38 protein-coding genes (1 of these 38 running past the window's edge) are annotated in these 57,671 nt (G+C 73.2%); 24 read left to right on the top strand and 14 right to left on the bottom strand.

Features of this window, described 5'->3' with window-relative positions; all coding sequences use genetic code 11:
- The 7 genes from mtnA to ACFVFQ_RS32230 form a co-directional block, all read left to right on the top strand.
- Nucleotides 1-725, top strand: partial view of an S-methyl-5-thioribose-1-phosphate isomerase gene (mtnA, locus tag ACFVFQ_RS32260; protein WP_383422880.1) — the 3' portion only. 448 nt of this gene lie to the left of the window's left edge; the window shows 725 of its 1,173 coding nt (coding positions 449-1,173); its start codon lies beyond the left edge, outside the window; its stop codon occupies nt 723-725.
- Entirely contained in the window at nt 722-1,399 is a 678-nt protein-coding gene (gene mtrA, locus ACFVFQ_RS32255) for a two-component system response regulator MtrA (protein WP_018542117.1), read from the top strand. The genes mtnA and mtrA overlap by 4 nt, the downstream gene beginning before the upstream one ends.
- 1 nt (nt 1,400) lies before the next feature.
- The gene (gene mtrB, locus ACFVFQ_RS32250) at nt 1,401-3,614 is read left to right on the top strand and encodes an MtrAB system histidine kinase MtrB (RefSeq protein ID WP_383422877.1); all 2,214 of its coding nucleotides are present in this window, start codon (nt 1,401-1,403) and stop codon (nt 3,612-3,614) included.
- A complete protein-coding gene (locus ACFVFQ_RS32245) occupies nt 3,604-5,535 on the top strand; it encodes an LpqB family beta-propeller domain-containing protein (RefSeq protein ID WP_383422875.1) in 1,932 nt (643 codons plus the stop codon). The genes mtrB and ACFVFQ_RS32245 overlap by 11 nt, the downstream gene beginning before the upstream one ends.
- Nucleotides 5,536-5,997: 462 nt before the next feature.
- Nucleotides 5,998-6,705, top strand: a complete 708-nt coding sequence (locus ACFVFQ_RS32240; RefSeq protein WP_383422873.1) for a ComF family protein — start codon at nt 5,998-6,000, stop codon at nt 6,703-6,705.
- 412 nt (nt 6,706-7,117) lie between these two features.
- Nucleotides 7,118-7,813 (top strand): ribosome hibernation-promoting factor, HPF/YfiA family, encoded by a 696-nt coding sequence (gene hpf, locus ACFVFQ_RS32235; RefSeq protein WP_383422871.1) that lies wholly within the window; start codon nt 7,118-7,120, stop codon nt 7,811-7,813.
- A gap of 233 nt (nt 7,814-8,046) precedes the next feature.
- Entirely contained in the window at nt 8,047-8,802 is a 756-nt protein-coding gene (locus tag ACFVFQ_RS32230; protein WP_383422869.1) for a response regulator, read from the top strand.
- 44 nt (nt 8,803-8,846) lie between these two features.
- On the opposite strand, the gene ACFVFQ_RS32225 is transcribed toward ACFVFQ_RS32230, so the two are convergent.
- Together ACFVFQ_RS32225 and ACFVFQ_RS32220 are read right to left on the bottom strand one after the other, a co-directional pair.
- Nucleotides 8,847-10,118 (bottom strand): winged helix-turn-helix domain-containing protein, encoded by a 1,272-nt coding sequence (locus tag ACFVFQ_RS32225; RefSeq protein WP_383422867.1) that lies wholly within the window; start codon nt 10,116-10,118, stop codon nt 8,847-8,849.
- A gap of 58 nt (nt 10,119-10,176) precedes the next feature.
- On the bottom strand, nt 10,177-10,797 hold the full coding sequence (locus ACFVFQ_RS32220; protein ID WP_383422865.1) for a GNAT family N-acetyltransferase: 621 nt from the start codon (nt 10,795-10,797) through the stop codon (nt 10,177-10,179).
- 295 nt (nt 10,798-11,092) lie between these two features.
- Between ACFVFQ_RS32220 and secA the strand changes: the two genes are divergently transcribed.
- Complete coding sequence (gene secA / locus ACFVFQ_RS32215; protein WP_383422863.1) at nt 11,093-13,933, top strand: preprotein translocase subunit SecA; 2,841 nt, start codon at nt 11,093-11,095, stop codon at nt 13,931-13,933.
- Between the two features lie 88 nt (nt 13,934-14,021).
- Here secA and ACFVFQ_RS32210 read toward each other — a convergent pair whose 3' ends face one another.
- Nucleotides 14,022-14,726, bottom strand: a complete 705-nt coding sequence (locus ACFVFQ_RS32210; protein WP_383422861.1) for an Rv3235 family protein — start codon at nt 14,724-14,726, stop codon at nt 14,022-14,024.
- A 280-nt stretch (nt 14,727-15,006) separates the two neighbouring features.
- On the opposite strand from ACFVFQ_RS32210, the gene ACFVFQ_RS32205 reads away from it, so the two are divergent.
- The 3 genes from ACFVFQ_RS32205 to ACFVFQ_RS32195 all read left to right on the top strand — a co-directional run bounded on the left by ACFVFQ_RS32205 (nt 15,007) and on the right by ACFVFQ_RS32195 (nt 21,625).
- Nucleotides 15,007-15,513 (top strand): DUF6912 family protein, encoded by a 507-nt coding sequence (locus ACFVFQ_RS32205; RefSeq protein ID WP_383422859.1) that lies wholly within the window; start codon nt 15,007-15,009, stop codon nt 15,511-15,513.
- A 99-nt stretch (nt 15,514-15,612) separates the two neighbouring features.
- Nucleotides 15,613-16,275 carry an HAD family hydrolase gene (locus ACFVFQ_RS32200; RefSeq protein WP_383422857.1) on the top strand — a complete coding sequence of 221 codons (663 nt, stop codon included), beginning with the start codon at nt 15,613-15,615 and terminating at the stop codon, nt 16,273-16,275.
- A 391-nt stretch (nt 16,276-16,666) separates the two neighbouring features.
- The gene (locus ACFVFQ_RS32195; RefSeq protein ID WP_383422855.1) at nt 16,667-21,625 is read left to right on the top strand and encodes an NAD-glutamate dehydrogenase; all 4,959 of its coding nucleotides are present in this window, start codon (nt 16,667-16,669) and stop codon (nt 21,623-21,625) included.
- 361 nt (nt 21,626-21,986) lie between these two features.
- Here ACFVFQ_RS32195 and ACFVFQ_RS32190 read toward each other — a convergent pair whose 3' ends face one another.
- Nucleotides 21,987-22,790 carry an ABC transporter ATP-binding protein gene (locus ACFVFQ_RS32190; RefSeq protein ID WP_383422893.1) on the bottom strand — a complete coding sequence of 268 codons (804 nt, stop codon included), beginning with the start codon at nt 22,788-22,790 and terminating at the stop codon, nt 21,987-21,989.
- Between the two features lie 4 nt (nt 22,791-22,794).
- Entirely contained in the window at nt 22,795-23,724 is a 930-nt protein-coding gene (locus ACFVFQ_RS32185) for an ABC transporter permease (RefSeq protein WP_383422854.1), read from the bottom strand.
- Nucleotides 23,725-23,882: 158 nt separating this feature from the next.
- On the opposite strand from ACFVFQ_RS32185, the gene ACFVFQ_RS32180 reads away from it, so the two are divergent.
- Entirely contained in the window at nt 23,883-24,518 is a 636-nt protein-coding gene (locus tag ACFVFQ_RS32180; protein ID WP_383422852.1) for a TetR/AcrR family transcriptional regulator, read from the top strand.
- A gap of 159 nt (nt 24,519-24,677) precedes the next feature.
- Nucleotides 24,678-26,846 carry a PIG-L family deacetylase gene (locus ACFVFQ_RS32175; protein WP_383422850.1) on the top strand — a complete coding sequence of 723 codons (2,169 nt, stop codon included), beginning with the start codon at nt 24,678-24,680 and terminating at the stop codon, nt 26,844-26,846.
- Here ACFVFQ_RS32175 and ACFVFQ_RS32170 read toward each other — a convergent pair.
- From ACFVFQ_RS32170 to ACFVFQ_RS32160, 3 genes are all read right to left on the bottom strand, one after another.
- Nucleotides 26,807-27,253 carry a GtrA family protein gene (locus ACFVFQ_RS32170; RefSeq protein WP_383422848.1) on the bottom strand — a complete coding sequence of 149 codons (447 nt, stop codon included), beginning with the start codon at nt 27,251-27,253 and terminating at the stop codon, nt 26,807-26,809. The genes ACFVFQ_RS32175 and ACFVFQ_RS32170 overlap by 40 nt on opposite strands.
- Nucleotides 27,253-28,245: a glycosyltransferase family 2 protein gene (locus tag ACFVFQ_RS32165; protein ID WP_383422846.1), complete on the bottom strand. Its 993-nt coding sequence runs from the start codon at nt 28,243-28,245 to the stop codon at nt 27,253-27,255. The genes ACFVFQ_RS32170 and ACFVFQ_RS32165 overlap by 1 nt, the downstream gene beginning before the upstream one ends.
- Nucleotides 28,246-28,306: 61 nt before the next feature.
- Complete coding sequence (locus ACFVFQ_RS32160; RefSeq protein ID WP_383422844.1) at nt 28,307-31,003, bottom strand: YfhO family protein; 2,697 nt, start codon at nt 31,001-31,003, stop codon at nt 28,307-28,309.
- A gap of 145 nt (nt 31,004-31,148) precedes the next feature.
- Between ACFVFQ_RS32160 and ACFVFQ_RS32155 the strand changes: the two genes are divergently transcribed.
- Nucleotides 31,149-33,062 (top strand): glycosyltransferase family 2 protein, encoded by a 1,914-nt coding sequence (locus tag ACFVFQ_RS32155; protein ID WP_383422842.1) that lies wholly within the window; start codon nt 31,149-31,151, stop codon nt 33,060-33,062.
- A gap of 199 nt (nt 33,063-33,261) precedes the next feature.
- Nucleotides 33,262-34,380: an alpha/beta hydrolase gene (locus ACFVFQ_RS32150; protein ID WP_383422840.1), complete on the top strand. Its 1,119-nt coding sequence runs from the start codon at nt 33,262-33,264 to the stop codon at nt 34,378-34,380.
- Between the two features lie 74 nt (nt 34,381-34,454).
- Here the strand turns inward: ACFVFQ_RS32150 and galE are convergent, their stop codons facing one another.
- From galE to ACFVFQ_RS32135, 3 genes are all read right to left on the bottom strand, one after another.
- On the bottom strand, nt 34,455-35,426 hold the full coding sequence (gene galE / locus ACFVFQ_RS32145) for a UDP-glucose 4-epimerase GalE (RefSeq protein WP_383422838.1): 972 nt from the start codon (nt 35,424-35,426) through the stop codon (nt 34,455-34,457).
- Between the two features lie 44 nt (nt 35,427-35,470).
- Nucleotides 35,471-37,150, bottom strand: a complete 1,680-nt coding sequence (locus tag ACFVFQ_RS32140) for a glycosyltransferase family 2 protein (RefSeq protein WP_383422835.1) — start codon at nt 37,148-37,150, stop codon at nt 35,471-35,473.
- A 292-nt stretch (nt 37,151-37,442) separates the two neighbouring features.
- Nucleotides 37,443-41,045, bottom strand: a complete 3,603-nt coding sequence (locus ACFVFQ_RS32135) for a CDP-glycerol glycerophosphotransferase family protein (RefSeq protein ID WP_383422833.1) — start codon at nt 41,043-41,045, stop codon at nt 37,443-37,445.
- 291 nt (nt 41,046-41,336) lie between these two features.
- Between ACFVFQ_RS32135 and ACFVFQ_RS32130 the strand changes: the two genes are divergently transcribed.
- Nucleotides 41,337-42,023, top strand: a complete 687-nt coding sequence (locus tag ACFVFQ_RS32130) for a class I SAM-dependent methyltransferase (RefSeq protein WP_383422831.1) — start codon at nt 41,337-41,339, stop codon at nt 42,021-42,023.
- Nucleotides 42,024-42,090: 67 nt separating this feature from the next.
- On the opposite strand, the gene ACFVFQ_RS32125 is transcribed toward ACFVFQ_RS32130, so the two are convergent.
- Both ACFVFQ_RS32125 and ACFVFQ_RS32120 read right to left on the bottom strand, forming a co-directional pair.
- Complete coding sequence (locus ACFVFQ_RS32125) at nt 42,091-43,083, bottom strand: class I SAM-dependent methyltransferase (protein WP_383422829.1); 993 nt, start codon at nt 43,081-43,083, stop codon at nt 42,091-42,093.
- Between the two features lie 425 nt (nt 43,084-43,508).
- Nucleotides 43,509-47,330, bottom strand: a complete 3,822-nt coding sequence (locus ACFVFQ_RS32120; RefSeq protein ID WP_383422891.1) for an FtsK/SpoIIIE domain-containing protein — start codon at nt 47,328-47,330, stop codon at nt 43,509-43,511.
- A gap of 536 nt (nt 47,331-47,866) precedes the next feature.
- On the opposite strand from ACFVFQ_RS32120, the gene ACFVFQ_RS32115 reads away from it, so the two are divergent.
- The 4 genes from ACFVFQ_RS32115 (at nt 47,867) to ACFVFQ_RS32100 (ending at nt 53,498) form a co-directional block, all read left to right on the top strand.
- On the top strand, nt 47,867-49,474 hold the full coding sequence (locus ACFVFQ_RS32115) for a serine/threonine-protein kinase (protein ID WP_383422827.1): 1,608 nt from the start codon (nt 47,867-47,869) through the stop codon (nt 49,472-49,474).
- A 179-nt stretch (nt 49,475-49,653) separates the two neighbouring features.
- Complete coding sequence (locus tag ACFVFQ_RS32110; protein WP_383422825.1) at nt 49,654-50,997, top strand: serine/threonine-protein kinase; 1,344 nt, start codon at nt 49,654-49,656, stop codon at nt 50,995-50,997.
- A gap of 136 nt (nt 50,998-51,133) precedes the next feature.
- Nucleotides 51,134-52,249, top strand: coding sequence for a peptide chain release factor 2 (prfB, locus tag ACFVFQ_RS32105; protein ID WP_383422823.1), 1,116 nt, complete (start codon nt 51,134-51,136; stop codon nt 52,247-52,249).
- 331 nt (nt 52,250-52,580) lie between these two features.
- Nucleotides 52,581-53,498, top strand: a complete 918-nt coding sequence (locus ACFVFQ_RS32100; protein ID WP_383422821.1) for an LPXTG cell wall anchor domain-containing protein — start codon at nt 52,581-52,583, stop codon at nt 53,496-53,498.
- Nucleotides 53,499-53,633: 135 nt separating this feature from the next.
- On the opposite strand, the gene ACFVFQ_RS32095 is transcribed toward ACFVFQ_RS32100, so the two are convergent.
- Entirely contained in the window at nt 53,634-53,825 is a 192-nt protein-coding gene (locus tag ACFVFQ_RS32095) for a hypothetical protein (protein WP_383422819.1), read from the bottom strand.
- A gap of 297 nt (nt 53,826-54,122) precedes the next feature.
- Between ACFVFQ_RS32095 and ftsE the strand changes: the two genes are divergently transcribed.
- From ftsE to smpB, 4 genes are all read left to right on the top strand, one after another.
- Nucleotides 54,123-54,812 carry a cell division ATP-binding protein FtsE gene (ftsE, locus tag ACFVFQ_RS32090; RefSeq protein WP_100604605.1) on the top strand — a complete coding sequence of 230 codons (690 nt, stop codon included), beginning with the start codon at nt 54,123-54,125 and terminating at the stop codon, nt 54,810-54,812.
- Between the two features lie 9 nt (nt 54,813-54,821).
- Complete coding sequence (gene ftsX, locus ACFVFQ_RS32085) at nt 54,822-55,733, top strand: permease-like cell division protein FtsX (RefSeq protein WP_383422816.1); 912 nt, start codon at nt 54,822-54,824, stop codon at nt 55,731-55,733.
- 67 nt (nt 55,734-55,800) lie between these two features.
- Entirely contained in the window at nt 55,801-56,997 is a 1,197-nt protein-coding gene (locus ACFVFQ_RS32080; protein ID WP_383422814.1) for a S41 family peptidase, read from the top strand.
- Between the two features lie 18 nt (nt 56,998-57,015).
- Nucleotides 57,016-57,516, top strand: a complete 501-nt coding sequence (smpB, locus tag ACFVFQ_RS32075) for an SsrA-binding protein SmpB (protein ID WP_383422812.1) — start codon at nt 57,016-57,018, stop codon at nt 57,514-57,516.
- Nucleotides 57,517-57,671 lie beyond the last annotated feature (155 nt).

The following is a 57,671-nucleotide window of genomic DNA, read 5'->3' as shown; positions in this document are numbered from 1 at the left end:
TGGCGGAGCACGGTCTGGCGCTGCTGGGTGAGCTGTTGCCAAGCGGTGGGCATCGGATTCTCACGCACTGCAACACGGGTTCGCTGGTCTCCGGGGGAGAGGGGACCGCCCTGGCGGTGGCGCTGGCGGCGTACCGGACCGGCGAGCTGCGGCGGTTGTGGGTGGACGAGACCCGGCCGTTGTTGCAAGGGGCGCGGCTGACCGCCTACGAGGCGGCGCGTGCCGGGATGGCGTACACGGTGCTGGCGGACGGTGCCGCGGGTTCGCTGTTCGCCGCCGGCCAGGTGGACGCGGTGCTCATCGGCGCCGACCGGATCGCGGCGGACGGTGCGGTGGCCAACAAGGTCGGGAGCTACCCGCTGGCCGTGCTCGCCCGCCACCACGGCGTCCCGTTCGTGGTGGTGGCACCGACCAGCACGGTGGATCTGGAGACGAAGGAGGGGAGCGCTATAGAGGTGGAGCAGCGGCCGGGCGGCGAGGTGACGGAGTTCTCCCTGCCACACCTGCGCGGTGCCGGAGGGGAGGCCGGCGGCGGGGTTCCGGTGGCGCCGTCGGGTGCGCCGGCCTACAACCCGGCCTTCGACGTCACGCCCGCGGAGCTGGTGACGGCGATCGTCACGGAGGCCGGGGTGGTGTCGCCGGTGACCGGCGAGCGGCTGGCGGACGTGTGTTCCGCCTCACGATGGAGAACGTCACGATCAGGTAATGGGATGATGGCCGAATGAAGGGACGCGTCCTGGTCGTCGACGACGACACCGCACTGGCAGAGATGCTCGGCATCGTGCTGCGTGGCGAGGGCTTTGAACCGTCGTTCGTGTCGGACGGCGACAAGGCGCTCGCTGCGTTCCGCGAGACCAAGCCCGATCTTGTGCTGCTCGACTTGATGTTGCCCGGACGGGACGGCATCGAGGTGTGCCGGCTGATCCGGGCCGAGTCGGGCGTACCGATCGTCATGCTGACCGCCAAGAGCGACACGGTGGACGTGGTGGTCGGCCTCGAATCCGGTGCGGACGACTATGTCGTCAAGCCGTTCAAGCCCAAGGAGCTGGTGGCCCGGATCAGGGCGCGGCTGCGGCGCTCGGAGGAGCCGGCGCCCGAGCAACTGGCCATCGGCGATCTCGTCATCGATGTGGCGGGGCACTCCGTGAAGCGGGACGGGCAGTCGATCGCGCTGACGCCGTTGGAGTTCGATCTGCTGGTGGCGCTGGCGCGCAAGCCGTGGCAGGTGTTCACCCGTGAGGTGCTGCTGGAGCAGGTCTGGGGCTATCGGCACGCCGCGGACACCCGGCTCGTCAACGTCCATGTGCAGCGACTGCGTTCGAAGGTCGAGCGGGATCCGGAGCGGCCGGAGATCGTGGTGACGGTGCGCGGCGTCGGCTACAAGGCCGGGCCCAGCTGAGATGACCCGGGACGGTTCGGCCCCCGAGGGACAGCGGGGTCGCACCGTCGCTCCTGCGGGCGATATGTCCTTTTCGGATCGTTTGGCGGCACGGTTGCTGCGCGGTGGGCAACTGCTGCCCGACGGCGCGGTGAGCGGACCGGTCCACCCCCTGCTGCGGCTCTTCAGCCGCTGGGTGCGCCGCCCGCTGCTGCCCGCGCTGCGACTGTGGCGGCGCAACATCCAACTCCGGGTGGTCGCCACCACGTTGCTGATGTCGCTGGCCGTGGTGCTGCTGCTCGGCGTCGTGGTCGTCGGCCAGGTCCGCAACGGCCTGCTGACCGCCAAGGCGCAGGCCGCCCAGAGCCAGGCCGTCGGCGGCTTCGAGGTCGCCCGGAAGCTGGCCGACGGCGGCGACGACAACCACACCGACGACAGCAACCGCACCGCCAGCCGCGGCTCCCAGGACTCCGCGACCTGGCTGACCAGCCTCGTCGAGCAACTCGCCAGCGGCGGCCAGGGCGTGTTCTCGGTCGTCGCGCTCAGCTCCGACTCCGACGAGCCGTTCGGCGACGCGACACCCGGCACCCGCGGACCGCGCGCCTCCGGGGACGTCGACCCCGAGCGCAGCGTCCCGCCGGACCTGCGGCGGAAGTTGGACAGCAAGTCCGGAACGTTCCGCCAGTACACCCAGATCCGGAGTATCGGATCCCACGACGGCATGCCGGCGCTGATCATCGGCAAGCGGCTCAACGACATCAACGGCAACCAGTACCAGCTCTACTACCTCTTCCCGTTCAACCAGGAAGAGGAGTCCCTGAAGCTGGTCACCGGCACGCTGGCGACCGCCGGGGTGTTCGTGGTGATCCTGCTCGGCGCCATCGCCTGGCTGGTGGTCCGTCAGGTCGTCACGCCGGTGCGGATGGCCGCCGGGATCTCCGAGCGGCTGGCCGCCGGCCTCCTCCAGGAGCGGATGAAGGTCACCGGCGAGGACGACATCGCCCGGCTCGGCGAGTCCTTCAACAAGATGGCGCAGAACCTCCAGCTCAAGATCCAGCAGCTGGAGGAACTGTCCCGGATGCAGCGGCGGTTCGTCTCCGACGTCTCGCACGAACTGCGCACCCCGCTCACCACCGTGCGGATGGCCGCCGACGTCATCCACGAGGTGCGGGACGAGTTCGCCCCGGCCACCGCGCGCTCCGCGGAGCTGCTGCGCGGCCAGCTCGACCGCTTCGAGTCGCTGCTCGCCGAACTGCTGGAGATCAGCCGGTTCGACGCCGGCGCGGCGGCGCTGGAGGCCGAGCCGGTCGACCTGCGCGACGTGGTCCACCGCGTCATCGAGGGCGCCGAACCGCTCGCCGAGCGCACGGGCACCCACATCGTCGTGCGCGGCGCCGAGCACCCCGTCATGGCCGAGGCCGATCCGCGCCGGGTGGAGCGGATCCTGCGCAACCTCGTCGTCAACGCCGTCGAGCACGGTGAGGGCCGCGACGTCGTGGTCCGGCTGGCGTCCGCGGGCGGCCGCAGCGACGGCGCGGTGGCCGTCGCGGTCCGGGACTACGGCGTCGGCCTCAAGCCCGGCGAGGCGACCAGGGTCTTCAACCGCTTCTGGCGCGCGGACCCGGCCCGGGCCCGGACGACCGGCGGCACCGGGCTCGGCCTCTCCATCGCCATCGAGGACGCCCGGCTGCACGGCGGTTGGCTCCAGGCGTGGGGCGAGCCGGGCGGCGGTTCCCAGTTCCGGCTGACGCTGCCCCGTACGGCCGGCGAGACGCTGCGCGGCTCCCCGATACCCCTGGAGCCGGACGACTCCCGGCGCCACCGCGGCCTGGACGAGAACGGGCGGCCCCGCGCGGACCGCAAGCCCGCCACCGTCCCGGTCCAGCCGCGCCCCGGCACACCGCACGCCCCGGCCCGGCCGGCATCGACCCCGGCCGCGCCGTCCCCCGGCGGCTCCCGCGCGCTGCCCCCGCAGGGGACCGCGACGACGACCGAGGACACGCGCGCCGACGATGCGATACCCGACGACGTGACATCACACGACGCGACGCCACGCGACGCGATACCCAACGCTGCGCCGGGCGCGGGTGGTTCGGGCGCGGACGTGCTGGGCGTGCCGGACGTGCCGGGCGTGCCGGACGGCGGCCCGGGGTGGCACGGCGGTTCGGCCGCGGACCGCGTCGAGCAGGAGACCGTAGGCGATGTGGAGCGGGAAGGCGGGCGGCGTGGGCGCTGAGCACGAAGAGACGCGCACCGCGAGGCTCCGGGGGTGGATACCGCGGCGGGCCAACACGGCGCGCCCGGGGCGGTTGGGGCGCCTGGGGCGGAGGGGCCGGAAGGCCGTTCTGCTGGGCTGCGCCGGGGCGTTGCTGGCCGGCTGCGCCTCGATGCCGGACGGCGGCGACGTCACGGCCGTCGACCCGTCCCCGCGCGCCGACGGCGACTCGCAGGTGCGGGTCTACGGCGTGCCGCCGGCACAGGGCGCCCAACCCACCAACATCGTGCGCAGCTTCCTGGACGCGACCACCAGCGACGAGGCGGACTTCCGCACGGCCAGGATGTACCTGGCCTCGTCGGCGAAGCGGACCTGGCGGCCGTTCCTGATGACCAACGTGCTCCAGGAGCGGCCCAAGTCCGTGCCGGAGGCCCCATCCGGCCGCGAGGACGGCAACGGCTACACCGTCACGCTCACCGGCAGCCAGGTCGCGACGGTGGACGGCAACCACGCCTACACCCCGGAGGAGAAGCCGTACCGCGCGACCATCCATCTCATCAAGGAGGGGGACCAGTGGCGCATCGACCGGCTGCCCGACGGCCTGGTGCTGGGTCAGTCCGACTTCCAGCGCATCTACCGCTCCGTCAACAAGTACTACTTCGCCTCCTACAAGTCCGAGTCGGACGACCCCAAGGCGAGCAAGAACGTCCTCGTCGCCGACCCGGTCTACCTGCGACAGCGGATAAAACCGATCACGTCCAGCGTGGATGCGCTGCTCACCGGGCCCACCGACTGGCTGGACCGGGTGACGAGTTCGGCGTTCCCGCCCGGCACCCGGCTCGCGGCCCGCGACCTGTCCCTGGACGACAGCAACAGCCTCCAGGTCAAGCTCAGCAAGCAGGCGGTGAACACCGACACCGCCCAGTGCAAGCGGATGGCGGCCCAACTCTTCTTCACCGTCCAGGACATGACGCGCGCCTCGAAGATCAGCGAGGTGGAGCTCCAGGACCCGAGTGGCAACTCGCTGTGCGCGCTGACGCAGGATCAGGCCAACCAGGACTTCGTTGCGCCGGGGCGCAACGGGCCCTCCGGCCGGGAGTACTTCATCGACGCCGAGCACCGCGTCGTCGCGATGTCGGACGCGGCCACCGAACCGACGCCGGTGCAGGGGCCGTTCGGCACCGGCCAGACCCCGCTGCGCTCGATCGCCATCTCCCGTGGGGAGACCACCGCGGCCGGGGTGTCCGGCGACGGCCGGTACCTGTACGTGGCCGGGCTGGAGGCCGGCGCCACACGCGGCGCGCCGCTGATGACCAGCGCCAGCGCCAGCGCCGACACCAGCGCGGGCAAGGGGGCCGACGTGGGCCTGAGCGCGCCGAGTTGGGACGGGCTGGGCGATCTGTGGATCGCCGACCGGGACGCGCGCGGGTCGCGACTGCTGCGGATGCGCGAGGGCAAGAGCGACCCCGAGGAGGTCGCGGTGCCCGGCCTCGGTCAGCGCCGGATCAAGGCGATCAAGGTGGCCGCGGACGGCATCCGGATCGCGGTCCTGGTCGAGGACAAGGGCCGCACGACGCTCCAACTCGGCCGGGTCGAGCGGGACGGCACCTCCGCGCACCCGGTGCTGTCGGTGCAGGAACTGCGGCCGATCGCGCCCCAGTTGGAGGACGTGGTGGCGGCCTCCTGGGCGGGCGGCAGCCGACTGGTGGTCGTCGGCCGGGAGGCCGGCGGCGTGCAGCAGATGCAGTACATGGAGACCGACGGTTCGGCGTCGGACGCGCAGACGCTGCCCGGCGTCAACGGCGTGAAGGCGGTGGCGGCTTCGGAGGACGAGACCCGTCCGCTGATCGCGGACGCCACGGAGGGCATCGTGCGCCTCCCCCCGGACGCGAACTGGAAGACGGTGGCGAAGGACGGGACGGCGCCGGTCTATCCGGGGTGAGGGTTTCGCCGGCCGGCGTCATGGTGTGCGTCTTGTGCCGTCTTGTACTTCTTGTGTGTCTTGTGCGTCGCCGGGGGCTTGGTGGTCGTTCTGGCGTTCTTTGCGGGGTGCCTCGGGCGGCCGGCGTGGTGCGCTCGATGCCGAGTGGTTGGCTTCTTAGCGGTTGGCTTCTTGTGGATGGTGGGTGACTGGGGCGGGGCGTGGCTCTCGGCATGGGCGGGCGACGGGTGTCTTCTCCCGTGTGTAGCAAGTCCGTTGCCGGTGGCGCGTAGTCGTGCGTGCCCGTGTCTCGGGGGGGGGCGCGCGGCCGCGCCTGCTGCTGATCTGCGGTGGATAGCGGTGGATAGCGGTGGATGGGTGGTGGGTCAGCACTGGGGACCGCTCCGTCTGTTTCGTCAGCCCGCGTCCGTTGAGTTATCCACAGGGGTGGTGGCCCGGCGCGCACATCGCGAAAGTGGAGTCATGCGGGGGGTGTGGCGAGAGCTGGCGGGGCTGGTGCTGCCGGTCGACTGTGCGGGGTGTGGTCAGCCGCGTACGGAGCTGTGTGCGGAGTGCCGTCGGGCGCTGTGGCGCGGTGGTCGCGGTGCCGGGCGGGTACGGCCGTGGCCGGTGCCTGCGGGGCTGCCGCGGGTGTGGGCCGGTGCGCCGTACGCCGACGAGGTGCGGGCCGTGCTGCTGGCCCACAAGGAGCGCGGCGCGCTGCGGCTGGCCGCGCCGCTCGGAGCAGTGCTGGCGGGGGCGGTGCGGGGGGTGGGGGGAGGGGGCGGGGGCACCCCCCTCCTGCTGGTTCCGGTGCCCTCCGCGCGCAAGGCCGTCGCCGGTCGGGGGCACGACCCCGTGCGCAGGATCGCGTGGGCGGCCGCCGCCGAGCTGCGGCGGGCGGGGCGCGGGGTGCGGGTGTTGGCGGTGTTGCGGCAGCGTCGTGCGGTGGTCGATCAGGCGGGGCTGGCCGCCCGGCAGCGGCTGTTGAACGTCGCGGGTGCACTGGAGGTGCCGGGTGCGGCCGGGAGGCTGCTGACGGGGGTGTCCGTGGTGCTGGTGGACGATCTGGTGACGACGGGGGCGACGCTCGCCGAGGCGGCGCGGGCGCTCAGGGCGGCCGGTGGCCGGGTGGTGGGGGCGGCGGTGGTGGCGGCACCCCGCAGTTCTTTCCTTTTCAACGGAAGCTGAGGCGTGCCACGGGAGTCGGGGCGACCGCGTCCCCTCGGACGAGGTCCCTCAGTCCCCCTCCGCACGGCGGGCAATGCGAGCGGCCAAAGGGAACTCGGCCGGCAACGGCGTCGTTGCTGGTAGTGAGGGGCGATTTTCACTCAAACGGAGCTGGTCGTCGCGAGGGGGTGCCGACACCCGTCCAGTAGAGCTATGTTCGGTTGTGAGGACTTGGCAGACGCTTTGCCTCGGATGTCGTGTTGCATGCGTTTCGGGGTTTTTGGTCGATCCTGAAAAGTGGGAGTGGAGAGCTCGTCCTTGGGGGAGGAGGAGGTGAAAGTCGCCAGTCCGAGGCTCCGGCACTCACCGGGGCCTGGTGCAAGAAGGAGCTGCTCCGCTTGCTGAGCGGGGCGATCCGGGAACGGAGTTCTGCGTGGACATCGTCGTCAAGGGCCGCAAGACCGAGGTGCCCGAGCGGTTCCGCAAGCACGTGGCCGAGAAGCTGAAGCTGGACAAGGTCCAGAAGCTCGATGGCAAGGCAATCAGCCTGGATGTCGAGGTGTCCAAGGAGCCCAACCCGCGGCAGGCCGACCGTTCCGACCGAGTGGAGATCACCCTCCGCTCCCGTGGCCCGGTGGTCCGGGCCGAGGCGGCCGCAGCCGACCCGTACGCCGCTCTGGACCTGGCCACGGCCAAGCTGGAGGCGCGCCTGCGGAAACAGAACGACAAGCGTCACTCGCGCCGTGGCAACGGACGCATTCCGGCGAGCGAGGTCGCGGTCACCGTCCCCGACGCGGCGCGGCTGAACGGCCACGGCCTGACGGCCGCGGAGGAAGCCGCGGAGGCGGACAAGGTGCCGACCACCCGGATGGGATCGCTGGAGATCCAGGGCGAAGGGCCCGTAGTCGTCCGGGAGAAGACCCACTCCGCCGCGCCGATGGCGCTCGACCAGGCGCTCTACGAGATGGAGTTGGTCGGACACGACTTCTATCTCTTCGTCGACGCCGAGACCAAGCAGCCGAGTGTCGTCTACCGGCGGCACGCCTATGACTATGGCGTCATCCACTTGAATTCCGACGCGTTCGGAGAGGAATCGCCCGGCGGCGCAGGGGGCGCACTGGGCGGCTGATCCCCACCCGTTAGGTGCCCCCGGCGCACGCCCGGGGGCACCATCGTGCCTGCGGAAGGCTGGAGTTGAAGCCGTATAGTGTTTGTGCCAGCCGGGGAGTATGTGGGCACGAAACGGCGACATGCCGGGGAGACGGTCGTATGGCATTGATCGGGCTGGCCGCACAGGGCTGTTGTCAACCAGCCTTATCTCCAAACTCTGGCCGTCGGTCGAGTAGTTGACGGGGAGGAACCATGGGGGAGAGTTTCGGGCCCGCGCGGGGTGATGCGGACGGCGACGTCTGCGGCGTGGGGGCCGACGAGGGGGAGAGCGCGCGGGTGCCGCGCAAGGAGCCGATCCGCGTCCTCGTCGTGGACGACCATGCGCTCTTCCGTCGTGGCCTGGAGATCGTGCTGGCGCAGGAGGAGGACATCCAGGTCGTCGGCGAGGCGGGGGACGGCGCTGAGGCGGTCGACAAGGCCGCCGACCTGCTCCCCGACATCGTGCTGATGGACGTGCGGATGCCCCGGCGCGGTGGGATCGAGGCGTGCACCTCCATCAAGGAGGTGGCGCCCAGCGCGAAGATCATCATGCTGACGATCAGCGACGAGGAGGCCGACCTCTACGACGCGATCAAGGCCGGCGCCACCGGATACCTCCTCAAGGAGATCTCCACCGACGAGGTGGCCACCGCGATCCGGGCGGTCGCCGACGGCCAGTCACAGATCAGTCCGTCGATGGCGTCCAAGCTGCTGACGGAGTTCAAGTCGATGATCCAGCGCACCGACGAGCGCCGGCTGGTGCCGGCGCCCCGGCTCACCGACCGCGAGCTGGAGGTGCTCAAGCTCGTCGCCACGGGCATGAACAACCGCGATATCGCCAAGGAGTTGTTCATCTCCGAGAACACCGTCAAGAATCACGTGCGCAACATCCTGGAGAAGCTGCAACTGCATTCCCGGATGGAAGCCGTGGTCTATGCGATGCGGGAGAAGATCCTCGAAATCCGGTGAGGCCGGGGGCGGTTCGCCCCCGGGCCGGTGCCGGGCGGTGTGGGTCAGCCCGCGGTGGCCCGTCGGGCGCCGTGGGGTATCTGGGCGTCCTGGCCTTCGGTGCGGGCGAGTTCGGTGCGTAGGGCGGCGGCCAGGTGCGGGTCGTCGCAGCGCTCGATGCGGACGGCCTCGCAGTCGACCCAGGTCGCGGCCTCACGGAGGGCCTGGGCCATGGGGCGTACGGCCTTGGGGCCGTGCAGGGAGAGTTGGCGGGCGACGAGGGTGTTGCCCTCGCGGGCCGGGTCGACGCGGCCCATCAGCTTGCCGCCGGCCAGCAGGGGCATCGCGAAGTAGCCGTGTATCCGCTTGGGCTTGGGGACGTACGCCTCCAGGCGGTGGGTGAAGTCGAAGATCCGCTCGGTGCGCGGGCGGTCCCAGATGAGGGAGTCGAACGGGGAGAGCAGGGTCGTGCGGTGCCGGCCGCGGGGCGGGGTGGCGAGTGCTTCGGGGTCGGCCCAGGCCGGCTTGGCCCAGCCCTCGACCGTGACGGGCACCAGTCCGGTGTCCTCGATGACGGCCGCCACCTGCTCGCCCCTGAGCCGGTGGTAGTCGGCCAGGTCCGCGCGGGTGGCCACGCCCATCGCGGCGCCGGCCTGGGCGACCAGGCGCCGCACGCACTCCGCGTCGTCGAGGTCGTCGTGCAGCAGGGGCCCGGGGACGGCGCGCTCGGCGAGGTCGTAGACCCGCTTCCAGTCGCGGCGCTCGGTGCAGACCACCTCGCCGGTGTCCAGCAGCCACTCCACCGCGATCTTGGTCTCGGACCAGTCCCACCACTCGCCGCCCTTTCGGCCGCCGCCCAACTGCGAGGTGGTCAGCGGCCCTTCGGCCGTCAGTCGCTCCAGGACGGCGGCGCAGGAGCGGGCGGAGTCCTTCATGACGTGCCAGCGGTGGCCCTTGGCCCGTCGGGCGCGGCGGCGGAAGGCGAAGTGCGGCCACTCCTCGATGGGCAGGATGCAGGCGGCGTGCGACCAGTACTCGAAGCTGTGCGGCCGGGCCGGGGAGCCGGCCGGGGGCCCCGCCGACCAGTAGGCGCTCTCGATGGCGGAGCGGCCGACGGCGCCGAGGCGGGCGTAGGGGACCAGCTCGTGGGAGCGGGCGAGCACCGAGATCGTGTCGAGCTGGACCGCGCCCAGACTGCGCAGCATCCCGCGGACGCCGGCCCGGCGGTCGGGGGCGCCGAGCAGGCCCTGGGCCCGCAGCGCCAGCCGTCTGGCGTCGTCGGCGGACAGGGTGGTCACAGGGGGTGGCGTGGGCTGTCGCTGCGTCACGGCGGTCATGGGGCACAGCGTAGGCGCGGGCACTGACAACGCCCGGTGGTCGTGTCGTTCGCGCAGGTCAGTGGGGGTAGGGGTGGTACGGGGTGGGGGCCTGGGCGCGGGCGGGGGAGCCGGTGCGGGCGGGTTCCGGGGGCAGGTCGGAGGGGAGCAGGGAGCCGATCCAGCGGTCGCGGCGGATGCCGTCGCGCACCAGTTGGGCGCGCAGGGTGCCCTCCCGTTGGAAGCCGACGCTGCGGGCGACGGCCCAGGAGCCGTGGTTGCCGGCCTCGGCGCGCCATTCCAGGCGTTCCACGCCCAGATCGCGAAAGGCCCAGCGGGCCAGGGCGCGGGCCGCCTCCGCGGTGTATCCGTTGCCGCGCTGCTCCCGCGCGGTCCAGTAGCCGAGCTCCGCCTGCCGCTCCGGGGCGCGTAGCCGGGCGATCCGGAGCAGGCTCATGGAGCCGACGAGGGTCCCGTTGGCCCGAGTTACCACGGCGAAGGCGTAGGCGGTGTCGTCCCGCCAGCCCTTGGGGGCGAGGGTGCCGACGAACCGTTCCGCTTCGGCGCGGGTGTAAGGGGAGGGGACGCTGGTCCAGCGGGGGATGTCGGGGTCCTGGCAGGCGGCGTGCACCGCTGCGGTGTCGGCGGGCTCGAAGGGGCGCAGCAGGAGGCGGTCGGTGGTGAGGCTGACGGGCTTCATGCGGTGAGTCTGTGGCGTGGGGCCGCGTGGGGCGAGCGATTTCGCGGGGCCATCGGGCAGTCGGGGCGGCACGTCCCCGGGGTGCCGGAGACAGCCGGGCGGAAAGTTTTCCGGCACCTTCTCGCGGGCTCGTGCGTTGACCTGGCGAGGGGTCGGCGGGCTCGGTGGCGGCGGACCTCCCGGCCGGACAGCGTCCTCCTTTACGATGGCCGTTGCGGCGGGGCCTGCCCCCTGGAAACATGCCGCGCCCGCGCACTCGACCGTGCAGGCCCGACCGGCAAGGAGACCAGCCCAAGTGTCCGTCTTGACGAAGATCATGCGTGCAGGCGAAGGAAAGATCCTGCGCAGACTGCACCGCATCGCGGGCCAGGTGAACTCCATCGAAGAGGACTTCGCGGCCCTCTCCGACGCCGAGCTGCGGGCGCTCACCGACGAGTACAAGCAGCGTTTCGCCGACGGCGAATCCCTCGACGACCTGCTGCCCGAGGCGTTCGCCACGGTCCGCGAGGCCGCCAAGCGCGTGCTCGGCCAGCGGCACTACGACGTCCAGCTCATGGGCGGCGCGGCGCTGCACCTCGGCTATGTCGCGGAGATGAAGACCGGTGAGGGCAAGACCCTGGTCGGTACCCTCCCGGCGTATCTGAACGCGCTGTCCGGCGAGGGCGTCCACCTGATCACGGTCAACGACTACTTGGCCGAGCGTGACTCCGAAATGATGGGCCGGGTCCACAAGTTCCTGGGCCTGACGGTCGGCTGCATCCTGGCCGACATGACGCCGGCTCAGCGCCGCGAGCAGTACAACTGCGACATCACCTACGGCACCAACAACGAGTTCGGCTTCGACTACCTGCGCGACAACATGGCGTGGTCGAAGGACGAACTGGTCCAGCGGGGCCACAACTTCGCGATCGTCGACGAGGTCGACTCGATCCTCGTGGACGAGGCCCGTACGCCGTTGATCATCTCCGGTCCGGCGGACTCGGCCACCAAGTGGTACGGCGACTTCGCCAAGTTGGTGCAGCGCCTGAAGCGGGGCGAGCCGGCCAACCCGCAGCGCGGTATCGAGGAGTCCGGCGACTACGACGTCGACGAGAAGAAGCGCACCGTCGGCATCCACGAGTCCGGCGTCAGCAAGGTCGAGGACTGGCTGGGCATCGACAACCTCTACGAGTCGGTGAACACCCCGCTGGTCGGCTACCTCAACAACGCGATCAAGGCCAAGGAGCTGTTCAAGCTCGACAAGGACTACGTCGTCATCGACGGCGAGGTCATGATCGTCGACGAGCACACCGGTCGTATCCTCGCCGGTCGCCGCTACAACGAGGGCATGCACCAGGCCATCGAGGCCAAGGAGGGGGTGGAGATCAAGGACGAGAACCAGACGCTCGCCACCATCACCCTCCAGAACTTCTTCCGCCTCTACAACAAGCTCTCCGGCATGACCGGTACGGCCATGACCGAGGCCGCGGAGTTCCACCAGATCTACAAGCTGGGCGTCGTCCCGATCCCGACGAACCGCCCGATGGTCCGCAAGGACCAGGCCGACCTGATCTACCGCACCGAGCCCGCGAAGTTCGACGCGGTCGTCGAGGACATCGCCGAGAAGCACGGGAAGGGCCAGCCGATCCTGGTCGGCACCACCTCGGTCGAGAAGTCCGAGTACCTCTCGCAGCAGCTCAAGAAGCGCGGCATCGCCCACGAGGTGCTCAACGCCAAGCAGCACGACCGGGAGGCGACGATCGTCGCCCAGGCCGGCCGCAAGGGCGCGGTGACGGTCGCCACCAACATGGCCGGCCGCGGTACGGACATCAAGCTCGGCGGCAACCCCGACGACCTCGCCGAGACCGAGCTGCGCCAGGCGGGGCTGGACCCGGTCGAGCACGTGGAGGAGTGGGCGGCCGCGCTGCCCGGCGCCCTGGAGCGTGCCGAGGCGGCCGTCAAGGCGGAGTTCGAGGAGGTCAAGGAGCTCGGCGGGCTCTACGTCCTGGGCACCGAGCGGCACGAGTCGCGGCGGATCGACAACCAGCTGCGCGGTCGTTCCGGCCGGCAGGGCGACCCGGGCGAGTCGCGGTTCTACCTCTCCCTGGGCGACGACCTGATGCGGCTGTTCAAGGCGCAGATGGTCGAGCGCGTCATGGCGATGGCCAACGTGCCCGACGACGTGCCGATCGAGAACAAGATGGTGACGCGGGCGATCGCCTCCGCCCAATCGCAGGTCGAGCAGCAGAACTTCGAGACCCGCAAGAACGTCCTGAAGTACGACGAGGTCCTCAACCGCCAGCGCGAGGTCATCTACGGCGAGCGGCGCCGCGTCCTGGAGGGCGAGGACCTCCAGGAGCAGATCAAGCACTTCATGGACGACACCATCGACGCCTACATCCAGGCCGAGACCGTCGAGGGCTTCGCCGAGGAGTGGGACCTGGACCGCCTGTGGGGCGCGTTCAAGCAGCTCTACCCGGTCAAGGTGAGCATCGAGGAGCTGGAGGAGGAGGCCGGCGACCGCGCGGGCCTGACCTCGGAGTTCATCGCGGACGCCATCAAGGACGACATCCACGAGCAGTACGCGGCCCGTGAGGAGCAGCTCGGCTCGGAGATCATGCGGGAGCTGGAGCGGCGCGTGGTGCTGTCCGTCCTGGACCGCAAGTGGCGCGAGCACCTCTACGAGATGGACTACCTCCAGGAGGGCATCGGCCTGCGGGCGATGGCCCAGAAGGACCCGCTGGTCGAGTACCAGCGCGAGGGCTTCGACATGTTCACCGCGATGATGGAGGGCATCAAGGAGGAGTCCGTCGGCTACCTGTTCAACCTGGAGGTCCAGGTGGAGCAGCAGGTCGAGGAGGTCCCGGTGGAGGAGTCCGGGGAGCAGGTCGAGGCGGCGCAGGGCGGCGGGGAGGCCGTTGTGGCGGCGGCCGGCGCGGGGCGCCCGGAGATCCACGCCAAGGGCCTGGAGGCGCCGCAGCGTCCGGACCGGCTGCACTTCACCGCGCCGAAGGTCGACGGCGACGGCAGCGTCATCGAGGGCGACTTCGTCAGCGACCTGGAGGCCGACGGGCCGGCGCGCTCGGAGGCCGACGGGCTGACCCGCGCGGAGCGGCGCAAGGCGCAGAAGGGCGGCGGGCGGCGCCGCAAGAAGTAGCCGACCACCGAGCACCGCGCGAAGGGCGCCTGGCCACCGGGTCGGGCGCCCTTCGCGCTGCCTGGGGGCGGTGTCGTGCGGCGTGCCGTCAGGGGCGGGGGCCGAGGTCGAGGGCGGCGCAGCGCCAGCGGGCGTCGGCGCCCCGTTCCAGGCGGAACGCCAGGGCGCGCAGCCGGGCGCCGGTGGTGATCCGGGCGAACGCCTCGATGATGCCTTCGCGGGGGCGGCACAGGCCGCAGGCGTGCAGGGCCGGGACGGGGGCGCGCAGGCCGGGGGCGACGTAGGGGCGCAGTGGGGTCAGCGGGGCGAGTTCGGCGAGCCGGTCGTAGGCGTCGGGGAGGGTGTGGCCGAGGAGGGCGTGGACGGGGCGCTGGCCGCTGAGGGTGAGCAGGAGTTGGTGGGCGAACCAGAAGTGCGGCCGGTTCTCGTGGGCGTGGCGCTGGGCGCCGGGGGTGGGGAGCGCGGGGGCGGCGGAACTGGGGCCGCGCTGCGCGGAGTTGCGGGTGAGGTATGGGGTGCGGGTGGGGCCGCGGTTGCCAAAGGAGCCGGGGCCGCGGCCCGCGGGCCCGTTGGGTCGGCGGGTGCCGCGGCGGGCCGGAGGGGCGGTGCGCCGCGGGGTGGTGAGCGGCGGCACGGGGCGGGTGGCGGCGCTGGGAGCGGCCGGGGCGTCGGGGGTGCGGTCGGTGGGGGAGCGGCGGGGCCCAGGGACGGTCGGGGCGGGCGCCTCGGCATAGCGCGCGGTCGGTGCCGTGGCGCCGGTCGGTGCGGTGTTCTCGCTGGTCGGTTCGTTCATCGCGGTGCCCCCTCAGGCCGGGCCCGGAGCGTTTACCGGGCGGTAGCTTGTGGTGAGCGATCTTGTCGGCGGGGCGCCGGCATCAGCAAGGCGTCCGGCGGGCCGGGTAGCGGCGGTCGATTTTCACCCGTCCGTGGCGCGGGCCCGGGATCACGGGGCGGGCCCGGGACGGTGCGGGGACGGTGGCCCGGCGGCCCGAGGGGAACGCGGGCGGCACGAAGGGGGACGCACCGCCGTATGCTGGCGGGGCATTGTTCTGGATCTAGCGAGAGCGGCTGTTATGCGTGTCTACGTCCCCCTGACGCTTTCCGGGCTCGCTGAGGCGCACAAGAGCGGCGAGCTGGCGGCCGGTCCGCTGCTCGCGTACGCCGTCACGCCCGCGCTGCGGGAGTGGTACGTGTCGGACGACATCGAGGAGCTGGAGTACGCGGCGCTGAACCGCGCGGCGCAGGCGTCGCTGCGGCTGCTGGCCGGCCACCCGGACGCGGCGCGGCGGCGCGTCGTGGTGGCGGTGGACGTGCCGGAGCGGAGCGCGGCGGTGGACCCGGACCGCGGGCTGGACCAGTCCGCGCTGGGTGAGGTGCGGATCGCCGGGCCGGTGCCGCTGGCGAAGGCCGCGGCGGTGCACGTGGACTCCGCGGACGCCGAGGAGGACGTGGCGGCGGCCGCGGCGATGCTGGGCGCGGCCGATCTCGGCGACGACGACGCGCAGTTCACGGTGGACGGCGCCGAGGACCACGACCTGATGTGGTTCGGGGTGCAGGAGATCCCGCAGTTGCTGGGGTGACGACCGGTCCGGCGGGCCCGACGCGACCCGGCGCCGTTGTCAGTGGCGGCGGGTACGGTCTTTCCCATGGCATTCGCACGGGGGGAAGGACCGGACGACATGAGGAAGCCCGCCACACACATCGTGTGGGACTGGAACGGCACCCTGTTCCACGACATCGACGCCGTGATCGCGGCGACCAACTCCGCCTTCGCGGAGATCGGTCTGGAGCCGATCACGCTGGAGCGCTACCGCGAGCTGTACTGCGTGCCGGTGCCGCGGTTCTACGAGCGGCTGATGGGCCGGCTGCCGACCGAGGCCGAGTGGCTGGTGATGGACGCGGCCTTCCAGCGGCACTACACCGAGCACCGGGCGGGGTGCGGGCTGGCCGACGGCGCGGTGGCGCTGCTGGAGTCGTGGCAGGCGGCCGGGCGGAGCCAGTCGATCCTCAGCCTGTTCGGCCATGACGAGCTGATACCCCTGGTGCGGGGCCTGGGCATCGCCTCCCACTTCGTCCGGATCGAGGGCCGCAGGGGACCGTCCGGCGGGTCGAAGAGCGCGCACATGGTGGGGCACCTGGCGGCCCTGGAGGGCGTCGACCCGGGGCGCACGGTGGTGATCGGGGACGCCGTCGACGATGCGATCGCCGCCCGGGACGCGGGCGCCCATGCGGTGCTCTACACCGGTGGATCGCACAGCCGCAGCAGCCTGGCGGTCGCCGGGGCGCCGGTGGTGGACAGCCTGGCCGAGGCCGTGCAGGTCGCGGAGGAGCTCGCCGCGTAGGGCGCGGAGTCCGGGCGGCGGCTAGGCATACGACACCCCGGCGGTCCGTTGTCCAGAAGGGCTAAGTTAGAGGTGTGGTTTTACGTGCACGGCGCATAACCGGCCACTTGCCGGGAGCGATAGCCTTGCACCGTGATCAGCGCGATAGCCCGCGGGGGTGGCAAGGCCCCCGCCGTGCGCCCGGGACACCACCGTGACCGGGCGACCGCTGATCGTTGCGGCCGCCAATCCATGTCGACTTCGTCAAAACTCGTCGACGACGGCGCGGCCTTTCCCCATCGCGGCATAGCGTCGACAGCGACAGGACACCCCGCGTCGCGGTGGCGTTGTGCGGCCTCATCGGATTTCTTCCACAACGTCACGCAACGGCGCGCGACAGGAGCCAGAGGACATGCAGACCAAGCTGGACGAAGCCAAGAACGAGCTGCTCGCGAGGGCTGCCCGGGTAGGTGAGAGCAGCCCGGCCGGGGGCACCCCGGTCCGCGGGCTGGACCCGGACACCCTCGCCGGATACCTCCAGCGCTACTACCTGCACACCGCCCCCGAGGACCTCGCAGACCGCGATCCGGTCGACGTTTTCGGCGCCGCGCTCTCCCACTACCGCCTCGCCGAGCACCGGCCGCAGGGCACTGCGAATGTGCGGGTGCACACCCCGACCGTCGAGGAGAACGGCTGGACGTGCAGCCACTCCGTCGTCGAGGTGATCACCGACGACATGCCGTTCCTGGTCGACTCGGTCACCAACGAGCTCTCGCGGCAGGGGCGCGGCATCCATGTCGTGATCCACCCGCAGCTGACCGTCCGCCGGGACGTTGCCGGCAAGCTGATCGAGGTCCTCGACGCGGGCAGCGAGATCCACGGCCCCAACGGCCGTGCCAAGGCCACCGAGTTGCCGCACGACGCGGTCGTCGAGTCCTGGATCCACGTCGAGATCGACCGCGAGACCGACAGGGAGGACCTCAAGCAGATCACCGCGGATCTGCTGCGGGTGCTCTCCGACGTCCGCGAGGCGGTCGAGGACTGGGACAAGATGCGCTCCGCGTCGCTGCGGATCGCCGAGGAACTGCCCGACGAGCCGATCGCCGACGACATCCGCGCCGAGGACGTCGAGGAGGCCCGGGAGCTGCTGCGCTGGCTCTCCGACGACCACTTCACCTTCCTCGGCTACCGCGAGTACGAGCTGGCCACCGCCCCCGGCGACGACGGCGACGACGAGGACGTCCTGTCCGCCGTGCCCGGCACCGGCCTCGGCATCCTGCGCTCCGACCCCGCGCACCGGGAGAGCGACGCCGGCCACCCGGTCTCGCCGTCCTTCAACCGGCTGCCCGCGGACGCCCGTTCCAAGGCCCGCGAGCACAAGCTGCTGATCCTCACCAAGGCCAACAGCCGCGCCACCGTGCACCGCCCCTCCTACCTCGACTACGTCGGCGTGAAGAAGTTCGACAAGGAGGGCAACGTCACCGGGGAGCGGCGCTTCCTGGGTCTGTTCTCCTCGGCGGCGTACACCGAGTCCGTCCGCCGGGTGCCGGTGATCCGCCGCAAGGTCGCCGAGGTCCTGCAGGGCGCCGGCTTCAGCCCGAACAGCCACGACGGCCGCGACCTGCTCCAGATCCTGGAGACCTACCCGCGCGACGAGCTGTTCCAGACCCCGCCGGACCAGCTGCGGACCATCGCCACCAGCGTGCTCTACCTCCAAGAGCGCCGCCGGCTGCGGCTCTACCTCCGCCAGGACGAGTACGGCCGCTACTACTCCGCCCTCGTCTACCTCCCGCGGGACCGCTACACCACCGCCGTCCGGCTGCGGCTGATCGACATCCTCAAGGAGGAACTGGGCGGCACCAGCGTCGACTTCACCGCCTGGAACACCGAATCGGTCCTCTCCCGGCTGCACTTCCTCATCCGCGTCGAGCCGGGCACCCGCCTGCCCGAGCTCACCGACGCGGACGTGGACCGCATCGAGGCCCGCCTGGTGGAGGCCGCCCGCTCCTGGGCCGACGGCTTCGCCGAGGCGCTGACCGCCGAGGTCGGCGAGGAGCGCGCCGCCGAGCTGCTGCGCCGCTACGCGCACGCCTTCCCCGAGGGCTACAAGGCCGACAACAGCCCGCGCGCCGCGGTCGCCGACCTCACGCACCTGGAGAAGCTCACCGGGGAGCCCGGCCGGGACTTCTCGGTCAGCCTCTACGAGCCGGTCAACGCCGCGCCCGGCGAGCGCCGGTTCAAGATCTACCGCCGCGGCGAGCCGGTCTCGCTGTCGAAGGTGCTGCCGGGCCTGAACCGCCTGGGCGTCGAGGTCGTCGACGAGCGCCCGCACGAGCTGCGCCGCGCCGACGCCACTCTCGCCTGGATCTACGACTTCGGTCTGCGGATGCCCGAGCACGTCACGGGGGACGACGCCCGCGAGCGCTTCCAGGACGCGTTCACCGCGGTGTGGACGGGCGCCGCGGAGAGCGACAACTTCAACAAGCTGGTGCTCCGCGCCGGCCTCGACTGGCGCCAGGCGATGGTGCTCCGCGCCTACGCCAAGTACCTGCGGCAGGCCGGCTCGACCTTCAGCCAGACGTACATGGAGGACACCCTCTCCAACAACGTCCACACCACCCGGCTGTTGGTCTCGCTCTTCGAGGCGCGGATGTCGCCGGAGCGGCAGAGCGCCGGCACCGAGCTGATCGACGGGCTGCTGGAGGAGCTGGACGGCGCCCTGGACCAGGTCGCCTCCCTGGACGAGGACCGCATCCTGCGCGCCTTCCTCACCGTCATCAAGGCGACCCTGCGCACCAACCACTACCAGAAGGACAGCGCGGGCAACTGGCGCCCGTACCTGTCCATGAAGCTGGACCCGCAGGCCATCCCCGACCTGCCGGCGCCCCGCCCGGCGTACGAGATCTGGGTGTACTCGCCCCGCGTCGAGGGCGTCCACCTGCGGTTCGGCAAGGTCGCGCGCGGCGGTCTGCGCTGGTCGGACCGGCGGGAGGACTTCCGCACCGAGATCCTCGGCCTGGTCAAGGCGCAGATGGTGAAGAACACCGTCATCGTGCCGGTCGGCGCCAAGGGCGGCTTCGTCGGCAAGCAGCTGCCGGACCCGGCGCAGGACCGGGACGCGTGGCTGGCCGAGGGCATCGCCAGCTACAAGACCTTCATCTCCGGCCTGTTGGACATCACCGACAACCTCGTCGGCGGCCAGGTCGTCCCGCCCAAGGACATCGTCCGGCACGACGAGGACGACACCTACCTGGTGGTCGCCGCCGACAAGGGCACCGCGACGTTCTCCGACATCGCCAACGAGGTCGCCGAGTCCTACGGCTTCTGGCTGGGCGACGCGTTCGCCTCCGGCGGCAGCGCCGGCTACGACCACAAGGGCATGGGCATCACCGCCCGCGGCGCCTGGGAGTCGGTCAAGCGGCACTTCCGGGAGCTGGGCCACGACACCCAGACCCAGGACTTCACCGTCGTCGGCGTCGGCGACATGTCCGGCGACGTCTTCGGCAACGGCATGCTGCTCAGCGAGCACATCCGGCTGGTGGCCGCCTTCGACCACCGGCACATCTTCCTCGACCCCAAGCCCGACGCGGCGACCTCCTACGCCGAGCGCCGCCGGCTGTTCGAGCTGCCGCGCTCCTCGTGGGCGGACTACAACACCGAACTGCTCTCGCAGGGCGGCGGGATCCACCCGCGGTCGGCCAAGTCCATCCCGATCAACGCCCAGGTGCGGGCGGCCCTCGGCATCGAGCCCGGCGTGAAGAAGATGACGCCGGCCGACCTGATGCAGGCCATCCTCAAGGCCCCGGTCGACCTCCTGTGGAACGGCGGCATCGGCACGTATGTGAAGGCGTCGACGGAGTCGCAGGCCGACGTGGGCGACAAGTCCAACGACGCGATCCGGGTCAACGGCGAGGACCTGCGGGTCAAGGTCGTCGGCGAGGGCGGCAACCTGGGCCTGACCCAGCTCGGCCGGATCGAGTTCGCCGCCGCCGGCGGGAAGATCAACACCGACGCGATCGACAACAGCGCCGGCGTGGACACCTCCGACCACGAGGTGAACATCAAGATCCTGCTCAACTCCGTCGTCTCCGACGGCGACATGACGGTCAAGCAGCGCAACAAGCTGCTGGCGCAGATGACCGACGAGGTCGGCGCGCTGGTGCTGCGCAACAACTACGCGCAGAACACCGCGCTGGCGCTGGCCATCGCCCAGTCCTCCAGCATGCTCCACGCCCAGCAGCGCTTCATGCGCCGCCTGGTGCGCGACGGGCATCTGGACCGGGCGCTGGAGTTCCTGCCCACCGACCGGCAGATCCGCGAGCGGCTCAGCGCCGGGCGCGGCCTGACCCAGCCGGAGACCGCGGTCCTGCTCGCCTACACCAAGATCACCGTCGCCGACGCGCTGATCCAGACCGGGCTGCCGGACGACCCCTACCTCCAGCACCTGCTGCACGCCTACTTCCCCACCGCGCTGCGGGAGGACTTCACCGGCCAGGTCGACGGGCACGCGCTGCGCCGCGAGATCGTCACCACGGTGCTGGTCAACGACACCGTCAACACCGGCGGGACCAGCTTCCTGCACCGGATGCGGGAGGAGACCGGGGCGTCGCTGGAGGAGGTCGTCCGGGCGCACACCGCGGCCCGCGCGATCTTCCGCCTGGGCCAGGTCTGGGACGACGTCGAGGCGTTGGACAACGTGGTCGCCGCCGACGTGCAGACCCGGATCCGGCTGCACTCGCGCCGGTTGGTCGAGCGCGGCACCCGCTGGCTGCTCAACAACCGCCGCCAGCCGCTGGAGCTGTCCGGGACGATCGACTTCTTCGCGGAGCGGGTGGCGCAGGTCTGGGCCGAGCTGCCGAAGCTGCTCCAGGGCGGCGACCTGGAGTGGTACCAGACGATCCTGGAGGAGCTGACCGACGCCGGGGTGCCCGAGCCGCTGGCCGTCCAGGTCTCCGGCTTCTCCTCGGTCTTCCCGGCGCTGGACATCGTCGCCATCGCGGACCGCACCGGCAAGGAGCCGCTGGCCGTCGCGGAGGTCTACTACGACCTCGGTGACCGGCTGCGGATCAACCAACTGCTGGACCGGATCCTGGAGTTGCCGCGGAACGACCGCTGGCAGTCGATGGCCCGGGCCTCGATCCGCGAGGACCTCTTCGCCGCGCACGCCGCGCTCACCTCGGACGTGCTGGCCGTGGGCAACGGCTCGGCGACGCCGGAGGAGCGGTTCAAGGCGTGGGAGGAGGCCAACATGGCGATCCTGACGCGGGCCCGGGCCACGCTGGAGGAGATCCACGGGTCCGAGGGCTTCGATCTGGCGAATCTGTCGGTGGCCATGCGGACGATGCGGACGTTGCTGCGGACGCATAGCTGAGGCGGGTGGGGTGGCGCCCCTGGCGGCGCCGGCCCCCGTTGTCCGCAAGCGCCGGACGGGCTGTTGATGCCTGTCCGGCGCTTGTTTTTGTGGCTGTGGCGGCGTGTGGGGGCGCGGGAGGTGGGCCCGTGCGGGCCGGGGTATCGCTGCGCTCGTCCTCAAACGCCGGACGGGCTGGATTTGGCGCCAGGCCGGACTGGATGCGGCGCCAGGTCGGGCTGGATCTGGTGCCAGGCTGGGTTGGATTTGGCGTCAGGCCGGGCTGGATATGGGGCCAGGCCGGCTGGATACGGCGCCAGGCCGGGGTGGACGTAGCGCCGACCGGCCCGAACATGGCGCCGGCTCGGGCGGAGCGTTGTGGTTACGCCCCCGTGAAGTCCTCGTAGGCCGCCAGGACTTCTTCGGTGGGGCCGTCCATCCGCAGGATGCCCTTTTCCAGCCACAGGACGCGGTCGCAGGTGTCGCGGATCGAGTTGTTGTTGTGGCTGACGAGGAAGACCGTGCCGGCCTCCTCGCGCAGTTCGCGGATGCGGGCCTCGGAGCGCTTCTGGAAGGCCCGGTCGCCGGTGGCCAGCGCCTCGTCGATGAGCAGCACGTCGTGGTCCTTGGCGGCCGCGATGGAGAACCGCAGCCGGGCCGCCATACCGGACGAGTAGGTGCGCATCGGCAGGGAGATGAAGTCGCCCTTCTCGTTGATGCCGGAGAAGTCGACGATGTCGTCGTAGCGCTCGTGGACCTGTTCGCGGGACATGCCCATGGCCAGGCCGCCGAGGATGACGTTCTTCTCGCCCGTCAGGTCGTTCATCAGGGCCGCGTTGACGCCCAGCAGCGAGGGCTGGCCGTGGGTGTAGACCTTGCCGCGCTCGGCGGGCAGCAGCCCGGCGATCGCCTGGAGCAGGGTGGACTTGCCGGAGCCGTTGGAGCCGATCAGGCCGATCGACTCGCCCTTGTGGGCGGTGAAGGAGACGCCCTTGACGGCGTGCACCTCGCGCACGCTGGTGGAGGGGCCGCGGCGGATGATGCGGTTGAGCGCCGCGGTGGCGCTGCCCTTGCCGGCGCCGGTGCCGTAGACCCGGTAGACGATGTGCAGGTCGTCGGCGATCACGGTCGGGGCGCGGTGCTCGTCCGGCACCGTGGGCCGGGCCGCGTCGTCGGGGTTGGTCATGAAGTCAGCCACGTCCGTACCGCTCCTCCGCCTTCCAGAAGTACACATAGCCGGCGACCCCGGCCAGCAGCGCCCAGCCGGCCGCGAACGCCCAGACGTGCGGCGGCAGTTGGTGCTTGGTGAAGCTGTCGATCAGGGCGAAGCGCATCAGGTCGATGTAGACCGCGGCGGGGTTGCCGTTCAGCAGCACCACCACGAACTGCGGGAGGTGCTTGCCCTTGACGATGAGGCTGATGCTGAACATCACGCCGGACGCGTACATCCACGTCCGCATGATGAAGGGCATCAGCTGCGCCAGGTCCGGGGTGCGCGAGCCGAGCCGGGCCATGATCATCGCCAGGCCGGTGTTGAAGATGAACTGGAGCGTCAGGGCCGGGAAGACCAGGAGCCAGGACCCGGTCGGCACCTGCCCGAAGGCCAGCAGGATGACCAGCAACACGGCCATGGAGTACAGCAGTTGCTGGAGCTGGGCCAGGCAGAAGGAGATCGGTAGGCAGGCGCGGGGGAAGTGCAGGGCGCGCACCAGGCCGAGGTTGCCGGAGATCGCCCGGGTGCCGGCCATCACCGAGTTCTGCAGGAAGGTGAAGACGAAGACGCCGGTGACCAGGTAGGGGATGTAGTCCGGGACGCCCTTCTTGGTGCCGATCAGCACGCCGAAGATCAAGTAGTAGACGCCGGCGTTGAGCAGCGGGGTGATCACCTGCCAGAGCTGGCCGAGCTTGGCGGTGGTGTACATCGCGGTGAGCTTGGCGGTGGCGAACGAGGTGATGAAGTGCCGCCGGTGCCAGAGCTGCCGGGTGTATTCCGGCAGCGAGGGGCGGGCGCCGCTCACGGTGAGGCCGTGGCGCTCGGCCAGGGCGCGCAGCTCCGGGTCGGGGGCGGCGTCGGGGCCGGCCGGCCGGGCGGGGGCCGGGGGCGCGAGGGTCTGGGGCATGGGGGCGCTTTCGCTTTCGTACGGGGACGTCAGAGTCCGGTCACGCGGGCGTCAGAGTCCGGTGCGACGATGGAACGGGTCCGTATCGTCGTGACGTCGACAGTAGGGCGGGTGCACGTCGAAACGCAACCGTTGCGTCGTACCGCTAGGATCAAGGCATGGCAAAGAACGGCACCGAGAGTGCGTCAGGCCCGGCGGTGACCGGGGCGCGTCGGGCCCCGGCGGGCGCCGCCGTGCTGCGGGAGGACAAGACGGCCGCGATCCGCGCGGCGGTCTTCGAGGAGCTGGCCGCGGTCGGCTTCGCCCGGATGTCGATCGAGGGCATCGCCCGCCGGGCCGGCGTGGGCAAGACCGCCGTCTACCGGCGCTGGCGCTCCAAGCTGCACCTGGTCCTGGACGTGGTGTCGGCGGTGGCGATGGCCGGGCTGCCGGCCCCGGACACCGGGGCGCTGCGCGGCGATGTGCGGATGCTGCTGGAGGTCGCGGCGCGGGCGCTGCGGCACCCGATGGCCTCGCAGATCATCCCGGACCTGCTGGCCGAGGCGGCGCGCAGCCCGGAGTTGGCCGCGGCGCTGAAGACCGCGCTGCACGACAGTCAGGAGGGCGTCGCGGCGGCGGTGGTGGCGCGGGCGGTGGAGCGCGGCGAGCTGTCCACGGACGTGGATTCCCGGCTGGCGCTCGACCTGCTGACCGGGCCGCTGTACTGGCGGCTGCTGGTGACCCGCGACGAGCTGCCCGCGGGGTACCTCGACGCGCTGGCCGGCTCGGTGACGGCGGCGCTGGGCGCGGAGTAGCGGAGCGGGGGCGGCGCCGGGGGAGCCTCGACGGCCGGGTGGTCCGGAGAAAAGACCGGCAAACAGGGGCATTTCGGTAGCGCGGGATCGTCGTCGCCCGCAAATACTGGTCACGTGCCCCGGCCAGGACCGTCAGGACCGTCGATTTCTCGCCGCCGGTTGCTTCAGGCCACCGGCGGTGTCGTCCTCGCGGGCACCGCGGGCACCGGGGTGTGGGCCTGGCTCTCGCCCGACGCGAGTCGCCCGCCTGCGCCGGCCCGCGAGCAGGAGTCCGCCGAGGAGCCGGACGAGCAGGTGTTCCTGCACGTCATCGCGCACCCCGACGACGGGCTGTTCTTCATGAACCCGGGGCTGGAGCAGGCCATCCGCAGCGGCGCCCGGACCGTCACGGTCTGTCTGACCGGCGGCGAGTCCGACGGCCGGAACGCGCCCAACCACACCGCCCTGCACGACCACGTGGTCCCCGACCGGTCGGCGTTCGCCCGGGCCCGGACCAACGGGCTGCTCGCCGCGCACGCCAAGATGGCCACCGGCGACCCGGGGAGCGTCTGGGACGCCGAGGCCCGCACCCTGCTGCCCGGCTTCCAGGTGGAGGTGCAGACCCTACGGGCCGCCCCGCAGCACCAGTTGGTCTTCGTGGAGCTGGTCGAGGCCCGCGCGGTCTACCAGCCGCGCGCCACCAGCCTGCGCGGCCTCTGGCTCGGCGTGGTCGACGCGCTGCCGACGCTGCGCCCCGAGGGCAGCCCGGTCCAACGGCAGTTCCGTTACCGCCGCGAGGAGGTGACCGACACCCTGGTCGCGGTCCTGGACTGGGTCCGGCCCACCGTCGTGCGCACCCTGGACCCCAACGCGGTGCACTCCGACAAGAAGCCGCTGCCGCCCCCCGACCCCCGGTTGGCCGGCCTGCGCTACTTCGACCACCAGGACCACACCGCCTCCGCCCACTTCACCCAGGCCGCGCTGGCCCGCTACTGGGGCCGCGGCCGCCCCGTCCCCACCGTCGTGGAGAGCTACCTCGGCTACGAACTCGGCGTGCTGCCCGGCGACTTGGACCCCTCCACGGTCCGCCGCAAGGCCGGGACGCTGAACATCTACGGCTGGGCCGACCACCGGCGCTGCGCCGACCCGGCCGGCTGCGGCGACCGCAAGGTCGGCGGCACGGCGCTGGGCGGCAGCCCACGCAGCTGGACCCGCAGCACCCGGCTGCGCGCCCCCGGCTCCAACTCCTGGGTGCGGCCGGCCCGGGACGGGCGGCTGACCGCCTTCGCGGTGCTCGCCGGCGCCGCGTACGGCTGGGCGGAGACCCGGCCGGGCAGCGGGCGGTTCGGCGCCCCGGTGCGGATCGGCGGGGAGCTGCTCCAGGGCCAGTTGCACGTGGTGCGGCACCCGGACGGAGCCCTGCAACTCTTCGCCTCCCGGACGATCCTGCCGGGGCCGGACACCGAGCACCGCCGCGAACTGGTCGCGGCGCGGCAGACCGGGACCGGGCGGGACGGGGTGCCGACCTTCGGCCCGTGGGAGTCGCTGGGCTCGCCGGACCCGGCCCCGGTCCGGTCGCTGGAGATCGGCTTCCCGGCCGCGGTGGCGGCCCCGGACGGCACCGTGCACCTCTTCGTGCGGACCTGGGACGGCGGGATCGGCCACCGCAGCGGGCCGCACGGCGGGCAGTGGTCGCCGTGGGACCGGCTGGAGGGGCCGGCCGGCGTCGGCACCCTCACGGCGTCCCCGCAGATCGTGGACGGCATCGACGCCTGCGTGGACTCCGACGGGCTGGTCCACCTGGTCGCGCCCAGCGTCCGGACGGTGCAGCACTGGGTGTCCAAGGAGCCGGGGGCCGTGCCCCGGCCGGGCGCGACGACCGGGCTGCCGGAGCCGGGCGGGCCGATCAGCATCGTCCCGTTGGCCGGCGGGCTGGTGCGGATCGCCTACCGGCAGTCGGGGACCGCGCGGGTGCTGCTCGCGGAGCGGCAGCGGGCGCTCGGCACCTGGCGGGTCTCCGGGCAGTGCGAACGGGCCGGCGGCTTCGGGCGGGTGGCGCTGGCGCCGGCCGGCGGCGCCGACCGGATGGTGCTGGCCGCCCGGGACGACGCCGGGGACGTCCGGGTGGCGATGGCCCAGGCGGGGCCCAAGCCCTGGCAGCGCTGCCGGCTGCCGCACTCGGCGGCGGCCGGGGTGGCGCACGACGCGGCCGGCCGGGCGGTGTTGGTCGCGCTCGGCAACGACGGCCGGCTGTACGCGGCCCGGCAGGGCAGGGCCGGGCAGACCGCGCCGTTCCGGGGCTGGCGGGCTCAGGCCGGATCGCCGGAGCGCACCGGCGGCTCGGGCTGACCGGCCGCGGCGCGCCGCCGGGCCGGGGGCCGCAGGATCCGCCGGGAGACCACGAAGGTGACCGGCAGCGCCAGCAGCGCCGCGGCCAGCGGCGCCGCCACGCTGTCCATCCCCAGCCAGCTCACCAGCGCCACCAGACCGGCGCTCTGCACCGCGTAGTTGGTGACCTGGGTCAGCGGGAAGAGCAGGAACTTCTTCCAGGTGGGGCGGGTGCGGTAGGTGAAGTAGGTGTTGAGGAAGAACGAGCCGACCAGGCTGAGGACGAACCCGGCGGTGTAGGCGGCGAAGTACGGCAGCAGCCGGTGCAGCGGCAGGTAACAGGCGTAGAACGTCCCGGTGTTGACGACGCCGACGGCCGTGAACCGGACCACCTGGCCCCAGGGGAGGGCCGCGGCCGGGCCGCGCATCACCGGGGCCGCGGGCCGGCGGCGGCGGTTCCCGACGGGGTCGGCGCGTGCACCGGGGCGGGGGCGGGCGCGGCGCCGTCGCTCTCCTTGACCAGGAAGTGCGGCCGCCGCTTGGTCTCGTAGTAGATCCGCCCGATGTACTCGCCGATCAGCCCGAGCATCACCATCTGCACGCCGCCCAGCCCGACGACGATGGCCACCAGCGTGACGTAGCCGGGCGCGGTGACCCCGCCGACGAGGGCCGCGCCGACGACCCACAGGGCGTAGAGCGCGGCGAGTAAGGCCAGGCCGAGGCCGGCGTAGAGGGCGGCGCGCAGCGGGCGGCAGTTGAAGGAGATCATCCCGTCGATGCCGTAGTTGACCAGGGAGCCGAAGCGCCACTTGGTCTCGCCGGCCCCCCGGGCGGCGTTGCGGTAGTCGAAGCTGACGGTGTCGAAGCCGATCCAGGAGAACAGCCCCTTGGAGAAGCGGTTGTACTCGGGCAGCGAGAGCAGCGCGTCCACCGCCTTGCGGGACAGCAGCCGGAAGTCGCCCGCGCCGTCGACCAGTTCGACGTCGATCCAGGTGTTGACGGCGCGGTAGTAGAGCCGGCTGAGGACGGTGCGCAGGTGCCGGTCGCCGTCCCGGCTGCGGCGGGCGATGACCTGGTCGTGGCCGAGCTGGTAGAGGTCGAGCATCTTCTCGATCAGCTCCGGCGGGTGCTGGAGGTCGGCGTCCATGATGATCACCGCGTCGCCGGTGGCCGCCCTGAGGCCGGCCAACATCGCCGGTTCCTTGCCGAAGTTGCGACTGAAGGAGAGGTAGCGGGTGGTGCCGCGGTGTTGGTGGGCGAGGGCGCGCAACCGGGGCAGGGTCCCGTCCAGGCTGCCGTCGTCCACGTAACACAGCTCGTACTCGACGGCGAGGCCGTTCAGCACCGCGCGCAGCTCTTCGTCGAAGCGGCCTATCACGGCTTCTTCGTTGTAGCAGGGGACGACGATGGAGAGCTTCATGGGCGGGCCTTTTCGCCGGGGACAGGGGGCGGCTGAGGCGGCCGTCCCCTGAAAGGCAGTTTTACAAATGAGGGCGAAACGCACTATTCGGGCGGGCGGTGTGGAGGAAGGGGCGGCCGCGGCGGGTCGCCCCGACTCCGGCCACCGCGGCCAGCGCCAGCGCCCCGGCCCCGCTCGCCGCCAGCCCCGCCGTCAGCCCCGGCGGGGCGTAGCCGCAGCTCAGCCGGGTCGCGCCGGCGCGCAGCGGGACGGCCATCAGCCCGCCGAGCGTCCCGGGGGAGCGAGCCGGCCCGCCGTCCACCGAACAGCTCCATCCGGGCACCGCCGGCAGGGCGAGCACCGCGGTCCCGGCGGCCCCCGGGCGCAGCGTCGCCGTCAGGTCGTGGCCGCCCGCGGTGAGCCTGGTCGGCCCCTCCAGGGACCGCACCGCCGCGGCCAGCCGGCCCGGGGCGAGACAGCCGACGGCCCGCTCGGGCACGTACGGGCGGCCGGGCCCGGCGAAGTGCACCGTGACCACCCCGTCGGCCGGCACGGTGCCCAGTCGCCGCAGCGGATTGGCGGTGACGTCCCAGCGGCCCACCGCCCGGGTCGGTCCGTCCGGCCCGGTGACCTCCCCGGTGAACCACGGTGCGTACCAGAGCGCCAGGCTGCCCGGGGTGCAGTGCGCGGTGAAGGCGGTCCCGGTGCTCGGCGCGGTCACCGCGCCGGCGCCCGCGGCGGGCAGGGGCTGGTCCGGCAGTAGCCAGCCGCCCGGGGCCCGCTGGGGGGCCGGGCCCGGGCCGGGGGTCAGGCGCGGCACCTCGTAGACGCGGGCGCCCAACACCCGTTCCTGGCGGGCGAAGACGGTGTCCGGGGCGCTGGCCGGCGCCGGCAGCGGGCCGCGCCGCACGGTCAGCAGCGGCGCCGGCCGGCCCCGCTCGACGACGTACGCGCCGCGTGGCCCGCCCGGCACCGGTGGCACCTGGGCGCTGCGCACCGCCAGCAGCGCCCGCCCCACCGGGTCCTCGAAGCTGAGCGTGTGCCGCCCTCGGATGTACCAGCCGGCGCCCAGCCCGTGCAGCGTCCGGGCGGTCGCCGCGGGGACGTAGCTGCTGTAGTAGGCGCCGCCCTCGCCGCCGAGCAGCAGCGGGTCGTTGTCGGCGAACTCGTGCGGGCCCGGGTCCGTGCGGGAGCGCGGCCAGTCGTCGCGGGCGGTCAGCCCCCGGCGGGCCGCCAGCGCCCCCGGGGAGAGCGTCAACTTCGGCTGGAACCAGGGGATGTGGGACCGCTCGACGGTCACCGTGAACGCCGTGTACGCCGCGCCGAGGGTGCCGGCGCACAGCAGTGCCGCGGTGACCACCGCCCGGGCCCGGGGCCGCCGGGCGAGGCGGGCCCACGCCGGCAGCGCCGCCAGTACCACCGCCCCGACGCCGACCACCACGACCCAGGCCGCCGAGCCCATCACCCCGCGGTCCCGGCAGCACACCAGCAGCGCCGCGACCAGCGCCGCCCCCGCGGCCAGCTCCCGCCCCCGCGGGCGGGCCGCCAGCGCCAGCCAGGCGATCATCACCAGCACCCCGCCGAGCGCGAACCCGGCCCGGTACGGGCTCCCGTTGGGCAGCGCCAGGCCGTGCCACAGCAGGATCGTCGGCTTCCACACGAACGAGGCGCCGATGCCCAGCGCCAGCAGCGACCAGCCGATCCGGGCCCGGGCCGGCACCGCCCGCACGAACGGGAAGGCGGCCACCAGCAGCAGCGCCGGCACCCCGACGAAGACGTTCGGCGCCGGCGCCCCGCCGTGCCCGCCCGAGAGCAGCCGCGCCACCTGGTCCAGCAGCGGCGGCGCGCCCCTGTACACCGCCTCCGGCGGCGGCTGTGCGGCCCGGCTGGCCCGGAACGTCACGGTGAGCACCGGCGCGACCAGCGCGATCCCGACCGCCACCATCGCTGCCGCCCGGCCCACCACCTGCCCGCCCGTCGCCCGACCTCCACCCCCAGAAGAGGGCGCTACGCGCCCACGCCCTTCGGGTGTGCCCTCCCCGACCAGCAGCCGTACCGACAGCACCAGCCCGGTCGCCAGGGTGGCCATCGCCGCCGTGTAGAAGTTCCCGGCCCAGGCGAGCGCCACCAGCAGCGTCCCGGCGACCCAGTGCACCCGCCGCAGGCACCAGTCCGCGGCGATCCCCAGCAGCGGCAGCGAGACCAGCCCCCACATCCACATCGGGTCGGCGTGCCCGTCGTTCACCACCCAGCCGCACAGCCCGTACCCGAGGCCCAGCAGCGCCCGCAGCGCGCCGGGCCCGGGCCGCAGCCGCCCCAGCAGGACGGTCATCAGCGCCGCGCCCAGCCCGATGCTCCCCAGCGTCACCAGGAACACCGGCAGGTCCACCAGCGCCCGCGGGAAGAGGCCCACCAGCAGCGAGAGGGGGTTCAGCAGATACGTGACGAAGTCCGCCAGGAAGGGCACGCCGTAGCCGCTGCCCCAGTTGAAGAACAGGTCGCCGTGGGCGGTGCCGTGCAGCAGGTCCCACAACCGGGCGTGGAAGGGCACGAATTGGTTGCCCAGGTCGTTGACGGCACGGGAGCGCGGCCCGAACGGATAGCCGCCGTAGGCGGCCAGGGCCAGGCAGTACGCCCCCATGGACAGCAGTGCCGCGAGGCCGGGGGCGGCCAGGCGTCGGGCCCGGGCCGCGGGTGTGGCGCGCGTCGCGCCGGGTGGGGTCCGGGCAACCTCCCGGGTCCGGACCCCCTCTTGGGGTGCGGAAGGTGTCGGGCTCACCGCGCTCCTTCCAGGTCGGCGCGCAGCCGCGCACAGACAGGCAGCGAACGAGTTATATGGCCTTGATGTCTCGTTGGTCCGTTTTACCTCGGAGGGGGCGGGGTAGGGCGAGGACCCGCAGAAAGGAACGGAGGCCACGCTTCCCGTGCCCCAGAACCCCGCCGTCGACGACGGTGACCAGCGCCCCGCAGCGCCGACCGTCACCGTGATCGTGCCGGTCCACAACACCCACCGCTACCTCGACCGCAGCCTCGGCTCGGTCTTCGCCCAGACCCTCGACCGGCACCGCATCGAGATCATCGCCGTCGACGACGGCTCCACCGACGGCAGCGGCGCCTGGCTGGACGAGGCCGCCGCCGCCCACCCCCACCTCACCGTCCTCCACCAGCCGCCCTCCGGCGGCGCCGGCAAGCCCCGCAACGTCGGCCTGGACCACGCCACCGGCGACTACGTCTTCTTCCTCGACTCCGACGACCACCTCGGCCCCGAGGCCCTGGAGCGCCTGGTCGCGATGGCCGAGGAGCACGGCTCCGACGTCGTCTACGGCCGCATCGTCGGCGCCGGCGGCCGCGGCGCCCCCGTCGACCTGCGCACCACCAGCCCCCGCGTCTCGATCTACGACTCGCCGGTCTACTGGACCCTGGCCGCCTACAAGCTCTTCCGCCGCTCCTTCGTCGAGCGCCACGGGCTGCGCTTCGTCGAGGGCCGGCTGCTCGCCGAGGACCTCCCCTTCGGCATCACCGCCCTGCTGCGCGCCGAGGTCGTCTCCGTCGTCGCCGACTACGACTGCTACTACCTGTACGGCCGGGACGACGACAGCAACGCCTCCCGCCAGGACGTGGACTGGCCCGCCTATCTCGCCTACATCGGCACCGTCCTGGCCGACCTCGCCGCCGAGGTCCCGCCGGGACCGGACCGCGACAGACTCCTGGTCCGCCACTTCCACGGCGAGATACTCATGCCGTTCGCGGCCCCCTACCTCGCCCGGGACGAAGCCGGCCGGCGCGCCATGCGCGAGGCCGCCCGCCCCCTCGTTGACGCCTACCTCACCGACCGGGTGCTCGCCGCCCTCCCGCCCGGCCTGCGGCTGCGCGCCCACTGCCTGCGCGCCGGCCTCGACGCCGAACTGGACGCCGTCGTCGCCGCCGACGCCGGCCCCGACCGCACCCCGGGCCCGCCCCGCCTCGACGACGGCCGCGCCTACGCCGCCTACCCGCACTTCCGCGACCCGGACCACCCGCTTCCGGACGCCCTCTTCGACCTCACCGACCGGATCGCGGTCCACCAGTGCCTCGACGGCGTCCAGTGGATCGGCGGCGTCCTCCACCTCCGCGGCACCGCCACCCTGCGCACCGTCGGCGCCGACGCCGTCGACCTCGTCCTGCACCGCAGCGGCGCCCACCACCGCATCCCCGCCACCTACGGCCCCGACGGCGACACCTGGCACGCCGCCCTCGACCCGGCCACCGCGGCCGGCGGCGCCCCCCTGGCGGACGGCGTCTGGGCGCTGAAGCTGGGGATCACCGCGCACGGCACCCCGGACACCGACGCCCCGGCCCCCGCCGTCCGCCGCGAGGTCTGGCTCGTCCCCGAGGGCGGCGGCCCGGTCACCGACACCGCCCCCCGCGTCATCAGCCACGGCCCCCAAGGCCCCACCGTCGCCGCCCTGTTCCTCTCCTCCCCGCACGGCCACCTCCACCTCGACCTGGACCACGACGGCGCCCGCCGCCCGCTCGGCGCCGACCTGCACGGCACCGCCGCCCGCACCCGCACCGGCCGCACCACCGTCGCCGCCGGCCTCACCCTCCCCGGCTGTCCCGTCGACGCCACCCTCCAGTTCGTGCTGCGGGACGCCACCCGCACCGTGGCCCTGCGCACCACCGTCGAGCGCGCCGCCGGCGACCGCTACCGCGCCCACGCCCGGCTGCGCGGCGGCCCCCCGGGCACCTGGCGGGTCGCCCTCCGCCTCACCGCCGGCGCCCTCCGCCGCGAACTCCCGGTCCAAGTCGCCGACGGAGGCGGCCCGTTGACCCTCACGGTGCCGGGCGCGCGCCGCTGACGACCGGAGGTGGCCGGGCCGCCCCGCCGAACGAGGCGGAGCGGCCCGGCCGTTGCGTGTGCCGCGCGGTTTGGCGCGATCTTGGCGCTCTCCCGATAGCCGCACGACAGTTAGTTGTTCTATAACAGATAGAACAATCGCCTGGAGCGGTCGGCGCGAGCACGTCTCGGCTCACCGCCTCAACTCCCAGGGGGAATCCATGCGTTCACGCACTCCTCGGCGCGGCAGGACGCTCGCCGCGCTCGCCGCGGCGGCCGCCGTCGTCGCCGGCCCGGCATTAAGCGCACCCGCCGCGTCCGCCGCCCCGCGGGCCGCCGCCCTGGTGCCCGCCGTGGACCGCGAGATCCAGTTCACCGCGGACGGCACCACCGCCTACGGCACGGTGCACATCCCCGCCCACCGATCCGGCCGCAAGCTGGCCGCGGCGCTGCTGATCCCCGGCAGCGGACCGAGCGACCGCAACGGCGACCAGCCGCCAGCCCTCACCCCGCACACCCTGTCCCTGCTCGCGGACGCGCTCGGCCAGGACGGCGTGATGAGCCTGCGGTTCGACAAGTACGGCACCGGGAAGACCGGCCTGGGCGGCCGGCACCGCGCCCCCGACATGGCCGCCTACACCCGCCAGGCGGTGGCCGCCTACCGCACCCTGCGCGCCCAACCGGAGGCCGATCCGCGCGCCCTGCTCGTCGTCGGGCACAGCGAGGGCGGGCTCCAGGCGCTGCTCGTCGACCGCGCGGTGCCGGCCAAGCCCGCCGGCCTCGCGCTCCTCGCCCCGCAGGACCTGCGCCTGCTGGACATGCTGGGCTTCCAACTGGCGGACGGCCTGGACCGGCAGGTCGCCGCCGGCCAACTCACGCCGGCGCAGGCGACGTTGAACAAGGCCGGCGTCGCCAGGGCCATCGCCGACTTCCGCGCCGGGCGCCCGGTCGACACCTCCGGGCTGCTGCCCGCCCTCGCCACCCTCCTGGGCGGCGTGTTCGGACCGGTCAACGCGGACTTCGTCCGCAGCGACGACGCCCTCTACCCGCCGTCCGTCGCCCGCGGCGTCGCGCCCGGCACCCGCACCCTGGTCACCTGCGGCACGGCGGACACCCAGGTGCCATGCTCCACCACGCCGCCGCTGCGCGCCGCCCTGGCCGCGGCCGGCACCACCGGACCCGGGCTGCGGGTCCTGCCCGGCATCGACCACGTCCTGCACCCCGCCGGGACCCCGACCAACGACCCGATGCTCGCCCCCGCCGCGCGACGGGCCCTGCACGACTTCGTCCGCCCCTGGCGACCGCGCCCGACGGGCAACACCGCCGGCCCGGCCGCGTAACGACGAAACCGCCCGCCCCCGGAAGACGGGGCGGGCGGTTTCGCAGGCAGGGAGGGCGTCAGCCCCGGCGGGTCTCAGGCGTGGTGATGCTGCCAGCCGGCCCACGCCGAGGTGATCATGGCGCGGACGTCGTGCCGGGCCTGCCAGCCCAGCTCCTTGGTGATCCGGTCGGCGGCCGCCACCACGCGGGCCGGGTCGCCGGCCCGCCGCGGGGTGACCTCGGGCACCACGCCCTGGTACCCGGTGACCTCGGCGATCAGGTCCACCATCTCGCGGACCGAAACGCCCTCGCCCCGGCCGATGTTGAGCGTCAGATCCCGCACCGGGCCCGGCTCGGCCAGCGCCCGGGCGGCCGCGACATGGGCGTCGGCGAGGTCCGCGACGTGGATGTAGTCGCGGATGCAGGTGCCGTCGGGGGTGTCGTAGTCGTCGCCGAAGATGCGCGGCGCGGCGCCCTGCGTGAGCCGCTCGAAGACCATCGGGACGATGTTGAAGACCCCGGTGTCGGCCAGCTCCGGGGCGGCCGCGCCGGCGACGTTGAAGTACCGCAGGCAGGCGGTGGAGATGCCGTGGGCCTTGCCGACCGCGCGCGCCATCCACTCGCCGACCAGCTTGGTCTCGCCGTACGGGTTGATCGGCACGCAGGGCGTGTCCTCGGTGACCAGGTCCACGTCCGGCATGCCGTAGACGGCGGCGGAGGAGGAGAACACCAGGCGCGGCACGCCACCGGCGGCCATCGCCTCCAGGAGCGTCTGCAGGCCGTGGACGTTCTCGCGGTAGTAGTGCAGCGGCAGCTCAACGGACTCGCCGACCTGCTTCTTCGCGGCCAGGTGGACGACGTCGGTGATGCCGTGCTCGGCGATCGTGGCGTCCAGCAGCGCGCGGTCGAGCGTCGAGCCGACGATCAGGGGCACGTCCTCGGGGACCCGGGCGCGGACGCCCGTCGTCAGATCGTCGAGGACGACAACCGACTCGCCGGCCTGCCGCAGGGCCCTTACGACATGGGAGCCGATGTAACCGGCACCACCCGTGATCAGGTAAGACATAGCGCCAATCCTAGGCTGGGAACAGAGGGACAGGGGTGCCCGGGTCAGCGGTGCAGCTTCCGGGCGGCGATCCGCCAGACGCTGCGCGGCCCGGACGCCACCCGCAACGACAGGGCACCGCCGGTCGTCACATACGGCTGGGCGAGCAGCACCACATGGCGCCGACTGGGCAGCACCCGACGCGTCAGACCACTGCCCACGGCCCGCAGGCCGACGCCGATCGTGGTGCCGTCCGTGCAGGTCAGCCGCGCCGACAGGTCCCACGGCTCGGGGTCGGCGGGCCGCGCCCCGGGCAGCTCGATCAGCGGGGCGAGGTCCAGCCCCACCGACGCCGTCCAGGCGGTGCCGTCGGCGGCGGGGGTGAGGGTGGCGGTGTAGACGGGGCCGGGCTGGCCGTCGCGCCGCCGGTGCAGCGCGACCTCGACGCTGACCGGGCCGGCCGCGGCCACCGTGCCGTACAGGTCGTGCACGCGCAGCCGCAGCAGACCGCCGCTGGCGCCCAGCACCGGATCGGCGTCCACCGTCACCGGCAGCCGCGGCGACGCCGCGAACCCCGGCACGTCCTCGTCCGCGGCATCCGCCCCGTCCTCGGCACCCAGGCCGTCCAGGGGCACCTCCGGCAGCTCCGCCGACCACACCGGGCCGCCGTCGGGACCCGTCGCATACGGCGGCAGCAGCCGGCCGGGACGCGCCGCGAGCTGGGTCAGCCGGTCCAGGTCGCGCGGGGCAGCGGAGGCCAGGATGACCCGAGCCAGCCAGCGGGCCGGGGCGTGCGCGGCGCGCAGCTCGGCCTCCTCGAACGACGCCAGGTGCTCGCGGGTCAGCCGCCACCACTCGCCCTGGTAGTCCGCGCCGCGGGTATGCAGCTCCCGGACGTACATCCGCAGGTCGTGGTCGAGGAACTTGGTGGCCGCGGCCCGCGCCAGACCGCCGCGCCCGGCATCGCGCAGGATCGTCAGGACCGTGCGGTGCGCCTCGATGCGCTGCCGCCAGTTCGCGACGTCCTTGCGGTCCAGGGAGATCGACTGCTTGGCCGCGGCCCGCCGGACATGCCAGACATAGACGGTGTCGGGGACGGTGGCGATCTTCGGGGCGGCGGCCAGCACCCGGGCGGTGAAGACGAAGTCCTCGTAGTGGTAGCGGCCCTCGGGGAAGGCGATGCCGTGGTCGACGAGGAAGGCACGGTCGTAGAGCTTGTTGACGCACAGGGTGTCGCGGACCAACTGCGGCGCCGCGTCCGGGCTGTCGTGCACGGTCGGCTCGCGGTACAGGCCGGGCTGCCAGGGAACGTCCCGGCGGGCCGGCAGCTCCCGGCGCACACAGGCGCCCGCGGTGACCGCCGCCTGGTGCTCCTGCGCCGCGGCCAGCAGGGCCGGCACCGCGCCCGACGGCAGCACGTCGTCGCTGTCCAGGAACATCACGAAGCGGCCGGCGGCGGCCCGCAGCCCGTCGTTGCGCGGGGACCCGCACCCCCCGCTGTTCTCGCCCCGGTGCAGCACCCGAAGCCGCGGCTCGGAGCGGGCCAGGGCGTCCAGGGTCGCGCCGGTGCCGTCGGTGGAGGCGTCGTCCACCGCGATCACCTCGGCGACGGCGTCCCCCTGCGCGAGCGCGGAGCGCACCGCGTCGGCCACGTGCCCGGCGTCGTTGAACGCGATGACGACGACGCTGACCTGTGCGGTGGGCGTGAGGATGGGCCCAGGCTGTGGCTCAAGGGCTTCATTCACAGTCACTAAATCTACATTTCGTGTCGACAGCAGCTCTTGGCGCGAGCGGGTTTCGGACCCTGTTCATCAGGGTCAGAGGACGAAAACCACCGAGCGGTTGCACCGGCCACCCTCTTTTTCCGCCTCATTGCCGTCTCTTAACCCGCCGAGCCCCGGGACAGAGCCGTACGTTAACCCGCGCGAACGCCCCGCAAGGACGCCGGTACATGCTGTAACGACGCCGCCGCCGGCGGATGCCGATCCGGCCACCGCCCACCGGCCCGATCCATCCGCCTACCCGGCGCCCGGCCGCTCACTCCATGACCAGATCCGCGACCCGACCCGCCGCCCCGCCGTCGTCCAGATGACAAAAAAGCCGCCGGAACTCCGCATACGCCCCCGCGCTCGCCCGCGCCACCGCCGGCAGATCCCCCAAAGCCTCGATCAACTCGCCCGTCGACGACAGCAACGGACCCGGCGCCCGCGCCTCGAAATCCAGGCTGAAACCGCGCAACGCGTCCCGGTAGTGCGCCAGATCCGGCGTCAGGAACAGCATCGGACGGCCCGTGCCCGCGAAGTCCGCCGCCAACGACGAGTAGTCGGTCACCAACACATCGGCCGCCAACAGCAGCTCGGTGGCGTCCGGATACGACGACACGTCCACCGCGAACGGCGCGTGGTGACCCGGCAACCGGTCCGGCACCTGCGGATGGCTGCGCACCAGCAACACATGGTCGTCGCCCAGCGCCGCCCGCGCCGCGTCCAGGTCCAGCGGCAGGTGCAGCCGATGGTGCGAGGCGTCGTAGGCCACATCGTCCCGCGGCGTCGGCGCGTACAGCACCGCCCGCTGACCCGGCCTGACCCCCAGCCGCGCCCGGACCGCGGCCGCCACCTCGTCCCGGTCCGCGGCGTGCAGCGCATCGGTCCGCGGCAACCCGGTCTCCACCACCTTCCCGCCAAAGCCCAACCCCGACCGCAGCACCGGAGTGCTCGCCGCGTTCGGCGACAGCAGCACGCTCCACTGCCGGCCCAGCCGCGGCCGCGGCGCCAGATGCGCCCACCCCTCGCACAGCGTCCCCAACAGATCCGCCCCGAGCCGCTTCAGCGGCGTCCCATGCCAGGTCTGGATCACCCGCTGCCCGGCCCGCCGCACAAACCACCGCGGCAGATGCGTGTTGGTGACGATCCAATGGCTGTGCGCCAATGCCCCATGCCACGCCGCGCTGCCCACCACCACCGGCCGGGCCGTCGACGGCACCGCGCTCTGCCCGTCCCGCACCGCCCACAGATGCGTCACATCCATCCCCCGCCGCACCAACTCCTCGTGCACCGCCCGCGGCGAATCCCCATACGCCCGGCCCCCGAAGCTGCTGTAGAGCACCGTCTCGCGCAGCGGACGGGACCGGTGCAGCGGATAGTGCTGCTCGCGCAACACCCGCCGCCGGTACGGGCCCCGATCGACCGGCGGCACCGCGGGACCGGCCGCCACGAACAGCTCGTCGTACCGCACCCGGTCCAGCACGAACGGCTTGCCGCGCACCGTCCGCGACACCGGCAGCCCGTCGAAGACCGCCGGCACACACCGCACCGGCGGATCCAACGGCGAGCCCACCGCCCCCCGTTCGCGCAGATGCACCGTCCACCGGCCCTCCCGCAACGGCACCTCCCCCGCCCACGACGGCAGCGCCGCGAGCGGCAACGCGCAGTGGAACCGCCCGTCGTCGTGCACCGCCTCGAAGACCACCTCGGCGGCGTGCGCGGAGTGCTTGAGCACCACCTCCGGCGCCGCCGGCGCGGCATCCGGCAGCGCCCCCGCCAGCAACAGCGTCCCGTCCGTCCGCCACACCACCCGGTCCACCGACGCCTGCGGCACCCGCTCCTGGAGCACCAACTCCCCGCCCGCCGCGGCCGCCGCCACCACCTCCCGGCCATGCGGCAGCGGATGCGCCACCGGCGCCGTCCCCGACGGACAGGCCACCACATCCGTCGCGCCGTCGGCCAACACCAGCTCCGGCAGCCACGTTTCGGTGTGCGCCGGCGGCACCGCGGCCGGCTCGCCCTCCCGCACCGGCCGGGCCGCGTCCCACGCGTCCAACCGCACCCGGACAAGACACCGCCCGCCCCCGTCCGCCGTCCCCTCCACCGGGAACGACACCACCGTCCCCGTCCCCTGGTGCGTCAACCGCAGCGCCACCGGCGCCGGCCCGGGCGCTTCCACCGTCAACTCCAGCGCCCCACCCGCCACCACCGGCGGCCCCGCCAACCGACGCACCCGACGGGTCACCGCGATCCGCAGCCGCCCGTCCACGTACCGCGGCACCACCCACACCCCGTCCGCGCCCTCGTACCCGGACGGCTCCGCCCCCGACCCGCTCTCCGCCGCCGCCAGTTCGCCGCTCGCCACCACCCCGGCCGACGCCAACAGCAGCTCCACCCGCCACTCGGCCCGCCCGTCGCCCGACCGTCCCCAAGCTCTCAACTCCGTTCGAGCAGGGGAGGCCCCAATCCCCTCAACGTCGCCGCTGCGCGGCGCCACCTTCCGCAACAGCCGCGCCGGATCCACCCGCAGCTCGAACCCCGACCAGTCGTAGCAGTGCAACTCCTGCCCGGACGCCGCGGTCGCCTCCGGCATCGCCACCGTCCGCACCGGCAGCACGATCCGCCGCCGCCCGCACGACAGCACCGCCGTCCGCAGCCCGCCGTGCCGGGTCGCCGCCGGCAGGTTCCGTACGTACGCCCAGCCCCGCAGCAGCAACACCCCGCCCCGCCACACCGCCTCCCGGACCTGAGCCCGCACCGGGAAGTCCGCCCGCGACAGCCGCACCACCCCCGCCGGCAGCGCGATCGGCGCCTCCGGCGGCAACACCGCCCGCCGCCGCAGCGGCGACCCCGCCACCACGAACCCGCCCGGATTGCGCGCCTCGTGCCCCAACAAGGTCGCCACGTCCGCCAGTCGACCCGACCGGACCAGATACCAGCGCATCCGCAACTCCACCGGCAGCGCCCGCAACAGCCGCGGATCCGTCCGCGCCAGGAAGTCCCGCGCACAGTCCAAGAACGCCGTCCGCACCTCCGGCGCCGCCCCCGGCACCGCCGCCACCAACTCCGCCAACCCCCCGGTCAACTGCACCCGGTCGTACTCCGCCCGCAACCCGCCGCCCGCCGGCCGCGCCGGATCGGCCAACAGCGCCCGCATCCGCGCCACCGCCGCGAACCGGTCCCGCACCTCCTGCGCCGTCGGCCGCGGCTGCCGCTCGGGCCCCTCCGGCAACCGCCGGTAACAGACGTGCTCGTGCAGCACGTCCACCGCCTCCGCCAGCACATGCGCCGGCAGCGCCACCGCCGCCTCCACATCCAATTCGCCCTCGGGAAAGGCGAATTGCCGCCGGTCCCAAAACGCCCGCCGGAACACCTTGTTCGCCACCAGCCCGTCCCGCAGCAGCGTCGGGTCCCCGGTGACATGAGTGCGCAGCGCCGTCTGCCGGCCCGCCGGATGATCCGCCGACTGGCTACGGCCCGCCGACCCCAGCCGGTAGACGTTGCCGGTCGCCAACTCCGCCCCCGACTCCTCCAACAGCCCCACCAGATCCGCGTACGCCCGCGGCAACAGCACGTCGTCCGGCGCCAGGAACGCCAGGTACCCGGTGTCCGGAAACGCGTGCCGGGCACCGAAGTTCCACGCCCCGCCCAGGCCCCCGCCCTCGTGGTGCACCACCCGGAACCGCGGATCGCGCTCCACCACCCGCCGCACCGCCACCGGCGGCCCCTCCGGCCCGTTGGCCGGCCCGTCGTCCACCACCACCACGTCCAACTCCGCCAGCGTCTGCGCCGCCACCGACGCCAGACACTCCTGGACATGGCGCGCGGCCCCCACACCGCGCGGGACCGGGACGACGACGGTGAGCCGAGGCTTCATGGGCGTAACGAGCCTTTCCGGACGGGCGGACCACGGGAGCAAACCCGAGGCGCACACGGGACGATGCGGCCGACTCGTCCCTCAACTCGTCCATCGCCGACCCGGTCACCGACGCTGCGCTGAAAGGGTGAGGCGAAGGTGCGGCGGTCCGGTCCGGACGGTGCGATGGCGTAACACCGAGGACAGCAGGACCAACGCGACCAGCAACGCTCCACGCGACCCGCACGACCGGTGCCCGCGCCCGGACACCGGCGACCGCCCGCCGCCGACCAGGAAGGTGACCGCCCCGCGATGCCCGGCCGAACCGACAGCTCCGCCGCAACCGACCGCCCCGACACCGCGGCCCCGGCCCCCGGCACCCCCACCACCCGCACCCGCCCCACCGGCACCGCCCCCACCGCCTCCACCGTCCGGCTCCCCACCCACAGCGAACCCGGCGCACTGGCCCGACTGCGGCCCGCCCGGCCCCCGTTCGCCCGACAACTGCGCCGGATCAGCCCCGGCCGCGTCCTGGAGATCGGCTGCGGCGACGGCGACACCCTCGCCGGCTGCGCCCCCGGCAGCGTCGGCATCGACCACGACCCGCGCTCCGTCGCCCGCTGCCGCGCCCGCGGCCTGACCGCCTACACCGCCGACGCCTTCCTGGCCAGCCCGCACGCCCGCCTGGGCGCCTACGACGCGCTGCTCACCGCCCACGTCCTGGAACACCTCGACGACGAACAGGTCGAGGAGCTGCTGCGGGCCTACGTCCCCTACGTCCGGCCCGGCGGCGGCGTGCTGCTGATCACCGCCCAGGAAGCCGGCCACCGCGCCGGCCCGGAACCCGTCCGCTTCACCGACTTCACCCTGCTGCGGGCCTTCGCCGAGGCCGCCGGGCTGGCCGTGCGGCGCACCTACTCCCACCCCCTGCCCCGGACCGCCGGGCGGGTCCTCGCGGCCAACTGCTTCGTCCTGGTCGCCCAGGTGCCCCGGGGATGACGCGGGCCACCGGGGCGGACCACCGGCGGGGCGGCGCGCCCCGACGGCCCGCCGCCCCGCGCGCGCCCTACCCGCGCGCCGCCCGCGACCGCTGACGGGCCCGCACCAGTGCCCGGGTCACGATCGGCGGCAGCACGTCCGCCGCGACCCGGCGCAGCACCCCGCCCGGCGCGCCGGCAACCACCGCCCCCGCCGCGGCCGGCCGGGCCGCCCCCGCCGGCTGCTGATCCACCGGCGCCGCAGCCGGCTTCTGCTCCGCCGCGGCCTCCCGGTACCGCGACACCGGATGCGCCGGCTCCTTCGCCCCCTTGGCGCTCAACCGCACCAGCGGCGCACCGTTGACCTGCTGCACCTCGTGCCAGATGTCGCCGCGGCCCGCCAACCACCCCAGCAGCGCGCTGCGGTACGGCTCCGGATCGCCCCACGTGCCGTAGAACTTGGTGCCGGTGAGGCAGATCGGCCGCAGCCCGTGCCCGGTCACCGCCTGCCAGGTCGCCGCGGCCACCCCCGGGCAGTGCTCGGCCCGGTAGTCGTCCATCACCACCACGCCCCGGTCGTGCAGCAACTCCCGCACCGCCAGGATGTCGCCGTGCACATGCTCGTACAGATGCGAGGCGTCGATGTGCGCGAACCGCACGCTGTCCGCCTCGACATGCTCGCTCACCAGCGAGCTCAACCCCTGCACGATGACCGGCAACTCCTCATGGAACGCCAGGTAGTTGGCCTCGAACGCCCGCCGGGTCAGCGTCGCGTACGACTTCGCCATCTCCTTGGAGTTGGAGGCGTCCTCGGCCGGCGAGTCGAACAGGTCGCAGACCGTGAACCGCTCGTCCGGACGCAGCCGCGCCCCCAGGAAGATCGCGCTCTTGCCCATGTACGCGCCCAGTTCGAGCAGGTCACCGGGCACCTCCCGGTCCTGCTGCTGGCGCAGGAACCAGTCGAACAGCAGCTGGTCGGCGGTGAAGAACCACCCCTTGACCTCGGACAGCCGGGTGGGACGCGGCAGTTGGGCAACACTCTGGTCACTCTGGTCGCTCTGGTCAGCGGTAACGGCAGTCATCTGCGGTCCGTCTCCAGACGGTCGGGAATCGATGGTGGGCACGCGGGCGCGGCGCGGTCCCGCGGCGCGGACCGTCCCCCGGCGCCGCCGCGCCGTGGTGCGGCGGTCTCCACGAGGAACCCCCGCCGCACCCTGCGTTTCACGAAGCGGCCGCCATCGTCCGCCAGGAACGTGAACGGAAGGTGAGCGGCGCCTCCCACAACGGTCATGGCTCAACCCAGGAACCCGCACCCCGCCCCCGCCCCCGTACGGCGCCGGTCACTTCACCGCCCCCGCCATCACCCCCGACACAAACTGCCACTGGAAGGCAAAGAAGACGATCAGTGGCCAAAGAAGACGATCAGCGGCACCCCCATCGACAGGAACGCCTCCGCCTGGCCCGGCCTCCGGCCGGTTGCCCGTCCGCCCCCGCCCGGCCCGGTCGGTTACATCAACGACGGCCCCGGCGTCGCCCCGGAGGACTGCGCCGCCCGCTGGAGCGCGCTGGCCAGCAGGGCGAGGTCCGTCGGGCCGTTGCCCAACTCCCGGAGCGGGCGCCGGGCCGGCGGGTCGCCCATCCGGGCCCACTCCAGGGGCACGACGGTAGGCCGCAGCGTCGACGTGCGCGGTATCCGGCCGGTGACCCGACCGGCCTGGAACGGGACGGACATGCCGTCCGCCGCACGGTGCAGCCGCCCGCGGCCCGGCGGCGCCGGCTCGGAACCGGCGTCGGGCGCGTCCTCGGCCGGGTCGGCGACGGCGCCCAACTGGACGTGCAGGGTGGCTCGTTCGGCGGTCGCGGTGCCTTCCGTGCGGCCCGGGTGCCCCGTCGCGGCTATCAGGTGCACGCCCAGGGCCGCGCCGTCCCGGGCCACCGCCTCCAGGGCGCGCACCACGGAGCCGGCGGCCGGGCGGCCCGTGCTGCCCAGCGCCGGCGAGACCAGCGCGTCGAAGTCGTCGACCAGGACGAAGAGTCGGGGCATCGGTGTCGCGGCCCGGGCCGCCGCCTCGGCCGTCGAGGGTCCGTCCGGCGCGGCCGCGGGTGCGGGCACGGGCGCGGAGGCAGGCGCGGCCGCGCCGGGGCCGGCGGAGGGGGTCGGGTGGGCCTGTGGCGCCTGGTGCTGCTGTGGGGCGGCCTGGTGGTCGTGTCGGTGGTCGGGGTGGTCGGGCTGGTGGTCGCGGGAGCGGTCGGGGGTCTGTGCGGGGGCGTCCGGGCGGGTGCGGAGGCGGAGGGTGCCCGTGCGGGTGGGGTCCGCCGCGGGGTCTGCCTGGGCGCCGCTGCCTCCTTCCTTGTTCCGGCAACGATTACGGAGAGTGATTTGTTCCTGGGATTCGTTACTCGTTGTGAAAGGGGTGGGTGGGGTTGAAGTGACGGAGGGGGACGCGGGCGGGGGCGGTGAGGCGCTCGCCGCGGCGGTGGGGGAGGGCGAGGGGGTGGAGGCGGAACTGCCCTCGGTGGAGCGGCGGGGGGCGATGATGCGCGGGGCCGGGAGGTGTTTGGTGCGCCACTCGGTGAAGGGGGTGCCGGCCAGTATTTCGGCGCGCCGCTTCAGTTCGGAGGAGAGCGCCTGGGCGAACTCCCGCATCCGTACTGGGTCCGAGGCGGCCAAGTGCGTGGTGACGTGCGGCAGTTCGGTACAGGCGCGCAGGCCCTCGCCGCGCTCGGAGCCGGCGCCGTCCACCAGCACCACCGACAGCCGGTCCGGGCGGTCCGCGGCGGCCAGCGACGCGGCGAGCGAGCGCAGCAGCTCCGTCTTGCCGGTGGCCGGCGCGCCCTCGACGAGCAGATGGGCGCCGTCGGCGGCGAGGTCGGCGACCACGGGGCCGTGCGGCCCGGCGCCGAGCACCGCGGCGGCGCCGGGCCGGTCGGTGTCCTGCGCGGCCGCCCAACGGGCCATCAGGGACGCGGGGGTGGCCCGCGCCAGCCCCAACTCGTCCAGCAGCCGCGCCGATTCCGGCAGCGGTATGGCGGCGCGGGGCGCCGCCGGCCCGCCCGGTCGGCCGCTCGCCTCGGCCTCCCGTAGGGGCGCCAGCGCCCGGGCGAAACGCTCGGCCCAGGCGGCGGAGACCGCGTCCACGGTCGCGACCGTGCCGTTCGGCCCGGAGCCCGGCTGGACCACCCGTAGGGCGGTGGCCACGTCGCCGCTGAGCACCGCCACCGCGCCGCACTCGCCGAACGCCGGCGACGCGGCCCGCGCCGCCTCGTACGTCGCGGCCAACGGGAAGGCGGGGGAGGCGGCCGGGGTCTCGGCCAGGCAGAGCACGTGGATGCCGGCCGCCGGGCCGCCCGCCGCCAGCCGCGCGGTGGTCTCGCGCAGCGCCGAGGAACCGGGGTCGCCGTCCACGATCAGCAGGGTGTGCGGTCCCTGGTGGCGGGCGGCGACCGCGGCCACCTCGGCGCGCTCGGCGCTGGGCCAGCCGGGGCCCAACGGGCCGTCGTCCAGCCGCCGCACCAGTTCGGCCGTGCGGGCCGCGGCCTGCTCCTTGTCATAGGCGAGCAGCAGTCGGCAGTCCTGGCCGCGGGCCGGGCGGACGTGTGGCAGCCAGCCCAGCCAGGACCAGTCGGCCACCCGCTCCTCGACGGGGCGCGCCCGGTCGGTGCTGACCAGCACGATCTCCAGCGCCCCGGGGGAGTGCAGCGCGGCCAACTGGGCGGCAGAGGACCGGGCCAGCCCGACCAGCCGCCCGCGCGGCCCCGCCAGCCCGAGGGCGCCGGCCCGGCGCAGCTCGACGACGACCGGCGCGGCGGTGCGGCCGCCGTCCCGCTCGGCCGTCCCCAGGCGGACGGTGAGCGCGTCCGGGTGGTCCGGGCCGCGCTCCCAGAGCCGGGGGCCCGGGCCGAGCGCGGTGAGCAGGATTCCGGCGGCGTCCGGCCAGCGATCGGGGGTGGCGGGGTCACAGAACGTGGTGGGGCCGGAGGGCGCGCCGGGGCGCTCGGCGGCCGGGCGGCCCTGGTCGTCCGCGGGGGGCGTCCCGGTGCCGGCGCGGTAGGCGGTCTGCGGCGCCGGCTCCTGCTGCTCCTCCGGCGCGGGGCGACCGCCGGCCAGGCGGCGCGCCCAGGCGCCGAGGCCGCCGCGCCGGCCGGACTTGCGGGGGCCCGCCGGGTCGGGCGGGACCAGGGACTGCTGTCCGCCGTGGGTCTGCCCGTCGAGGGGCGCGGTCCCGAAGCCCGCTCCGGAGCCGGTGCGGTAACTGGGCGCGGCCTCCGGCCCGGTGGCCGTCCCGGGGGCCGCGGTCGGACGTCCGGTCCCGTAGGTCGCGCCGGCAGCGTCGGCATCGCCCGGCCCGTAGGCGGTGGGGGTGGGCCCCTGGAGGGGCGTGGCCGGGGCGGCGGGTGGGAACAGGCCGTCCGCGGCCGGGGCGTGGGGGGCGATCCCCTCCGGGGCGTGAGTCGTGGCGTGGTGGTCACCGGGCGCCGGGGTCGGAATGCCGCGCAGCGGGGTCTCTTGACGGCGGGAGCCGACGGCGAAGCGGCCGTCCGGGGTGGTCGGTTGGGGCGCGGCGGTGGTCGGTCCGCTGCCGTCGCCGGGGGCCCGGCCGGCGTCGGCGTACAGCACGCCCGCCGCGGTCTCCCCGGTGGCCGCCGCCTCGGGGGCGATGCCTCCGGGGACGACCCTCAGGTGGCCCTCGCCGTCGGGGGTGGTGGTCAGGGCCGGGTCCGGGGTGCGCGGCGGGGCCTGGAGGCGCAGCGCGGACTCGCCGACGCGCAGCAGGGCGCCGGGCGGCAACGGGACGGCCAGGTCGCCGAGTTCGGTGCCGTCGACGGCGGTGCCGTTGGTGGAGCGCAGGTCGGCGACGTACACCGCGCCGTCGGGCTCGACCGTCACGGCGCAGTGCAGACGGGAGACGTCCGGGTCGTCCAGGGGGACGTCGGCGTCGGCGGAGCGGCCGACGCGGACCTGGCCGCCGTGCAGCAGGTGCACCCCGCCGGCGTCGGGGCCGGAGACCACGCGCAGTCGGGCGGAGCCGTGCGGTAGGCCGTGGGCCGGGGCGGGGCCGGGGCCCTGGAGGGAGAGCACCGCGCCGTCGATCAGGGGTGGCTCGCCGAGCGCCGCGCGCTGTGGGTCGAGCCGCTCGGTGCCGGCGTAGAGCACGACGGGGGCGCTGCCGCCGGTGGTGCCGACGTCCGCGCCGGAGCCCGCCACGGCCGCCGCGAGCGAGCCGGCGACCGTCGCCAGGGCGGTGCCGGCGGGGGCCGTCACGAGGACGTCGCAGGCCCGCGTGGTGTGGCCGCTGCGCGGCCCGAGGACGGTCAGCCGGATCTGCATCGCCGTCAACGGTCCCTTCTGCCGGGAATGATCGGCAGGGGCTCCGCTCGTCCCCCACCGCACCCCGGGCACGTCGGCACGGACATGTCCCATGCACGTCGCGACAGGGACCGCGCGCCCCTACCGCGTGCGTGCTGGGATGCATCCTCGCACCTGCCACTGACAACACGCCCGCCGACCGCCCTTTAATGATCTTGATTGGTCGGCGCCCGGCGGAAAACCGCCTGGTTACGGGCAGTGAACCGGCCGAATTCGATCACCAAGCGTCGTCGAAGCGATCAGCGACGGACGGCACCCGGACCGCTGACGCGGGTCGCCGGCGCCTTGACGCGGCCACGGGACGCCCCGCAACGACCGGTCCGGAGGCGTCCGGAATGCGGGCAACCAATGGCCCGTAACCGGCGTCTTTCCGAAGAGCCCCGGCCCGTCTGCCGAACCGAAATGTTTGTGCGACGGCACTACAGTGGGGCGGACGGGCCGCGAGCTGACCCAGCGGGCCAGAGCCAAGCATCCACCACGACCAGGGAGCGCATGACGTGCGGCCGGTAGGCAGCAAGTACCTGCTTGAGGAGCCGCTGGGACGCGGCGCCACGGGCACCGTCTGGCGTGCCCGCCAGAGGGAGACGGCCGGCGCCGAGGCCGCCGTCCCGGGGGAGCCCGGCGAAACGGTCGCGATCAAGGTCCTCAAGGAGGAGCTGGCGTCCGACGCGGACGTGGTGATGCGCTTCCTGCGGGAGCGCTCGGTCCTGCTGCGGCTCACCCACCCCAACATCGTCCGGACCCGCGACCTGGTCGTCGAGGGCGACCTGCTGGCGCTCGTCATGGACCTGGTCGACGGCCCCGACCTGCACCGCTACCTCCGCGACAACGGCCCGTTCAGCCCGGTGGCGGCTGCCCTGCTCACCGCGCAGATCGCCGACGCGCTGGCCGCCAGCCACGCCGACGGCGTCGTCCACCGCGACCTCAAGCCGGCCAACGTCCTGCTCGCCGGCTCGGACGGCAGCGGCGAGATGCACCCGATGTTGACCGACTTCGGCATTGCCCGGTTGGCCGACTCCCCGGGGCTGACCCGTACGCACGAGTTCGTCGGCACCCCCGCCTACGTGGCGCCGGAGTCCGCCGAGGGCCGCCCGCAGACCTCCGCGGTGGACATCTACGGCGCCGGCATCCTGCTCTACGAGCTGCTGACCGGCCGCCCGCCGTTCGCCGGCGCGACCGCCCTGGAGGTGCTGCACAAGCACCTGGGCGAGGAGCCGCAGCGCCCCGCCTCGATCCCCGAGCCGATGTGGACGGTGGTCGAGCGCTGCCTGCGCAAGCGCCCCGAGGAGCGGCCCAGCGCCGAGAACCTCGCGCGCGGGCTGCGCACCGTCGCGGCCGGCGTCGGCGCCAACGCCACCCCCGAGCAGGCCCAGGCGGCGCTGGGCGTCGCCGCGCTGCTCGTCCCGGACCCGGACCCGGCCACCGTGCCCGGCACCGGCGAGGGCCAGGGGACGGGCGACGCGGCGCCCACCCAGGTGCTGCCGACCAACGCGTCCTCCTATGACCCCGGTGCGGCGACCAGCGTGCTGCCGTCCACCGGGGGCCCCGCGCCCACCCGTGCCATGCCCCCGGTGCCCCCGATGCCGGTGGGCATGCCCATGGCCGGCCCCCAGGAGCCTCAGGAGCCCCAGGGCCCGCACCCCTGGGAGTCCCAACTGCGCGCCGCCCGGGACCGCAACGACCAGACCCAGGTGCAGTACCTGGACCCGCAGGACGACCCGCTGCGCCGTCGCCCGCAGCGCCGCCCGGCGCCCGCCCCGGCCCCGTACGCCGGCCAGCAGGGCGGCTACCCGCCGCAGCGGCCGCCGGCCCCGCAGCGCCGCCAGGAGCCGCCGCCGCAGCGCTACGAGCCGGCCCCGCCGCCCGCCCGGGAGCCCCGGCCCCCGCGCGAGCCGCGCCGGCGCAGCGCCAACCCGATGCGGATCCCGGGTCTGGGCTGCCTGAAGGGCTGTCTGTTCACGGTGCTGCTGTTGTTCGTGGCGGGCTGGCTGGTCTGGGAGTTCACTCCGCTCCAGCAGTGGATCGGCACCGGCCGGAGCTTCTTCGCGCAGGTCGGGCACGTCTTCGGCCAGATCCAGCACTTCGTACAGCAGCTCGGCGGCTGACGGTCCGTACGGACGAGCGTCGACGGCTTGATGGATTTGTCGACATCCGGCCGGTGAATTCCCGTACAGAAGTGACGGTTGCCGCCATTGGGGGCACTGAACCCTCTGGCGCCCGCGTAGCTTTGACGCCAACCTCAGCCCCCGCAGGACGCTCGGGGGCCCGACACGTCGGAGCAGTCTTGGCACGGAAGATCGGCAGCCGGTACACCGCTCACCAGATCCTGGGGCGCGGCAGTGCCGGCACGGTATGGCTGGGCGAGGGGCCCGAAGGGGCCGTGGCCATCAAGCTGTTGCGCGAGGACCTCGCCTCCGACCAGGAGCTCGTCGGCCGCTTCGTGCAGGAGCGGGCGGCGCTGCTCAGCCTCGCGCACCCGCGCGTCGTCGGGGTCCGCGACCTCGTCGTCGACGGCGCCGACCTCGCGCTCGTCATGGACCTGATCCGCGGCACCGACCTGCGCACCCGTCTGGAGCGCGAGCGCCGGCTGGCCCCGGAGGCCGCCGTCGCCATCGCCGCCGACGTCGCCGACGGCCTGGTCGCCGCGCACGCCGCCCGGATCGTGCACCGCGACGTCAAGCCGGAGAACGTCCTGTTGGACATGGAGGGGCCGCTCGGTCCCGGTGGCGCGCACCCCGCGCTGCTCACCGACTTCGGCATCGCGCGCCTGGTCGACTCGCCCCGCCGCACCCTCTCCCAGACCCAGAGCGGGGGGACGTCCGGCGCGCTGCGCTCGACCAAGGTGATCGGCACCCCCGACTACCTCGCCCCGGAGATCATCGAGGGGCTGCCGCCGCGCGCCTCGGTGGACGTCTACGCGCTGGCGACCGTCCTGTACGAGATGCTCGCCGGCTTCACGCCCTTCGGGGGCGGCCACCCGGGCGCGGTGCTGCGCCGGCACGTCACCGAGAGCGTCGCCCCGCTGCCCGGCATCCCGGACGAGCTGTGGCAGTTGCTCATCCAGTGCCTGGCCAAGGCGCCCGCCTCCCGGTTGCGCGCCCCGGAACTGGCCGCCCGGTTGCGGGAGATCCTGCCGGGCCTGGCCGGCATCCCGCCGTTGGACATCGATGAGCCCGGTGACGAGCAGTCGGCGGACGACCCGGAGGGCGCGCCCGCCGGAGCCCACCAGGAGGTGCGCTATCCGGCGGCGGCCCCCGAGGGCCCGCCGCGCGGCGCGGTCCCCCTCGTCCAGGGCGCCACACCGGACTCCAACCGGGAGACGCACACCAGCATGCGGGTCCCGGAGCCGGACGAGCTGGCCGGCGGCGCGCACGGCACCGCCCGTACGCCGCGGGCCGCGGGGGAGCGCCGGGCGGGTTCGGCCCGGCACCGCTCCACCCCGGAGGCGGTGCGCCTGCGCCGGATCAAGCTGGGCGTGGTGGCCGCCCTGGTCCTGGTGGCGGCCGCGGTCGCCGGCCTGCTGGCCTCGGAGGGCGACGACGCATCGCGCGAGGTCACCCCGGGCGTGCACCTGCCGCACCAGGCCCCGCCGCAGCAGCTCCCGCAGGACCCGCGGCAGGCCCCGTGACCTGCGGTGGACGCCGTGACGGGGCTTCGGCCGGGCCGTGCGGGACGGCGACCCGGCCCGCCCCCGGCCGGCCCGGGCCCCCGGGGTCGACAACGCTCCGGGACAGATTGTCGGTGGCAGCCGTTAGGCTGGGTGCGTGGCAGTCGTCGATGTATCCGAAGAGCTGAAGTCCCTCTCCTCGACCATGGAGTCGATCGAGGCCGTCCTGGACCTCGACAAGATGAGGGCCGATGTCGCCGTGCTTGAGGAGCAGGCCGCGGCGCCGTCCCTGTGGGACGACCCGGCGAGCGCGCAGAAGATCACCAGCCAGCTGTCCTTCCTCCAGGGCCAGCTGCGCCGTGCCGAGGAGCTGCGCGGCCGCGTCGACGACCTTGAGGTGCTCTTCGAGCTCGCCGAGGCCGAGGGCGACGAGGAGACCCGCGCCGAGGCCGAGCGCGAGCTCGTCGACGTCCGCAAGGCGGTGGACGAGCTGGAGGTCCGCACCCTGCTGTCCGGCGAGTACGACGCCCGCGAGGCCGTGGTGAGCATCCGCGCCGAGGCCGGCGGGGTGGACGCCGCCGACTTCGCCGAGAAGCTCCAGCGGATGTACCTGCGCTGGGCCGAGCGCCACGGCTACAAGACCGAGCTGTACGAGACCTCCTACGCGGAAGAGGCCGGCATCAAGTCGACCACCTTCGCCGTCCAGGTGCCGTACGCCTACGGCACGCTCTCCGTGGAGCAGGGCACCCACCGCCTGGTGCGCATCTCGCCGTTCGACAACCAGGGCCGCCGCCAGACGTCGTTCGCGGGCGTCGAGGTGCTGCCGGTCGTCGAGCAGACCGACCACATCGAGATCGACGAGAGCGATCTGCGGGTGGACGTCTACCGCTCCTCCGGCCCCGGCGGACAGGGCGTCAACACCACCGACTCCGCGGTCCGGTTGACCCACCTCCCCACCGGCATCGTGGTCTCCTGCCAGAACGAGCGCTCGCAGATCCAGAACAAGGCCACCGCCATGAACGTCCTTCAGGCGAAGCTGCTGGAGCGGCGCCGCCAGGAGGAGCAGGCCAAGATGAACGCCCTCAAGGGCGACGGCGGCAACTCCTGGGGCAACCAGATGCGTTCGTACGTCCTGCACCCGTACCAGATGGTCAAGGACCTGCGCACCGAGTTCGAGGTCGGCAACCCGCAGTCCGTGCTGGACGGCGACATCGACGGCTTCCTGGAGGCCGGCATCCGCTGGCGCAAGCAGAGCGAGCAGCAGGCCAAGTAAGCCGAAAGCGGACAAAGTTCCGCGTGCCGCGCGAGACAACTGCCTCCCTTGGGGAGGCAGTTGTCGTTTGTGGTGGCGGTTAGGTCACAGTCGTACGTCCATGTATCGCCCAACTCATGGCAATTCAGGCATCAAGCCTTTATTCGACCTTGACGATGTTCCGAGAACTGGGAAGGCTGAGCGCGGCATGCGTGTGTCATGGGGCGCGTGTAGGAACGGGGAGACGAGGGCCGGCCCGCGATCGCGGGGCGTCGGTCCGCACACCCCCATCGGTCGTAGCCCCGTGCGGCGGTGCTCCAATGACGAGTTCGGCTACTGGGGGTAGCACTACATGACGAAGAAGACGCGGCTGCGCGTGGCGCGCATTGCGGCCGGTGCGGTGATCGCGGCCGGTGCGTCGCTGACCGCGGCCGGTGCGGCATCCGCCGCCGAGACCGGACAGGGCCAGGCTGCGGGCGGCACCGTCTGCAAGCCGTGGGACGTGCTCAAGCTGTTCTGCGACGACACCAGCGGCGGCACCTCCACCGGCGGCGACTCGTCGTCCGGTGGCCAGTCCACCGGCGGTGAGATCGGTAGCCAGACCGGCGGCGAGTCCACCGGTGGCCACACCTCCGGCGGTGACACGACCGGTGGTCACACCTCCGGTGGCGACACCACCGGTGGCCACACCTCCGGTGGCGACACCACGGGTGGTCACACCTCCGGTGGTGACACCACAGGCGGCGACACCTCCGGCGGTCAGACGACCGGTGGCGACACCACGGGTGGTGACACGACGGGCGGCGACACCACCGGCGGCGACACCTCCGGTGGCCAGACGACCGGCGGTCAGACCACGGGCGGCGACACCACCGGTGGCCACACCTCCGGCGGTCAGACCTCGGGCGGCCAGACCTCCGGCGGTCAGACCTCCGGTGGTCAGACCGGCGGCAGCACCTCCGGTGGTCACTCCGGCGGCAGCAGCACCGGTGGCCACTCCGGCGGCAGCACCACCGGCGGTGACAGCACCGGTACCGGCACCGACAACGAGGGCTCCAAGCCGATCGACCAGCCCGGTCAGGGCAAGGAGCAGGTCGTCGACACCCCGGGCCAGGCCAAGCAGCAGGCCAAGGGCGGTCAGCTGGCCGAGACCGGTTCGTCCGGCACGACCTTCCTGCTGATCGGCGCGGCGACGATGATCGCCGGCGGCGTGGGCTTCCGGGTCCTGCCGCGCCTGGTGAACAAGGGCAACGGCGGAGCGGCGGCCTGACGCCGACGCATTGCACGACGAGGGGCCCGGGACGCACGCCGTCCCGGGCCCCTCGGGCGTCAAGATGGTGAGGAGGGGCGAAGCCCGCGCACCCTGTGTGGCGACGCCGTGCCAAAGCGGGCGCCGCGGCCGGTCTCAGACGGCCTGGCGCAGCAGCACCGCGAGCGCGATCAACGCGACCAGCAAGGCCGCCAGCACCACGGGGTTGAGTTGGCCGAAAAGGCCCGCCTGTTGCTGGAGTCGTTCCCTGCTGGCCCGGCATACGGGGCAGCGGCCCTCGCTCACAGGGGCCGCGCAGTTGGCGCACACCAATCGGTCGTACGTCATGCGACCTCCTTACTTCACCGGACCAACGCACCAGGAGGCGCGTTGGTTCCCTCTACCACTGTGCCAGGTCCGCCACCGTCCGGCGCGCGCCCATGGAACGTTCCGGCCTCGCCCCGCGCACCATGCGCCCGCCCGTCGCCCGGATTGTGCGTCTTTTGTCCCGTAGGCACCGTGAAGAAACGCACCAACCCCCGTCGGCGGCTTCGCGGCCACGTGAGGTTCGCGTAGGGTCACGCTCACCGACGGGAGCCACGACCGGCAACCCGTTCCCCTATCCAGGTCGACCGTGGTGCATCTGTGATCCGATTCGACAACGTCTCCAAGACCTACCCGAAGCAGAACCGCCCCGCCCTCAGGGACGTCTCCCTGGAGATCGAGCGCGGCGAGTTCGTCTTCCTGGTGGGCTCCTCGGGCTCCGGTAAGTCCACCTTCCTGCGGCTGCTCCTGCGCGAGGAGCGCGCCAGTCACGGCGCCGTCCACGTACTGGGGAAGGACCTGGCCAAGCTCTCCAACTGGAAGGTGCCGCAGATGCGTCGCCAGGTGGGCACGGTCTTCCAGGACTTCCGGTTGCTGCCCAACAAGACGGTGGGGCAGAACGTCGCCTTCGCCCTGGAGGTCATCGGCAAACCGCGCGGACAGATCCGCAAGACGGTGCCCGAGGTCCTCGAACTCGTCGGCCTCGGCGGCAAGGAAGACCGCATGCCGGGCGAGCTGTCCGGCGGTGAGCAGCAACGCGTCGCCATCGCGCGGGCGTTCGTCAACCGCCCGCTGCTGCTCATCGCCGACGAGCCCACCGGCAACCTCGACCCGCAGACCTCCGTCGGCATCATGAAGCTGCTGGACCGGATCAACCGCACCGGCACGACGGTGGTCATGGCCACCCACGACCAGCAGATCGTCGACCAGATGCGCAAGCGGGTCATGGAACTTGAGAAGGGCCGGCTCGTACGCGACCAGTCGCGCGGCGTGTACGGCTACCAGCACTGAAAGGACGCCATGCGCGCCCAGTTCGTCCTGTCGGAGATCGGCGTCGGTCTCCGCCGCAATCTCACGATGACCTTCGCCGTCATCGTCTCCGTAGCCCTCTCGCTCGGCCTGTTCGGTGCCTCGCTGCTGATGCGCGACCAGGTCAGCACGATGAAGGGCTACTGGTACGACAAGGTCAACGTCTCCATCTTCTTCTGCAACAAGAACGACTCCGAGACGGCCGCCAACTGCGCCAAGGGCGCGGCGACCCAGCAGCAGAAGGACGACATCCTCGCCGAGCTGAACCGGCTCCCGCTGGTGCAGAACGTCCAGCACGAGACCAGCGACCAGGCGTACAAGCACTACAAGGAGCAGTTCGGCGACACCCCCGTCGCCGGTCTGGTGACGCCCGACCAACTGCCGGAGTCCTTCCGGGTCAAGCTCAAGGACCCGACCAAGTTCGACGTCATCAAGTCGGCGTTCTCCGAGCGGCCCGGCGTCGAGCAGGTGCAGGACCAACGGGACACCGTCGAGCCGCTGTTCCGCCTCCTGGACGGCATGCGGTACGCGGCGCTCGGCGTGATGGGCCTGATGCTGGTGGTGGCGCTGATGCTGATCGTCAACACCGTGCGGGTCTCCGCGTTCAGTCGTCGCCGGGAGACCGGCATCATGCGGCTGGTCGGCGCGTCCAGCTTCTACATCCAACTGCCGTTCATCATGGAGGCGGCGATCGCCGGCCTCATCGGCGCCGCGTTCGCCTGCGTACTGCTCGTCGGCGGCAAGTACTTCATGATCAACCAGTGGTTGGCCAAGCAGATCCAGGTGGTCAACTTCATCGGCTGGGACTCCGTCCTGGCGGTGCTGCCGCTGGTCCTGCTCATCGGGCTGTTGATGCCCGCGCTCGCCGCGTTCTTCGCGTTGCGCAAGTACCTCAAGGTGTGAGCTTCGCCAAGGGCGCCGTACGGTCAACTCCCCGTACGGCGCCCTTTCGTCGCCTAGACTCACCGCCATGTCGGGCCCGTGTTGGTACGGTCGGCCCCGCCGCATCCGCCGCGGGGCGGCCCTGACGTTGTTCCTCGCCGGGGTGCTCGCCGCGGGCGCGGCCACCGGCACCTGGGACGGCGCCGGCGACACCGCGGAGCCGGCCGCCCAGGGGCGCCCCGCCGACGACGGCGCCGGGTCGGCGACCGCCGAACGGGCCGCCCGGGCCGCGGCCCGGGCCCTCGCGGACGGCAAGTCCGGTACCCAGGCCGCCGACGACGTGGTCAGCCGCAGCGGCGATCGCTGGTCGGCGGTCTACACCCCCGGCGAATTCGCCGATTTCCAGGCCCAGTTGGACGGCTCCTACGTCGGCGTCGGGCTGTGGGTGCGGCAGCGGGACGACGGTCGGATCGAGGTGTCCCGGGTCCAGTCCGGTGGACCCGCCGACCGCGCCGGGATCGCCGTCGGCGATCGGCTCGACGCCGTCGACGGCCGGCCCGTCCAGGGGCGGCCGGTCACCGAGACCGTCGGCCGGCTGCGCGGCGACGGCCCCGACGGCGCCGGGGCGGCCCCCGGCACGCCCGTCCGCCTGGACCTCGGCCGCGGCGCCCGCCACTGGAGCGCGACGTTGCACCGCACCCGGCAGCACACCGAGAACGTCACCGTGGACCGGCCGGCCGGTGGCGACGGCCCGACCCGCATCAAGATCACCGCGTTCGCCAAGGGCACCGGCGCCGCGGTCCGCCGCGCGCTGCGCACCGCCGAGGTGCGCGACGGGCTGCTGTTGGACCTGCGTGGCAACACCGGCGGCCTGGTCAGCGAGGCCGTCACGACCGCGTCGGACTTCCTCGACGGCGGCCTGGTCGCCACCTACGACGTGCACGGCAGCCAGCGCGCCCTGTACGCCCAGGGCGTCGGCGACACCCGGACCCCGCTGGTGGTGCTGGTGGACGGCGGCACGATGAGCGCCGCCGAGCTGCTGTCCGGCGCCCTCCAGGACCGCGGCCGGGCGGTCCTGGTGGGCTCCCCGACGTTCGGCAAGGGCTCGGTCCAGATGCCCACTCGGCTCCCGGACGGCTCGGTCGCGGAGCTGACCGTCGGCCACTACCGCACCCCGTCCGGCCGGGCCGTGGACGGTGCCGGCATCACCCCGGACCTGATCGCCCCGGATCACGCCGAAAAACGGGCCCGCACAGTATTGAGTGGCCTCGGCACCGGTGCGTAGTGCGAAAATGGCCGCACTATGGCTACCAAGGGCAAGGGCAAAGAGAAGAACGACGGGCGCAAGCTCGTCGCGCAGCACAAGAAGGCGCGGCACGACTACCACATTCTGGACACCTTCGAGTGCGGTCTGGTGCTGACCGGTACCGAGGTGAAGTCGCTGCGCCAGGGGCGGGCGTCCCTGGTGGACGGATTTGTCCAGATCGACGACGGGGAAGCCTGGCTGCACAACGTCCATATCCCGGAATACGCGCAGGGGACCTGGACGAATCACAGCGCGCGGCGGAAGCGGAAGCTGCTGCTGCACCGGGTCGAGATCGACAAGCTGGAGGTCAAGTCCCAGGAGACGGGTCACACGATCGTGCCGTTGGCCCTGTACTTCAAGGACGGCCGGGCCAAGGTCGAGATCGCGCTGGCCAAGGGCAAGAAGGAGTACGACAAGCGGCAGACGCTGCGCGAGAAGCAGGACCGTCGTGAGGCGGAGCGGGCGATCTCGGCGGTCCGGCGCCGGCAGCGGGCCTAGGTGTGCTGTCCCGGCACGTTGGTGACAGGTGACATGCACCGTCGGGGTGCTTGAACGGGCGAGGGCCTTCCGGGTTCGGTGTGGATTGCGACATCTACCACCGACCGCAGGAGGCCCTCATGTCCCACCGTAATGCCCCGCTGACTCCGACCGGC

The organism is Streptomyces sp. NPDC057743, from assembly GCF_042798755.1.
GTDB lineage: Bacteria > Actinomycetota > Actinomycetes > Streptomycetales > Streptomycetaceae > Streptomyces.
The sequence above is the reverse complement of the archived record's forward strand: the minus strand, read 5'-3'. Positions and strand labels throughout refer to the sequence as shown.

Bases quoted from the DNA above. Each gene is read 5' to 3' on its own strand.
- smpB (WP_383422812.1), top strand. From the start codon at position 57,016: ATGGCTACCAAGGGCAAGGGCAAAGAGAAGAACGACGGGCGCAAGCTC.
- ACFVFQ_RS32210 (WP_383422861.1), bottom strand. From the start codon at position 14,726: ATGAACGAACCGACCAGCGAGAACACCGCACCGACCGGCGCCACGGCA.
- ACFVFQ_RS32240 (WP_383422873.1), top strand. From the start codon at position 5,998: ATGCGGGGGGTGTGGCGAGAGCTGGCGGGGCTGGTGCTGCCGGTCGAC.
- galE (WP_383422838.1), bottom strand. From the start codon at position 35,426: ATGTCTTACCTGATCACGGGTGGTGCCGGTTACATCGGCTCCCATGTC.
- ACFVFQ_RS32205 (WP_383422859.1), top strand. From the start codon at position 15,007: ATGCGTGTCTACGTCCCCCTGACGCTTTCCGGGCTCGCTGAGGCGCAC.
- ACFVFQ_RS32230 (WP_383422869.1), top strand. From the start codon at position 8,047: ATGGGGGAGAGTTTCGGGCCCGCGCGGGGTGATGCGGACGGCGACGTC.
- ACFVFQ_RS32185 (WP_383422854.1), bottom strand. From the start codon at position 23,724: ATGCCCCAGACCCTCGCGCCCCCGGCCCCCGCCCGGCCGGCCGGCCCC.
- ftsX (WP_383422816.1), top strand. From the start codon at position 54,822: ATGCGCGCCCAGTTCGTCCTGTCGGAGATCGGCGTCGGTCTCCGCCGC.
- ACFVFQ_RS32200 (WP_383422857.1), top strand. From the start codon at position 15,613: ATGAGGAAGCCCGCCACACACATCGTGTGGGACTGGAACGGCACCCTG.
- ACFVFQ_RS32135 (WP_383422833.1), bottom strand. From the start codon at position 41,045: ATGAAGCCTCGGCTCACCGTCGTCGTCCCGGTCCCGCGCGGTGTGGGG.
- ACFVFQ_RS32080 (WP_383422814.1), top strand. From the start codon at position 55,801: ATGTCGGGCCCGTGTTGGTACGGTCGGCCCCGCCGCATCCGCCGCGGG.
- ACFVFQ_RS32170 (WP_383422848.1), bottom strand. From the start codon at position 27,253: ATGCGCGGCCCGGCCGCGGCCCTCCCCTGGGGCCAGGTGGTCCGGTTC.
- mtrB (WP_383422877.1), top strand. From the start codon at position 1,401: ATGACCCGGGACGGTTCGGCCCCCGAGGGACAGCGGGGTCGCACCGTC.
- ACFVFQ_RS32195 (WP_383422855.1), top strand. From the start codon at position 16,667: ATGCAGACCAAGCTGGACGAAGCCAAGAACGAGCTGCTCGCGAGGGCT.
- ACFVFQ_RS32165 (WP_383422846.1), bottom strand. From the start codon at position 28,245: ATGAAGCTCTCCATCGTCGTCCCCTGCTACAACGAAGAAGCCGTGATA.
- ACFVFQ_RS32220 (WP_383422865.1), bottom strand. From the start codon at position 10,797: ATGAAGCCCGTCAGCCTCACCACCGACCGCCTCCTGCTGCGCCCCTTC.
- ACFVFQ_RS32125 (WP_383422829.1), bottom strand. From the start codon at position 43,083: ATGACTGCCGTTACCGCTGACCAGAGCGACCAGAGTGACCAGAGTGTT.
- ACFVFQ_RS32100 (WP_383422821.1), top strand. From the start codon at position 52,581: ATGACGAAGAAGACGCGGCTGCGCGTGGCGCGCATTGCGGCCGGTGCG.
- mtrA (WP_018542117.1), top strand. From the start codon at position 722: ATGAAGGGACGCGTCCTGGTCGTCGACGACGACACCGCACTGGCAGAG.
- ACFVFQ_RS32180 (WP_383422852.1), top strand. From the start codon at position 23,883: ATGGCAAAGAACGGCACCGAGAGTGCGTCAGGCCCGGCGGTGACCGGG.
- ACFVFQ_RS32150 (WP_383422840.1), top strand. From the start codon at position 33,262: ATGCGTTCACGCACTCCTCGGCGCGGCAGGACGCTCGCCGCGCTCGCC.
- ACFVFQ_RS32120 (WP_383422891.1), bottom strand. From the start codon at position 47,330: ATGCAGATCCGGCTGACCGTCCTCGGGCCGCGCAGCGGCCACACCACG.
- ACFVFQ_RS32130 (WP_383422831.1), top strand. From the start codon at position 41,337: ATGCCCGGCCGAACCGACAGCTCCGCCGCAACCGACCGCCCCGACACC.
- ACFVFQ_RS32190 (WP_383422893.1), bottom strand. From the start codon at position 22,790: ATGACCAACCCCGACGACGCGGCCCGGCCCACGGTGCCGGACGAGCAC.
- ACFVFQ_RS32225 (WP_383422867.1), bottom strand. From the start codon at position 10,118: ATGACCGCCGTGACGCAGCGACAGCCCACGCCACCCCCTGTGACCACC.
- ACFVFQ_RS32095 (WP_383422819.1), bottom strand. From the start codon at position 53,825: ATGACGTACGACCGATTGGTGTGCGCCAACTGCGCGGCCCCTGTGAGC.